Annotated in this window: 52 protein-coding genes and 1 pseudogene (2 of these 53 running past the window's edge); 37 read left to right on the forward strand and 16 right to left on the reverse strand. The window is 48.3% G+C overall.

Annotated elements, in window-relative coordinates:
* Together ACFORK_RS08365 and ACFORK_RS08370 are read right to left on the reverse strand one after the other, a co-directional pair.
* On the reverse strand, window positions 1–846 hold the 5' portion of the coding sequence (locus ACFORK_RS08365; RefSeq protein ID WP_379197606.1) for an ABC transporter ATP-binding protein. 171 nt of this gene lie to the left of the window's left edge; the window shows 846 of its 1,017 coding nt (coding positions 1–846); it begins with the start codon at window positions 844–846; its stop codon lies beyond the left edge, outside the window.
* A 114-nt stretch (window positions 847–960) separates the two neighbouring features.
* A complete protein-coding gene (locus ACFORK_RS08370) occupies window positions 961–2,061 on the reverse strand; it encodes an extracellular solute-binding protein (RefSeq protein WP_379197608.1) in 1,101 nt (366 codons plus the stop codon).
* 655 nt (window positions 2,062–2,716) lie between these two features.
* On the opposite strand from ACFORK_RS08370, the gene ACFORK_RS08375 reads away from it, so the two are divergent.
* The 16 genes from ACFORK_RS08375 (at window position 2,717) to ACFORK_RS08450 (ending at window position 22,505) form a co-directional block, all read left to right on the forward strand.
* A complete protein-coding gene (locus ACFORK_RS08375; protein WP_379197610.1) occupies window positions 2,717–4,183 on the forward strand; it encodes a circularly permuted type 2 ATP-grasp protein in 1,467 nt (488 codons plus the stop codon).
* Between the two features lie 32 nt (window positions 4,184–4,215).
* Window positions 4,216–5,169 carry an alpha-E domain-containing protein gene (locus tag ACFORK_RS08380; protein WP_379197612.1) on the forward strand — a complete coding sequence of 318 codons (954 nt, stop codon included), beginning with the start codon at window positions 4,216–4,218 and terminating at the stop codon, window positions 5,167–5,169.
* Window positions 5,166–6,032, forward strand: coding sequence for a transglutaminase family protein (locus tag ACFORK_RS08385; protein WP_379197614.1), 867 nt, complete (start codon window positions 5,166–5,168; stop codon window positions 6,030–6,032). Before ACFORK_RS08380 ends, ACFORK_RS08385 begins: the two co-directional genes overlap by 4 nt.
* Before the next feature lie 218 nt (window positions 6,033–6,250).
* On the forward strand, window positions 6,251–6,910 hold the full coding sequence (locus tag ACFORK_RS08390; RefSeq protein WP_379197616.1) for a VOC family protein: 660 nt from the start codon (window positions 6,251–6,253) through the stop codon (window positions 6,908–6,910).
* Between the two features lie 218 nt (window positions 6,911–7,128).
* Window positions 7,129–7,527: a DnaJ family domain-containing protein gene (locus tag ACFORK_RS08395; protein ID WP_379197618.1), complete on the forward strand. Its 399-nt coding sequence runs from the start codon at window positions 7,129–7,131 to the stop codon at window positions 7,525–7,527.
* Between the two features lie 32 nt (window positions 7,528–7,559).
* Window positions 7,560–10,055, forward strand: coding sequence for an ATP-dependent helicase HrpB (gene hrpB / locus ACFORK_RS08400; protein ID WP_379198554.1), 2,496 nt, complete (start codon window positions 7,560–7,562; stop codon window positions 10,053–10,055).
* A 297-nt stretch (window positions 10,056–10,352) separates the two neighbouring features.
* Window positions 10,353–10,712 (forward strand): replication termination protein, encoded by a 360-nt coding sequence (locus ACFORK_RS08405; RefSeq protein WP_379197623.1) that lies wholly within the window; start codon window positions 10,353–10,355, stop codon window positions 10,710–10,712.
* A 164-nt stretch (window positions 10,713–10,876) separates the two neighbouring features.
* Complete coding sequence (locus tag ACFORK_RS08410; RefSeq protein ID WP_379197625.1) at window positions 10,877–11,260, forward strand: DivIVA domain-containing protein; 384 nt, start codon at window positions 10,877–10,879, stop codon at window positions 11,258–11,260.
* Between the two features lie 315 nt (window positions 11,261–11,575).
* Complete coding sequence (locus ACFORK_RS08415) at window positions 11,576–14,299, forward strand: CHASE3 domain-containing protein (protein WP_379197627.1); 2,724 nt, start codon at window positions 11,576–11,578, stop codon at window positions 14,297–14,299.
* Window positions 14,300–14,502: 203 nt separating this feature from the next.
* The gene (locus ACFORK_RS08420) at window positions 14,503–15,369 is read left to right on the forward strand and encodes a PRD domain-containing protein (RefSeq protein WP_379197629.1); all 867 of its coding nucleotides are present in this window, start codon (window positions 14,503–14,505) and stop codon (window positions 15,367–15,369) included.
* A gap of 24 nt (window positions 15,370–15,393) precedes the next feature.
* Window positions 15,394–15,903 carry a PTS sugar transporter subunit IIA gene (locus ACFORK_RS08425; RefSeq protein WP_379197631.1) on the forward strand — a complete coding sequence of 170 codons (510 nt, stop codon included), beginning with the start codon at window positions 15,394–15,396 and terminating at the stop codon, window positions 15,901–15,903.
* Between the two features lie 42 nt (window positions 15,904–15,945).
* On the forward strand, window positions 15,946–17,403 hold the full coding sequence (nagE, locus tag ACFORK_RS08430) for an N-acetylglucosamine-specific PTS transporter subunit IIBC (RefSeq protein WP_379197633.1): 1,458 nt from the start codon (window positions 15,946–15,948) through the stop codon (window positions 17,401–17,403).
* A gap of 204 nt (window positions 17,404–17,607) precedes the next feature.
* Window positions 17,608–19,107, forward strand: coding sequence for a methyl-accepting chemotaxis protein (locus ACFORK_RS08435; RefSeq protein ID WP_379197635.1), 1,500 nt, complete (start codon window positions 17,608–17,610; stop codon window positions 19,105–19,107).
* Window positions 19,108–19,735: 628 nt separating this feature from the next.
* The gene (locus ACFORK_RS08440) at window positions 19,736–20,260 is read left to right on the forward strand and encodes a cysteine hydrolase family protein (RefSeq protein WP_379197637.1); all 525 of its coding nucleotides are present in this window, start codon (window positions 19,736–19,738) and stop codon (window positions 20,258–20,260) included.
* A 194-nt stretch (window positions 20,261–20,454) separates the two neighbouring features.
* Window positions 20,455–21,369: a DMT family transporter gene (locus ACFORK_RS08445; protein WP_379197639.1), complete on the forward strand. Its 915-nt coding sequence runs from the start codon at window positions 20,455–20,457 to the stop codon at window positions 21,367–21,369.
* A gap of 293 nt (window positions 21,370–21,662) precedes the next feature.
* Entirely contained in the window at window positions 21,663–22,505 is an 843-nt protein-coding gene (locus ACFORK_RS08450) for a class I SAM-dependent methyltransferase (RefSeq protein ID WP_379197641.1), read from the forward strand.
* A 67-nt stretch (window positions 22,506–22,572) separates the two neighbouring features.
* Here ACFORK_RS08450 and ACFORK_RS08455 read toward each other — a convergent pair whose 3' ends face one another.
* Window positions 22,573–23,466, reverse strand: coding sequence for a LysR family transcriptional regulator (locus ACFORK_RS08455; protein WP_379197643.1), 894 nt, complete (start codon window positions 23,464–23,466; stop codon window positions 22,573–22,575).
* 283 nt (window positions 23,467–23,749) lie between these two features.
* Between ACFORK_RS08455 and ACFORK_RS08460 the strand changes: the two genes are divergently transcribed.
* The 5 genes from ACFORK_RS08460 (at window position 23,750) to ACFORK_RS08480 (ending at window position 28,177) form a co-directional block, all read left to right on the forward strand.
* Window positions 23,750–24,697: a phosphate ABC transporter substrate-binding protein PstS family protein gene (locus ACFORK_RS08460; RefSeq protein WP_379197645.1), complete on the forward strand. Its 948-nt coding sequence runs from the start codon at window positions 23,750–23,752 to the stop codon at window positions 24,695–24,697.
* Window positions 24,698–24,795: 98 nt separating this feature from the next.
* Window positions 24,796–25,692 carry a phosphate ABC transporter permease subunit PstC gene (gene pstC / locus ACFORK_RS08465; RefSeq protein WP_379197647.1) on the forward strand — a complete coding sequence of 299 codons (897 nt, stop codon included), beginning with the start codon at window positions 24,796–24,798 and terminating at the stop codon, window positions 25,690–25,692.
* Window positions 25,689–26,585: a phosphate ABC transporter permease PstA gene (gene pstA, locus ACFORK_RS08470; RefSeq protein WP_379197649.1), complete on the forward strand. Its 897-nt coding sequence runs from the start codon at window positions 25,689–25,691 to the stop codon at window positions 26,583–26,585. The genes pstC and pstA overlap by 4 nt, the downstream gene beginning before the upstream one ends.
* A 43-nt stretch (window positions 26,586–26,628) precedes the next feature.
* Window positions 26,629–27,405 carry a phosphate ABC transporter ATP-binding protein PstB gene (gene pstB, locus ACFORK_RS08475; protein ID WP_379197651.1) on the forward strand — a complete coding sequence of 259 codons (777 nt, stop codon included), beginning with the start codon at window positions 26,629–26,631 and terminating at the stop codon, window positions 27,403–27,405.
* A 169-nt stretch (window positions 27,406–27,574) separates the two neighbouring features.
* Window positions 27,575–28,177 carry a nitroreductase family protein gene (locus ACFORK_RS08480; protein WP_379197653.1) on the forward strand — a complete coding sequence of 201 codons (603 nt, stop codon included), beginning with the start codon at window positions 27,575–27,577 and terminating at the stop codon, window positions 28,175–28,177.
* A gap of 630 nt (window positions 28,178–28,807) precedes the next feature.
* Here the strand turns inward: ACFORK_RS08480 and ACFORK_RS08485 are convergent.
* Both ACFORK_RS08485 and ACFORK_RS08490 read right to left on the reverse strand, forming a co-directional pair.
* Complete coding sequence (locus ACFORK_RS08485; protein WP_379197655.1) at window positions 28,808–29,329, reverse strand: hypothetical protein; 522 nt, start codon at window positions 29,327–29,329, stop codon at window positions 28,808–28,810.
* Window positions 29,330–29,381: 52 nt separating this feature from the next.
* The gene (locus ACFORK_RS08490) at window positions 29,382–30,035 is read right to left on the reverse strand and encodes a TetR/AcrR family transcriptional regulator (RefSeq protein ID WP_379197657.1); all 654 of its coding nucleotides are present in this window, start codon (window positions 30,033–30,035) and stop codon (window positions 29,382–29,384) included.
* Window positions 30,036–30,315: 280 nt separating this feature from the next.
* Here ACFORK_RS08490 and ACFORK_RS08495 point away from each other — a divergent pair, with 280 nt between their 5' ends.
* A complete protein-coding gene (locus tag ACFORK_RS08495) occupies window positions 30,316–31,029 on the forward strand; it encodes an MBL fold metallo-hydrolase (RefSeq protein ID WP_379197659.1) in 714 nt (237 codons plus the stop codon).
* Window positions 31,030–31,033: 4 nt separating this feature from the next.
* Window positions 31,034–31,621 carry a TetR/AcrR family transcriptional regulator gene (locus ACFORK_RS08500; protein WP_379197661.1) on the forward strand — a complete coding sequence of 196 codons (588 nt, stop codon included), beginning with the start codon at window positions 31,034–31,036 and terminating at the stop codon, window positions 31,619–31,621.
* A gap of 40 nt (window positions 31,622–31,661) precedes the next feature.
* Here the strand turns inward: ACFORK_RS08500 and ACFORK_RS08505 are convergent, their stop codons facing one another.
* The 4 genes from ACFORK_RS08505 to ACFORK_RS08520 form a co-directional block, all read right to left on the reverse strand.
* Entirely contained in the window at window positions 31,662–32,189 is a 528-nt protein-coding gene (locus ACFORK_RS08505) for a hypothetical protein (RefSeq protein WP_379197663.1), read from the reverse strand.
* A 266-nt stretch (window positions 32,190–32,455) separates the two neighbouring features.
* On the reverse strand, window positions 32,456–32,632 hold the full coding sequence (locus ACFORK_RS08510; protein ID WP_379197665.1) for a hypothetical protein: 177 nt from the start codon (window positions 32,630–32,632) through the stop codon (window positions 32,456–32,458).
* A gap of 320 nt (window positions 32,633–32,952) precedes the next feature.
* Window positions 32,953–34,182 carry an aminopeptidase gene (locus ACFORK_RS08515; protein WP_379197667.1) on the reverse strand — a complete coding sequence of 410 codons (1,230 nt, stop codon included), beginning with the start codon at window positions 34,180–34,182 and terminating at the stop codon, window positions 32,953–32,955.
* Window positions 34,183–34,213: 31 nt separating this feature from the next.
* On the reverse strand, window positions 34,214–35,446 hold the full coding sequence (locus ACFORK_RS08520) for an aminopeptidase (protein WP_379197669.1): 1,233 nt from the start codon (window positions 35,444–35,446) through the stop codon (window positions 34,214–34,216).
* A 169-nt stretch (window positions 35,447–35,615) separates the two neighbouring features.
* On the opposite strand from ACFORK_RS08520, the gene ACFORK_RS08525 reads away from it, so the two are divergent.
* Window positions 35,616–35,891, forward strand: coding sequence for a hypothetical protein (locus ACFORK_RS08525; RefSeq protein WP_379197671.1), 276 nt, complete (start codon window positions 35,616–35,618; stop codon window positions 35,889–35,891).
* Window positions 35,892–35,963: 72 nt separating this feature from the next.
* On the opposite strand, the gene ACFORK_RS08530 is transcribed toward ACFORK_RS08525, so the two are convergent.
* Window positions 35,964–37,247, reverse strand: a complete 1,284-nt coding sequence (locus ACFORK_RS08530; protein ID WP_379198556.1) for a TrkH family potassium uptake protein — start codon at window positions 37,245–37,247, stop codon at window positions 35,964–35,966.
* On the opposite strand from ACFORK_RS08530, the gene ACFORK_RS08535 reads away from it, so the two are divergent.
* From ACFORK_RS08535 to ACFORK_RS08545, 3 genes are all read left to right on the forward strand, one after another.
* Window positions 37,159–37,359 (forward strand): hypothetical protein, encoded by a 201-nt coding sequence (locus ACFORK_RS08535; RefSeq protein ID WP_379198614.1) that lies wholly within the window; start codon window positions 37,159–37,161, stop codon window positions 37,357–37,359. The genes ACFORK_RS08530 and ACFORK_RS08535 overlap by 89 nt on opposite strands.
* 111 nt (window positions 37,360–37,470) lie before the next feature.
* Complete coding sequence (locus ACFORK_RS08540) at window positions 37,471–37,824, forward strand: VOC family protein (protein WP_379197673.1); 354 nt, start codon at window positions 37,471–37,473, stop codon at window positions 37,822–37,824.
* A 25-nt stretch (window positions 37,825–37,849) separates the two neighbouring features.
* A complete protein-coding gene (locus ACFORK_RS08545) occupies window positions 37,850–38,368 on the forward strand; it encodes a GNAT family N-acetyltransferase (protein WP_379197675.1) in 519 nt (172 codons plus the stop codon).
* Between the two features lie 166 nt (window positions 38,369–38,534).
* Here the strand turns inward: ACFORK_RS08545 and ACFORK_RS08550 are convergent, their stop codons facing one another.
* Entirely contained in the window at window positions 38,535–39,851 is a 1,317-nt protein-coding gene (locus ACFORK_RS08550) for a hemolysin family protein (protein ID WP_379197677.1), read from the reverse strand.
* Window positions 39,852–39,996: 145 nt separating this feature from the next.
* Here ACFORK_RS08550 and ACFORK_RS08555 point away from each other — a divergent pair, with 145 nt between their 5' ends.
* The 5 genes from ACFORK_RS08555 (at window position 39,997) to ACFORK_RS08575 (ending at window position 47,485) form a co-directional block, all read left to right on the forward strand.
* Window positions 39,997–40,758: a DUF1836 domain-containing protein gene (locus ACFORK_RS08555; RefSeq protein WP_379197679.1), complete on the forward strand. Its 762-nt coding sequence runs from the start codon at window positions 39,997–39,999 to the stop codon at window positions 40,756–40,758.
* A 90-nt stretch (window positions 40,759–40,848) separates the two neighbouring features.
* Complete coding sequence (locus ACFORK_RS08560; protein ID WP_379198558.1) at window positions 40,849–42,051, forward strand: MFS transporter; 1,203 nt, start codon at window positions 40,849–40,851, stop codon at window positions 42,049–42,051.
* A 123-nt stretch (window positions 42,052–42,174) separates the two neighbouring features.
* A complete protein-coding gene (locus ACFORK_RS08565) occupies window positions 42,175–43,962 on the forward strand; it encodes a TerB N-terminal domain-containing protein (RefSeq protein ID WP_379197681.1) in 1,788 nt (595 codons plus the stop codon).
* 8 nt (window positions 43,963–43,970) lie between these two features.
* Entirely contained in the window at window positions 43,971–45,290 is a 1,320-nt protein-coding gene (locus ACFORK_RS08570; RefSeq protein ID WP_379197683.1) for an ATP-binding protein, read from the forward strand.
* Complete coding sequence (locus ACFORK_RS08575) at window positions 45,287–47,485, forward strand: DEAD/DEAH box helicase (RefSeq protein ID WP_379197685.1); 2,199 nt, start codon at window positions 45,287–45,289, stop codon at window positions 47,483–47,485. The genes ACFORK_RS08570 and ACFORK_RS08575 overlap by 4 nt, the downstream gene beginning before the upstream one ends.
* A gap of 124 nt (window positions 47,486–47,609) precedes the next feature.
* Here the strand turns inward: ACFORK_RS08575 and ACFORK_RS08580 are convergent, their stop codons facing one another.
* The 3 genes from ACFORK_RS08580 to ACFORK_RS08590 all read right to left on the reverse strand — a co-directional run bounded on the left by ACFORK_RS08580 (window position 47,610) and on the right by ACFORK_RS08590 (window position 49,955).
* Window positions 47,610–48,380 (reverse strand): GNAT family N-acetyltransferase, encoded by a 771-nt coding sequence (locus ACFORK_RS08580; RefSeq protein WP_379197687.1) that lies wholly within the window; start codon window positions 48,378–48,380, stop codon window positions 47,610–47,612.
* Window positions 48,381–48,627: 247 nt separating this feature from the next.
* Window positions 48,628–48,993 carry a hypothetical protein gene (locus ACFORK_RS08585; protein ID WP_379197689.1) on the reverse strand — a complete coding sequence of 122 codons (366 nt, stop codon included), beginning with the start codon at window positions 48,991–48,993 and terminating at the stop codon, window positions 48,628–48,630.
* Between the two features lie 92 nt (window positions 48,994–49,085).
* Window positions 49,086–49,955, reverse strand: a complete 870-nt coding sequence (locus tag ACFORK_RS08590; RefSeq protein WP_379197691.1) for a helix-turn-helix domain-containing protein — start codon at window positions 49,953–49,955, stop codon at window positions 49,086–49,088.
* A gap of 257 nt (window positions 49,956–50,212) precedes the next feature.
* Between ACFORK_RS08590 and melA the strand changes: the two genes are divergently transcribed.
* The 3 genes from melA to ACFORK_RS08605 all read left to right on the forward strand — a co-directional run bounded on the left by melA (window position 50,213) and on the right by ACFORK_RS08605 (window position 53,706).
* On the forward strand, window positions 50,213–51,511 hold the full coding sequence (gene melA, locus ACFORK_RS08595) for an alpha-glucosidase/alpha-galactosidase (RefSeq protein WP_379197692.1): 1,299 nt from the start codon (window positions 50,213–50,215) through the stop codon (window positions 51,509–51,511).
* 105 nt (window positions 51,512–51,616) lie between these two features.
* The gene (locus ACFORK_RS08600) at window positions 51,617–52,315 is read left to right on the forward strand and encodes a response regulator transcription factor (protein WP_379197695.1); all 699 of its coding nucleotides are present in this window, start codon (window positions 51,617–51,619) and stop codon (window positions 52,313–52,315) included.
* The gene (locus ACFORK_RS08605; protein WP_379197696.1) at window positions 52,315–53,706 is read left to right on the forward strand and encodes a sensor histidine kinase; all 1,392 of its coding nucleotides are present in this window, start codon (window positions 52,315–52,317) and stop codon (window positions 53,704–53,706) included. Before ACFORK_RS08600 ends, ACFORK_RS08605 begins: the two co-directional genes overlap by 1 nt.
* Before the next feature lie 323 nt (window positions 53,707–54,029).
* Here the strand turns inward: ACFORK_RS08605 and ACFORK_RS08610 are convergent.
* Window positions 54,030–54,452 (reverse strand): annotated as a pseudogene (locus tag ACFORK_RS08610) (C40 family peptidase); the annotation flags it as partial.
* Between the two features lie 379 nt (window positions 54,453–54,831).
* Here ACFORK_RS08610 and ACFORK_RS08615 point away from each other — a divergent pair.
* Window positions 54,832–55,512, forward strand: a complete 681-nt coding sequence (locus ACFORK_RS08615) for a succinylglutamate desuccinylase/aspartoacylase family protein (protein WP_379197697.1) — start codon at window positions 54,832–54,834, stop codon at window positions 55,510–55,512.
* Between the two features lie 3 nt (window positions 55,513–55,515).
* Here the strand turns inward: ACFORK_RS08615 and ACFORK_RS08620 are convergent, their stop codons facing one another.
* Window positions 55,516–56,904 carry a hypothetical protein gene (locus tag ACFORK_RS08620; RefSeq protein ID WP_379197699.1) on the reverse strand — a complete coding sequence of 463 codons (1,389 nt, stop codon included), beginning with the start codon at window positions 56,902–56,904 and terminating at the stop codon, window positions 55,516–55,518.
* Between the two features lie 211 nt (window positions 56,905–57,115).
* On the opposite strand from ACFORK_RS08620, the gene ACFORK_RS08625 reads away from it, so the two are divergent.
* A protein-coding gene (locus ACFORK_RS08625) for an MGDG synthase family glycosyltransferase (protein ID WP_379197701.1) crosses the window boundary here: on the forward strand, window positions 57,116–57,671 show its start. 584 nt of this gene lie beyond the right edge of the window; 556 of the gene's 1,140 nt are visible here — the first part of the coding sequence; the start codon lies at window positions 57,116–57,118; its stop codon lies off the right edge, out of view.

Genomic DNA, 57,671 nt, shown 5'->3' on the forward strand with positions numbered 1-57,671 from the left:
AGTAGCAAATGTGGCGGCGTTTCCCTCTGGCAGGGAGGTGTAGATTTTCTCAGTTCTTAAATAGGCGGCTTTCGCCGGGTCTAATGACTTGCCTGATGCAGCGTTAACCTTCTCAATGATAGAACGTTCCAATTTGTTAATGTCTCCGATAAAGTTGCATACGAACTCGGTTGCAGACTGACTGTAAATTTCGTACGGCGTGCCGACCTGTTCCACTGCTCCGTGATTGAACACGGCGATGCGGTCCGATAAAGTCAGGGCTTCTTCCTGATCATGGGTTACATAGATCGTGGTAATGCCGAACTTCTTTTGCAGACTTTTCAGCTCATTTCGCAGTTGGACCCGCAAGCTGGCATCGAGATTAGAAAGGGGCTCGTCCAGTACTAGAATGCTGGGCTTCAGCACCAGCGCTCTGGCGATAGCTACACGCTGCTGCTGGCCCCCTGACAGCTCGGATACTTTTTTACGTAATTGCGCTTGGCTCAGGTCCACTTTCTGGGCGATTTCGGCCACTTCGGCTTCAATCTGTTCTTTGGGCATTTTTTTGACCTTCAGGCCGAAGGCGATATTCTCGTATACATTAAGAGTGGGGAACAGAGCATAACTTTGAAAAACCATACTGATATCCCGTTTCTCTACCGATAATTGTGTGATGTCCTTGCCATTCACATGAATGGAGCCGTGTGTCGGACTGACAAAGCCAACGAGGCTTCGCAGCGTAGTTGTTTTGCCACAGCCGGAAGGGCCTAGCATGGTGAAGAATTCGCCTTCAGCGATCTTCAAATTCAAGTTCTTGACTGCGACAAAATCGTTGTATTTAATTTCTACCTCTCGAAATTCGATCATGATTCCCCGGCTCCTCACTACTTGTTGTATAAAAATAAAGCCACCCGACAGAGGGGACTGGCGCCGTGATGAGGCACACTGTACTCCTGCTGCCGGGATGGTCATGATTCTGAATTAAGGCAAAAGCTCAAGCTGGATTTTCTCAACCCAGTTGTTGATGTTCTTGTTCACAAACTCCCAATCAATAGGCTGTTGTTTGAGGGAGGCATCCAGATCTTTAAGATTCTGTGCGGCGTTCTCGAGCGCTTTGCTATTAGCTGGCATGGTGGAGAACTGCTTAGACCATTCTGTTTGCACCTCGGCACTACCGAACCAGTCGACAAAGGCTTTGGCGGTATCCAGGTTCTTCGTACCTTTAGCGATCGCCACTTGCTCGACGATATAAGGGACGCCGATTGCTGGTTTTACAATACCGGCTTTGACGTCGTACTGTTTCTCTCTCGAAGCGATCCCGCTAGAGAACATCGGGCCAAAAGGTGACTTTCCACTAGCCAGGTTGGCGTAGAAATCCTCGCCTTCGGCTTTGTAGAAACCGTACTTCAGGAAGTTCTTCATAGCATCCCAACCCTGCTGGGAGATTCCGTACTCGCCATTCGGGTCCTGATAGCGAACGAGAATACCGGCCAGAACCGCACGAATGGTAGCGCCGCCGAGATCGTTCGTTCCCGGTGCGTCGTATTTATTATGGAACTGCGGGTCGTTCCACAGATCCGACCAGTCTTTAGGAGCGGTGCTTTCGTTGTAAAGCTTAGAGTTATAAATCAGCAGGATTGCTTGTTTGACAATGCCATGGAAATAATTGTCTTTATCACTTAAGCCCTCAGGAACTTCGCTTGCCCATGCGGGCTTGTACTGCTCCAGCATGTCCTGCGACTTGAATTCCACATAGTTCATCGTACTTAAACCATAAATAATGTCGGCTACTGGCTTATTCTTTTCGGCAATCAGACGGTTGGCAATATCGCCGCCGCCACCCTCCACGATCTGCAGATCAAAGCCTTTTTCTTTAGCTTTTTCTTTCAGCCAATCACCTCTGCCGTCAGAAGCGGAGTTAGTGTAGACAACGAGTGGAGCCTTGGTAGAACTAGCGGCCTCAGTTGGGCTTACGGCATTGGTTGCATTTGTGGTGGAAGATTGGTTTCCACATGCAGCGAGCGTGCTGGTGAGTACGAGACCGAGTAGAGGCAGGACCATCCGTTTGAATTTGCTGTTCATAAAAATCTCCCTTGTTCATTAATTTTGGAACGTGTCAATTTCAAATTGATTATAGCAACATCCCAAAATGACCGTCAATCGAATTGATGTTATTTAACATAGTCTTAATAAAGTTAACAAAACTCTGATTTCAAAGCTTATATAGGATGAGGTATCCATATTGTTATCTTTATGATTGATGTGAAACCGAGGGATTACATGCGAAAAGTATAAAAAGAGCCATGATTGAAAGGAGTACTAGCACAATAATTGGTTATGTATGCCCATTCACACCGCTATTATGCCTTGATCCCCTGGTTATATCCGGAGAACATGCCCTGGATGATGAAGAGACTAAAGATATAGGCTAAAAGCTCAATAAGTAAAAAATACAACATATGAAAAATTCACAATAATAATTGGATTCATAAGCATCGAGCCTACACTTGCGGCAGAAGTTGCATCGACGCTCTTACTATACACATAAAGGTTTAAGGAAACGGTTACACGGTACCTGTCAGGGTGAAAAGAACATTTTGTTGTCATATATATTGACATGAAAGTAGGCCTTTGCGTAAAATGAAAATATTAACAGATTAAAATCACAATATTTTCAAAAATATTACTCATTATTTGTTAGAAAACATTACATTATTCCGAAAGGAGAGTCAGGCTCATGTCCAAACTCGATCCAATGCCCGGCCTGTCCCCGTATCCGTTATTTCATTATTATGATGAGATGTATGCTGATGCGCAGAGTGTCAGGCCTCACTATCAACATGTGAGCCGCATGTTTGCCGGAATGAGTCCTGATGAGTTGCGGGGGAAGCAGAACCTTATGCAGCGACGGATGATGGAAGAAGGTATTACATTCACACTATACAATCCGGCTCAGGATCATCCGATGGAACGGACTATCCCCTTTGATATGGTGCCGCGGATTATCCCCAAGGAGGAATGGGAGCGGCTGGAGGCCGGGATCGTACAGCGCATTACAGCGCTCAATTTGTTCATTCATGATATTTATCATGAGCAGAACATTGTGAAGGATGGAATCGTGCCGCGGCGAATGATTCTGGCCAATTGTTATTTCCGACCAGAGATGGCGGGACTGCGTGTTCCAGGGAATTCCTATATCACAACCTCCGGTATTGATCTCATCCGCCATCATGATGGAGAATATTACGTCCTGGAAGATAACCTGCGTACACCATCAGGCTTCTCCTATTTGTTCAAAGGGAGATCACTGATGAATCAGCTGTTCCCTGAACTATCCTTAGCCAGCTCCATTCGGGATGTGGATCAGAGCCTTAACTGCTTTTTATCCGTGTTGCGTAGTTTGTCTCCTTCACGGACTCAGGACCCAGTCATCGCGCTGCTGACGCCCGGTGAATATAACTCAGCGTATTATGAGCATGCTTTTCTCGCGCAACAGATGGGGATTCATCTGGTTGAGGGTCGTGATCTGGTGGCCCGTGATCATAAAATCTATTTGAAATCCTTGAATGGTCTGCTTCGTGTGGATGTGCTGTACCGAAGATTGGATGATGATTATATTGATCCACTAGCCTTTCAGCCCGATTCGCTACTCGGTGTAGCCGGGCTCATGAATGCCTACAGGGCAGGTAATATCGCCATTGCCAATGCTCCTGGCACCGGGGTGGCTGATGACAAGGCTATATACGTGTATGTTCCTGAGATGATTCGATATTACCTCAAGGAAGAACCGATTCTGGGCAACGTACCGACCTATTTGTTATCCAAAGCAGAGGAGCGTCAGTACGTTCTGAATCATCTGGAGGAAATGGTTGTCAAAGAAACCTCGCTATCTGGCGGATATGGCATGCTGATTGGCAGCGAGGCGACACGGGACGAACAGAACGAGTTCCGCCTGAAGATTCTGGCTGAGCCGGAACGTTATATCGCCCAGCCGATCATGTCCTTGTCAAGAGCGCCGGTACTGTCGGAGGCCGGGGGTATGACGCCACGGCACATCGATCTTAGAGCATTTGTCCTGATGGGGGCCGACCGCAAGCCGCATGTGATCCCGGGCGGGTTAACCCGTGTGGCTATGAAGGAAGGTTCGCTGGTTGTCAACTCCTCGCAGGGTGGAGGGGTCAAGGATACCTGGGTGATGGCCTGATGACTTTATATAAGATAAAGGGGTGGCTGACGATGCTGAATCGCAATGCAGAGGCGTTATTTTGGATAGGCCGATATATTGAACGGGCAGAGAACCACGCGCGGCTGATCGATGTTCATTATCATATTCAGCAAGAGGAGGATTTTCAGGAGGAAGGCCATAAATGGTCACGACTGATCGATGCACTCGGGGTGCGGAGTGAATACCTTCAACAGTTCGAAACCTTTTCCGAGCAGGATGTGTTGTCCTTCATTACGCTGGATCTCGGCAACCCTAATTCCCTCTTCTCCTGTGTCCATCATGCAAGAACTAATCTGCGTACCTTGCGGCAGCATTTGCCCAGCGAACTCTGGGATATCGTGAATGGCTTTAATCTCTGGCTGGGAGAACGGTCAGTGGCAGATATCATGCGCGGACCGCATCAGTTCTATCGTCACATTAAGGAGCGGGCGGCCATGTTCCTCGGTGCAGAGCAATCGGTGATGGTGCGGGGCAATGAGTGGCATTTTATTGAGAGTGGGCGTTTCCTTGAGCGTGCGGAGAATACGACACGGATTCTTCAGTCTGTCACGGCATCATGCAAGGAAAAGGACATTAATGCGGTGTACACTCAGCTTCAGGCGGTGCTCAAATCCGTGAGCGGATACCAGGCCTTCCGGCGGTATTATGCCGATGCTGTCTCGCCGGAGAGAATTCTGGAGTTTCTGATTGCCAGTGCGCAATTTCCGAGGTCGATCTGTTTTTCCTTTCATAAGCTGGGTGAACATCTGACAGCACTGGAGCTTGATGCATCTGACAAAGGGTCAGGGTATGAGCGAGTGATCCGGCAAGCGGGAAGAATTCGGGCCGAGCTGGATTATATGGAGAAGGAGGAAATGTCCGGCGACATGGTGGAACATGTGCTGCAAGCGCTGGTACAATCCTGCGAGCGGTTGGGTCAAACGATGGAAGGCGCCTTTTTTCGGCGGGAAGGCATCTCGGCATGAAAATTCAAATCCACCATACAACGACATATACCTACCCCGAGCCGGTTACAGACAGTGTCAATGAAATTCGCCTCACGCCGCGTACCAACTATCGTCAGTCCTGCTATCATCATGAGGTGGAGGTGCATCCGCCGGCGAATCTGCTGACGTACGAGGATTTTTTCGGGAACCGTGTTCACGCCTACTCGGTCAATAAACCGCATACAGAGATGGTTATCCATACCAAAGCCACGGTAGTGACGCTCGATAAAGCACAGGGTTCTGGTCTACCGTCCATCCCGCTGGCGGAGCAGGTGAAACTGCTGGAGGACTCAGGGTTCCAGAACCGGTACATCGAATTTATTTTGCCAACTAGCTATACGGAAGTGACGCCTGAACTGGTTGAGTTTGCTTCACAGCATCCTTTTGATGCCGCTGAAGGAATGTATGAGTGGGCCAAACAGCTATCTTCGACGATCTACGAGCAGTTCACGTATGATCCGGAGGCGACGAGTGTGAATACAACGGTAAAAAAAGCATTGAAGCTCAAACGCGGTGTCTGCCAGGATTATGCCCATTTGATGATCGCGGTCTGCCGCAGCGTCGGGTTACCATCCAGGTATGTGAGCGGATATCATTTTGTCGGGGATTTACAGGGAGGAAATGCGGATTTTGAACAGGCTTCACATGCGTGGGTAGAGACCCACATTCCGGGCACAGGCTGGCTGGGCTTTGATCCCACTAACAATGCTGAAGTGAACTGGCGATACATTAAGCTGGGGCACGGAAGAGACTACAAGGATATTGTACCTGTCAAAGGGGTATACCGAGGCAACGCGGGATCGCTAACGGTTAAGGTGGATGTAACCTGCCTGAATAAATAAAGCAAAAGGGGCTGGCTGATTGCTTAATCAGATCAGTCCTTTTTTTATTTGGAACAAAATTGCAGATAGTGATTAACAATAAGGTGCACTTGGGTAATTTTGAAACAGAGAGACATTGGTGTATATAAAAGCCCTGAGCGAAACATCCTTGAGGATGTAGATATTGCAGCCTTTGCCGTAAAGAGATAAGTTAATATAACAAGCCTTGGAGGTGCAGTATGATTATTAAAGAATTAACCCTGTGGTCTGGGAATCTAGAAGAGACCCGGAACTACTATAGAGACAAACTGGAACTTGAGGTCTCCGCTGAAGCTCCGGGGCAGTTTACCGTATTGATCGGCACTACCAAAGTAACCTTTCATGCAGTAGACACACCAGAGAAACCTTACTACCATCTAGCGTTTAATATACCCGCACAGCAATTTACCGAAGCTAAAGCATGGGCAAAGTCAAGGCTTGTACTGAACAAGGTGGAGGGCGAGGATGAAGTGTTCTTCGAAAACTGGAACGCGCATGCCTTTTATTTTGAAGACCCTTCAGGAAACTTGCTGGAATTCATCGCTCGTCATAATCTGAAACACTCTGCGGAGGTTCCTTTCTCATCCAGTGCGTTGCTCGGTGTCAGCGAAGTTGGATTGGTCACCGATGAAGTGCTGCCACTTGTGAGACAGTTGAATGATTGGGGAATTCCAAGCTGGGGAGAGGTTGGCGAGGGCTTCACCCCGGTTGGGGATGAAACGGGATTGGGCATCGTAGTGAAAAGAGGCCGTCAGTGGTTCTTCTCCAATCTGATTGCCGAATTTTTCCCTCTGGAGATACAGGTAGAAGGGATCGGAAGACTTTCGTTTCCGGAATTGAATAAAGTAAACATAACTTAAGCAATGATCCGCGATTCTTGCCTTCAGGGGTATAGAATAGCGGATTTTTATATTTAAAGAGGAAATTCACTTCCAAGGGCGATGGCGCAACTGCTGACAGATTGCTTGCACCAGTAAATTCATGTCTCAATAAAGGCTTTTCCTATATAATGATGTAGAGCAGTGTTTGAGGTTAGATCCTAGAATGATTCGCTTTTACATAAAAGGAGGTTATGGAAATGGAGATCTTCTCTTGGCTGGCGGAGCAGCGCATTCAGGAGGCCATGACCCGGGGTGAATTTCAGAATTTGCCGGGACATGGCAAACCGCTGGAGATCGAGGATTTGTCTGGTGTACCGGAAGACCTGAGAATGTCATATAAGCTGATGAAGAATGCCGGCGTGCTGCCGGAAGAACTTACGCTTCGTGCTGAATGTGTAACCCTTGAGGAATTACTGGCAGCCTGCCGCCGAAGCGGCAACGACGATTCGGAGGAGGGCAAGGCTCTTGAGCGCAGATTATCCCTCAAAAGAATACGTCTGCAAGAGCTTCTACGGCAGCGTGGAATGGACAATAGCGCAGCGTTTCAGCAATATGGTAACCAGATCCAGGAACAGATGCTCCGAGAAGAAGAGTAATAACGATATTATATAGATAACGGAGAGATATGATGGATCAACTTCCAATACAACAGGTGCTTCCTGACCTGAAAAATATAATGGCTACTCGTACGACCGCTATTCTCGTCGCAGAGCCGGGAGCGGGTAAGACTACCGGAACGCCCCCGGCTTTTCTGGAGGAGCCATGGATGGAGGGCAAGACTATTCTGATGCTGGAGCCCCGCAGACTGGCGGCTCGTGCAGCAGCGACCTACATTGCTTCCCAGTTGGGTGAAAGTGTGGGGCAGACAGTAGGTTACCGGATGCGAATGGATACCAAGGTTGGGCCACAGACGCGGATCATTGTCGTTACTGAAGGTGTATTAACCCGGATGCTACAAAGTGATCCTACGCTCGGAGATGTGGGTCTTGTCATCTTCGATGAGTTCCACGAACGCAGCCTGCATGCTGATCTGGGGCTGGCTCTAACGCTGGAAGCCCAGTCGGTGCTTCGGGAGGATCTTCGCATCCTGATCATGTCGGCGACACTGGAGACGGAACGGGTATCAGCCCTGCTGGGGGATGCCCCAGTAGTGGATTGTCCCGGGCGGACTTATCCGGTAGAAACAGTCTATTCACCTGTTCCCACGGCTTCGCACATCGAGAAATCCGCTGCCGCGGCTGTGCGACGGGCTTTGGCTGAACAGCCGGGCGATGTCCTCGTGTTCTTGCCGGGGGAGCGGGAAATCCGCCGGACCCAGCGGGAGCTAGAAGCTGCTATTCTGCCGCAAGGAACGATTGTGCGACCGCTTTACGGACAGCTGCCGCAGGCTGCACAAGATGCAGCGGTCGCTCCAGCGGTGCCGGGGCAACGTAAAGTCGTGCTGGCGACCTCAATCGCAGAGACTAGCTTGACGATCCAAGGCGTGCGCACGGTCATTGATACCGGACTGCGGCGTACACAGGTGTTCTCGCCGCGTTCGGGAATGCCGCGCCTGGAGACCGTGCCGGTGTCGAAGGCTTCAGCCGACCAGCGGCGAGGTCGGGCGGGCCGTACAGCACCCGGCGTTTGCTACAGGCTGTGGAGCCAGGAGGAGCATTACCGACTCCCGGACGAGAACGTGCCGGAGATCATGGAAGCCGATCTGACGCAGCTCGCCCTTGAACTGGCCATGTGGGGCGTGCCGGACCCGGCAGCCCTGCCGTGGCTGGACACGCCGCCCGCCGCGCCTTACGCGCAGGGCGCTGCGCTGCTGCGCCAGCTTGGCGCGCTGGACGCCAGCGGCGCCATCACCCCGCACGGCCGCAGCATGGCCGCGCTGGGTGCGCACCCGCGCATCGCGCACATGCTGCTGCGCGCGCAAGGGATTGGCGCTGCCCCGCTGGCCTGCCGGCTGGCAGCGCTACTGCAGGAGCGGGACCTGCTGCGCGGTCCCGCCGGGGGAGATTGCGACCTCACGCTGCGCGTAGAGGCGCTGCTCCGGTTCGAGCGCTCCGCCGGTGCTGACGGCGGCGGAGCTGATCTTGCAGCTCTGCGCACGGTGCAGCGCGAGAGCCGGAACTACCTGGCGCAGCTGAAGGCCTCGCCAGGGGAAGAGCCGGACAGCAGCCTATGTGGGCTGCTGCTGTCGTTCGCCTACCCCGACCGGATTGGGCAGAGACGCGGCGAAGGCGCGTTTCTGCTGTCGGGAGGTCGGGGAGCGGCGATGAGAGAAGGGCAGCCGCTGGAACGCTCTGCGTATATTGTGGCTGCCTCTGTGGATGATCAGGGCCCGCAAAGCCGGATTTTGCTGGCCGCGGAGCTGAGTGAAGCGCAGCTGCTGTCCCACCATGGGGACAGCATTACGGAAGAAGCCGAAGTCTATTGGGACAAGGATAGCGGGAGCGTGAAGGCACGGCGTCGCACGCGGCTAGGTGCGCTCATTCTTAAGGAAACAACCCATGAACGGCCTTCGGCAGAAGAGGCAGCAGAGGGACTGCTGGCGGCCATCGCCTCTGAAGGGCTGGAGGTGTTACCTTGGGAGAAGGGACCGCAGCAGCTTCGCTTGCGGATGATGTTTATGCATGGCTTGCGCGAGGATTGGCCGGATGTATCTGATGACGCACTTATAGAGTCACTCGCTGACTGGCTAGGTCCTTATCTGCATGGAATGCGGAGTCTGCGCGATCTTCAGCGGCTGCCGCTGGCCCGTGCGCTGGAGGATCTGCTCGACTGGAAGCAGCGTCAGACGCTGGATCAGGAAGCACCCACTCATATTACGGTGCCAAGCGGCTCACGGGTACCTGTAGATTACGGGAATCCGGCAGCCCCGGTGCTAGCGGTACGACTACAGGAAATGTTCGGACAGCAGGATACGCCGAGACTTGGCGGGGGGCGGGTGCCGGTTTTACTGCACCTCTTGTCGCCGGCAAGAAGACCGATGCAGGTCACATCCGATCTTTCGAGCTTTTGGCGCAATACATATTTCGAGGTTAAGAAAGACTTGAAAGGCCGATATCCGAAGCATTATTGGCCGGATGATCCGCTGCAGGCGGTGCCAACCAGTCGCACACGACCAGTAAAATAGCTCCGCAAAGACTGCATTTTCTACGAACAAGCGTAGGCATGCAGTCTTTTTTTACAACTACCGACCACATTTCAACATATGAAAAATTCACAATAGAAAAGACTTAAAACCTATAGTACTCCTCCTATCTATCCTGCAAAATCAAACGCCACCTCTCCTTAAATACAACTAACAAGGAAAAAGTAGACCCCTTGCCTTTATTTCAGGTTGTGAAAGTTGGAAAATAGTGCTTATACTAGATTCATAGCAAGAACAAATAGGAATAGGTAATTTACACATCAGGAGGTGTATCTTGGCATGGCTTTTATGATTGCCCAACGGGCTTTTATTAAGGTGTATCTGATAACAATGGTGGAGCAGCATCGCGGGTACGGTTATCAGATGCTGGAGGATATGCGGCGGGAATTCAAATCGCATGGGTACTCTCCTCCGCAGAGTGAGATTTACCGTGCGCTGCACGAGCTGGTGCAGCAGGGCATTTTATACCGTACCAAGCAGTTGAAGGGGAATGATCCCAAGGTTGATTTTCAGGAAATTGTGCTCTATCATTTCACTGCAGATGGTGAGGAGAAGGCCAAGCTTTATAAAAAGCAAGTAAAGACCGACCTGGACCGTTGTCTCGGAATTCTGAACAAAGCGGTTAACGATAATTTTTAATATACGGGCCTCGTATCTGAGTTATTCGCCTGCCTTATTCCTGGATTTGGAAAAGCTTCGACTGCGGGGGATATTAGCAACTCTAGTGATATTTTCAGAGGGCCCGCGCCCTGTTATAATGAGTACTGCCGGAAGATTGCAGTATATACTTGGAGGTATTACAGATGGACGAACATATGAAACGTCGATTGGACAAACAAAGAAAACTATTCAGCCAATTAGGAATAACGCTGGATGCCCTTACGATACATGAGAAGGAATTCGGCATGAAGCTTCGTGGATATGATGCGGAGGAAGTAGATACATTTTTGGACAGTGTGATTAAGGATTATGAACGATTCTATGCGACCATCGCCGATCTGATGGACAAATGGCAGGAACAGCAGCTGGAGCTGCGCGAGCTCAAGGCTGAGGCCAAAGCCGCTGTTGCTCCGCCAACCATTATCCGGGGAATCGATCCGATGGATCTGGAGGATGTCATTCTGAAATTGGAGGCCAACATCCGTCAGCTCAAAGACAGAATCCCACGTACCGAGAGCTACCTGTAATCTAGATACATTGAACTTAAGTTACTAGCCTAAGGATCGGCGTCACTCTGGTGAAGCTTGGACTTTCGGGCGCTTTTGTCTCCAGATTTCTTCTATTTAACTGCTTGTAGTAGTAGTTGAAATCCGGAGACAGCCTATACTTTCGATGCTATTTTTTTCTATAGAAGACTTTCAGGAGATCGCTTTCGCTCCTACAGTTCCAATCTTCGCTTTTACTTATTCTCTCCTTTTCGTTTCTTTCCTTTGTTCAACTTATATAGTTCTGTATGGCTCACTAGAAATCAACAATGTCAGACGCTGATGGGGGTTAAGCCTTTGGTCGATAAGCGGGGATGGAAGCTGAAGATTCGCAGCAAGATCGCGCTGGGGTATTTCATGATCCTGTTAATGCTTGGACTGTTTCTGCTCGTTGTATCTGCAAGGATCAGCAAGCTGGAAGCCGAGACGGTTTATCTTAGCGAACACGATATGAAGGTTCACGAGCTAATATATCAAATTGAGAAAAATGTGCTGGATATGGAGACAGGTCAGAGAGGCTATGCGCTCACCGGCAAGATGGAATATTTGCCCCCGTATACTAACGGACTTGCGGAATGGCGCATTAATTACGCCAAGCTGAATGGCCTGATTGCCGACAATCCTGCACAAGTCAAGAATCTGCAGACGATCATGGTCAATATTGAAAAATGGATTGAGGATGCCGGGCAGTATATCATTGATCTCAAGCGGAGTGGCCAGAATGAAGCCGTGAATCGTTTTTTTCAAGACGATACCGGCAAATCCATCATTGATTCCATCCGTTCCCAATCACAGTATTTTCTCGACAACGAAGTAGCCCTCACCAATAAGCGTATCATCACTTTGAAAGAAGGCAACCACAGATTACTGCAGACGATGTACATATTATGGGGCCTGGTGGCTGTTTTGGCTGCGTTTATTACCGTGCTGATTGCCAGAAGTATCGTGAGCCCTCTGCGCCGTGTTATTCTTGCCATTAACAACATTGCCAGCGGGGGGAATTTGTCTGAACGGGTCAGGGTTAGGACACATGACGAGCTGTATGATCTGGGAGATGCTACTAACCGTCTGCTGGAGACTGTTGAACGAGACCAATGGGGCAGTGAGCAGTTAAACGTGATGTCTATGATGCTTCAGGAAACTACAGATTTATCGGTTTTGAGCAAAACCTTTTTGAACAAGCTTGCCTCTATCCTGGAACTACAATACGGTGCTCTGTATGTGCTAAATGCAGAAGACAGCTTTGAGCGGATCTATTCCTACGCGGGTAGCGAAGACAACGAGAATTCTGTTGGTGTGAAGAAGATTAAGCCCGGGGAAGGTCTGGTCGGACAATGTGCACAGGATATGAAGCTTAGGGTTCTGGAGGATCTTCCTGTGAATTACATCAGCATTAACTCCGGCCTAGGCAGAACCGCCCCGCGTTATCTCACCTTGGCCCCGGTCATTTTTGAAAATAAAACGCTAGCCGTACTTGAGATTGCCTCGTTAACCAAGTGGGCTCCTTTCCATTTTGAACTTCTGTCCAAGCTGGTGAATATGCTGGGTGTCACGTTGAATTCGGTCATGACGCGGATGGAGATCCAGAAGCTGTACAGGGAATCACAGGTTATGAATGAAGAACTGCAGGTGCAGTCCGAGGAGCTTCAGGTACAAGCGGAAGAACTGCAGAGTTACACCAACGAACTACTGACATTAAATGGCGAGCTGGAGCTGCAAAAATCGATGGCGGAGCGCTCCGCGATAGAACTGGAGAAGTATAACGAACAGTTGGAACAGAGCTCAAGATATAAGTCGGAATTTCTCGCTAATATGTCACATGAGTTGCGTACACCGCTTAATAGTATGCTTATTCTTTCCCAACTGCTGGCGGAGAATCGCAACGAATTACTGAATGAGGAAGAACAGAATTATGCAGCGGTGATCCATGCCTCCGGAAGTGAATTGCTTAGCATGATCAATGATATCCTGGACTTATCCAAGGTGGAAGCGGGCAAAATGCTGGTTGAGGTTGATGCTGTCAATCTAACGGAGTTGCCTACCCTCATGCTATCCTATTTTGGAAAAATCGCTGAGCAGCAGAAGCTGGAGTTCACAGTAGTTTTGGATGAAAATGTGCCGAATTTATTCTACACGGATGAATTACGACTTCATCAGATTCTGCGCAATCTCCTGTCCAATGCCTTTAAGTTCACCGAACAAGGCAGTGTCAAAGTAGAGGTGTCCAGGCTGGAATCTTTCCAATCCCTGAGCTATGCATCAGAGGAGCCGGTACTTGCTTTTGCAGTAACCGACAGCGGTATCGGCATTTCGGAGAAGAACAGTCAGTTGATCTTCGAAGCCTTCCGACAAGCCGACGGTTCAACAGCCCGCAAATTTGGCGGCACGGGACTTGGGCTGTCAATTTCCCTTCAGCTGGCCAGGCTGCTGGGCGGTCATATTGCGCTGAGCAGTACACCTGGGCAGGGCAGCACTTTTACGCTCTATTTGCCTAGCCGGGAAGAGGAGACCGAAGAGGTTCTGATTTCGCGAGCTGGATGCTCCGAAGCGGCAGCATCAAGGGCAGATGACCTCGTTTCAACAGAGAACCCTACATACGGACAGAACTCAGATCAGTTCGACAAGCATTATGAATACCTGCATGGCCGGACCGTACTTATCGTCGATGATGATGTTCGCAATATCTTTGCCCTGGAAAAGGGACTGGAACCATATGACATGCAGATCTTGACCGCTCAAACCGGCTTTGAATGCCTGCAAATGGTGAGAGAGCATGAGGACATTGATATAGTTCTACTGGATATCATGATGCCGAATCTGGATGGTTATGATACGTTAAGCATTATCCGGGAAGAGCTACTGCTGACGAAGCTGCCCATCCTAGCGATCTCGGCCAAGACGATGAAGGAGGACCGGGAGAAGTGTCTCGCAGCAGGGGCTTCCGGCTTTATGAGTAAGCCAGTAGTGCTGCAGGAGGTAGTCTCTCAGATGTGTAAATTGCTCGCGGAGCGTGAAAGCTGAGACTTCCGCCCGACTTGACAATTTGAAAATTACCATTGACGCATGCCCAGGTATGATTTATTATGAACCTATAAATGATCATTTATAGTTTAGTGGCGTGTTACCGTAAAGGGCATGAGCCAAGGATTGTCTTATTTAATTGAGACTATTCTTGGCTCTTTTTTATACCTTTCACCTGACAATCACTGGAAAGAGGGGAGAACTTGATACGGGAGCACGAGCAATTTCAAGTACAACGCGTTATCGGCAATAACGTGGTTATGGTGCAGGGGAGCAAGAACGGCAAAGAATATGTCATCATCGGCAAAGGGATTGGCTTTGCGGTGAAGGGCACGGGGGTCATTGAAGGGAATGATCACCGAATTGAGAAGCTTTTTCGCCTGGAGGACCGGGACGAATGGAGCCAATATCAAATTTTGCTGGAAGATATCGACCCTAAGGTTATGAAGATCACAGATGAGATCATCAGCGATATCGGGGAGCAGTTTGCCGGAAAGCTGAATGACAAAATCTACTTGGCGCTCCCAAGCCATATCCAGTTCACCATCTACCGTCTGCGCAACGGGATGGATATTGTCAACCCATTTTTACAAGAAACGAAAATGACCTTCCCGAAAGAATATGAGATCGCTTACAAAGCGGCAGAGAAGATCAATGCCGAATTTCAGGTGCAGATTCCCGAAGACGAGATCGGATTTTTAACCTACCATGTCTACTCTGCTGTTAGCAACGTACCAGTAGGGCAGCTGGTGAAAGCCTCCAACATCGTGAGCGAGTTAATGGATCTGATTCGGGAAGAACGACAGATTATCTTCGAGTACGGAAGTATGAATCATGTCCGGCTGATGATTCATCTGCGCTTTTCGATTGAACGCATTTTACAAGGGTCATTAGTCGACAATCCTTTTGTGAAGCATATCAAAAAAGAGTATAAGCGGGAGTATATGCTTGCAAAGAAGCTCGGAAAAGCAATGCAGAACTCACTGAATGTAGAAGTCCCGGAGGAAGAGTTGTGTTTCTTGGCCATGCATTTGTATCGTCTGTTTCAAACGCTTGATAAAAACAAATAGCAGCATAAGAGGGAGTGGCAACATATGTTTTCCAAATGGAAATCAAAGAAAGAAGAGAAACGTACTGGACATACCGTTACAATTAAGGCTCCTATGAGCGGGCAAGCGGTTCCATTGGAACAAGTTCCGGATGAGACTTTTGCTGGTGGTCATATGGGAGGCGGAATCGCCATACAACCTATAGAGGGGAAATTGATAGCCCCTTTCGATGGGAAAGTCGCTCACATTGTGAAGTCGAACCACGCCATCATTCTGGAACATTCCTCCGGCATGCAGCTGCTGCTACATATTGGAATAGAGACCGTCAGCCTGAAAGGGAATGGGTTCACCAGTTATGTCACTACCGGAGATACTGTGAAGGCTGGACAGACGCTGATTGAATTTGATTTAGAGGCCATTCGGGCCGCTGGCTGTGAGACCATTTCCCCGGTCATTGTTACGAATAATGGTGAGACCGTACCACAGGTAGAAGGTCACTTTGGTCCTGTTACCGCAGGTGAAGACAGTATCCTTACCGTGGTTTCAACGCAATAAGCAAATAGCTTCACTATTTTGCCATTGAGAGGATGAGAGAAGATGTTGGCTTTTCTTCAGAAATTGGGCAAGTCACTGATGCTGCCAGTAGCAACGATGCCGGCGGCGGCAATACTTCAAGGGTTTGGATTGATTGATTATGAGAAAGATTTGCATTTGGGCAGCGCAGTAGGGGGCTTCCTGAACCAGTATGTCGCCCCATTCTTGAATGCAGGAGCAGGTGCCATTTTTGGTAACCTGGCTTTGATCTTCGCCATCGGTGTAGCTATCGGATTCGCAGGTGATGCTGTAGCAGCATTGTCGGCGTTGATTGCTTACATGGTGCTTACCAAGGTGCTTGCCGTTGTTCCAACGCAATTTTCATTCATTAATGATGATGTAGTTCTGAATATGGGCGTTCTTGGTGGTATTTTCGCTGGTGCGTGGGCTGCATTCCTATACAAAAAATATCATAATGTCAAAATGCCGGATTGGCTCGGCTTCTTCGCCGGCAAACGTTTCGTACCGATTATCACTGCTGTCAGCACCATGGTGCTTGCCGTTTTGATAGGTATGATTTGGAGTCCAATCCAAGATGTAATCAGCGACTTTGGTAACTGGGTGGTAGGACTCGGAGCCTTCGGAGCCTTCTTGTTCGGTACTGCGAACCGTCTCCTGATTCCGATCGGTCTTCACCACGTAATCAACACCATTGCCTGGTTCCAAATCGGTGACTTCACCAACGCTGCTGGCGAACTGGTGCACGGTGACTTGACTCGCTTCTTCGCCGGAGACAAAACTGCAGGGATGTTCATGACTGGCTTCTTCCCAATCATGATGTTCGCACTGCCGGGTGCAGCGCTGGCCTTTATTCATACGGCTAAGCCGGAAAAACGTAAACTAGTAGCTTCCATCTTTATCGGTTCTGCTATCGCTTCGTTCCTTACGGGGATTACCGAACCGCTGGAGTTCTCCTTCATGTTCGTTGCTCCGCTGCTGTATCTGGTTCACGCTTTGCTCACAGGTCTGTCTTTGGCTGTAATGTATATCCTCAACGTCAAGCTTGGATTTGGTTTCTCGGCGGGGCTTATCGACTATCTAGTAAATATGAAGCTATCCACCAATCCATGGATACTGATTCCGGTTGGTCTGGCATTCTTCGTACTCTATTATGTGTTGTTCCGCGCCATCATTACCATCTTCAAGCTCAAAACACCTGGACGTGAAGATGATATTGAGGATGAGGTTCAGGAAATCTCAGTTGGTAGCGGTAATAGCATCTCCGCTTCCTCCAGAGCAACCAAAATTCTGGAGAATATCGGAGGTCCGTCCAACATTAAGAACATTGATGCGTGTATCACGCGATTGCGTCTCGTAGTGAATGACGAGAAGGCAGTGAAAGATGCGGCACTCAAACAGCTTGGTGCTTCCGGTGTGATGAGACTCGGTCAAGGAACGGTGCAAATTGTATTCGGTCCACAATCGGAGCAAATCAAGGATGAGATACAGAAGTTGCTGTAAAATGAAAGATTGATTCACTAGAAAATCACATTTAATTTAGTTCAAGGACGAAATTTATAAATTTCGTCCTTGTTTAATGGCTATTTTTAGGATAGTTCTCTAAAATGTTAGGCCCTTTCGTCCGATATAATAATGCAGATATTATGCGCTAACATGAAAGGGCGAGTGAGAATGTCGATTTGGACGAAGGCAAGAAGTCGAATTATGAATGAATCAAGAACAAATAATTCCCAAAGTTATAAGGATTATGAGCAAGAGTTGACGCATCAGCGCAACAAGATTATGAGATTTATTTTATTGTTTATTACAGTAGCGGTCGTTCCGTTGATTGCATTCAATCAGGAAATGGCAGAAGGTATAAAAACGCTCATTGTAGCGATTATCGCGAACTCAGTCTTTTTTGTGCTGGTACGTAAAAAAGTCGCCGTGCAATTGCTGTCTTACATAGTTGTTTTAATAATAAGCGCGTTTATGTTCTTTATTAATTATTTGCAACCCAACCTATTTTCGTATTTGAGTCTCGGGATTCTTCTTGTGTTTTATCCTACTTACAAACCTGTTTTAACCTATGCTTTCATTAGCTTTATTCAGGTTAATTATTTTATTCTTTACCCAGCTACTACAGAGTTTGCAAACTATGAATGGGCAGATAACATTAAGCTATTCATCGCGTTTGCACTGCTAATTATCTTGTCGATCCTTTCACGGCAAATGATGATGAATGCCTATGAAGGTAGACTTAACTCCGAGTTGGCCAAGAAAAATGTAGAAGAGCTATTGGATCAAATGAAATCATCGATCACCGAAATGGCAACATTCAACCGTCAACTGCAGAAGAATGTTATGGTTACCGGCGATATTACGAGTGAATTGACCATTGGGTTTACGGAAATGACCAAAGGTATTGAGAGTCAAACGGTCAGTGTCAGTGATATTTCTATGGCGCTCGGCGATGCCAATACTGCGATTCAACTGGTTGCCGATAATTCGGTAGTCATGCGGGAGTTGTCCAATACTACTGCTGAGTCAGCGGAACGCGGAAATGAGCAAATCGGAGAATTGTCACGCAGTATCACGGATATCAGCTCTGTAATGGATGATATTACAGCAGCGATGCATGAACTGAACGAACAGAATCATAGTATCGGTACGATTGTAACAACGATTCAGTCTATTGCGTCGGAGACCAACCTACTTGCTTTGAATGCGGCGATCGAAGCTGCACGGGCTGGCGAGCAAGGACGTGGCTTCGCAGTTGTCTCTACTCAGGTCAGAAAGCTTGCCGAGAATTCCCATCAGTCTGCTGAAGAGATTTCTGGTCGCTTGGATGGACTTAGAGTTAAGGTGGAGCAGTTGTCCTCCCAATTGGAACGAGGCAAATCGATGATCGAAACCAGCGAATCAACGGTCAAGCATTCTGAGCGCGTATTCCGCGAATTGTCTGAAATTGCCACTCAGGTCATGAAGCAAGCCGAAGAAGTGGAAGAGAAGTCGATTGAGGTTCGCAATTCATCCGAGGTTATTGTGGCCGAGGTGGATTCCATTTCTGCAATAACCGAGGAATCCAGTGCGGCATCTGAAGAGATCCTTGCCAGCGTTGAAGAGCAGAAGATGATGGTTGATGATGTTGTATCCGGCTTCGAGCGCTTGGATCAACTGATCGGTGAGCTGGAGAAGCTGTCGGAGAATAAAGCATCGGAATAATTAGTTAGGCATAAGCGTTCGTGCCATACACTCGGTGAGTGAGAGGTACGGACGCTTTTTTTATTATATAAGCCGAATAAAAGAATTTAATTAAAAGCGAAGATGAGCGAACGGGGAAGTTTGAAACTGTAGGTGCAGAGCGCTCGTCTGAAAACTTTCCATAGGAAAGCTAACAACAGAACATAGAGTGCCGACAACAAGACATATAATCCGTGGCTGCTCAACTCTAGTGATGTCACTAGAAGCGGTATATTCGCCCTCCTTCACCGGTCGTCTTAACAATGAAAAAGAGGGGCACCTCCCCAACTAACGGCATTTTTGTATCTTATTTCTCTTTAATATGGTCAAATGAGGGAAATAGGTGCATTATTGTATCTTATTTTTCGAAAAAGTACGCTGGAGGGGGTATTCTGGAAGATTTAAGGTACAATTTTGCACTTAATCTCCACTTACCCTTGCTTGCAGAGGATTTAAGGTACAAAAATGCCGTTAATTACACTTCGAGACTTCTTACAGAAGCGCTCTTTTTCTTGGTTATGTTTGTTATTATAAATGCATTCTATATAGACACTGTATCTTTTTGGTATAATCAGAACACTATCTTTTCATTTAATGGAGGGTTAGACCTATGAGCAGGAATACGGCATTGTTAATTATTGATGTGCAGGAAGCGATGTTTTGGTATCCGGGACAGGAGCTGTATGATGGACAGGGCGTCATGGACCGGATCATCTCCTTGCTCGGTAAAGCGCGACAATCAGGCACACCGGTAGTTTATATCCAGCATACAGAAGATGAAGAGTTCACAAGGAATTCTCCGACCTGGCAAATTAGTGCTCGTATTAAGCCACAAGAGGGAGAACGGATTATAGAAAAGCCGACCCCGGATTCTTTTCACCACACGATCTTGCATGAAACACTGCAGCAGATGGGGATTACACGGCTAGTTATTGTCGGTATGCAAACCCAGTTTTGTGTAAATGCCACAACTAGGCGCGCTTATAGCTTGGGCTATGAGAGTATGCTGGTTCAAGATGCCCACAGTACCTTTGATACAGAACTATTGAGTGGGAAAGACATCGTCAGTCAACATAATGACATTCTGGGAGGAAAATTTGCAGAATTGAAGCTGGAAAGTGAGGTAGAGTTCTAACAAGAGTAGTATGCCGGCTTGCTGTACAACGTTCCGGTTACCGGCTGCCTTACGGCATCGTCATAGTTATGATGTCTTTCCTGATGAACAATGGATACATCATGAAAATTTTATGTAAAAGGGCTGTATTTTTTCGTATTTTGCGATACATTAACATATGTAACTTTACAGAAACGAAAGGATACCCTCACACTATGACTATCAAGAGGCCACCGATTCCTATTCCGATATTAATGGTAATTGGAATTCTGGCCATTTCTTTTTCATCCATCTTCATTAAATGGTCTGCTGCTCCGGCTTCGGTGCAGGGGATGTATCGATTGCTGTTCACCTCGCTGATGATGTTGCCTTTTGCTCGCCCGCATAGCGGCGCTGTACGTAAGCTGCGTACAACTGACTGGGTGCTCCTTATTTTCTCAGGAGTAATGCTGGCACTGCATTTTTTGCTCTGGATGGGTTCATTGTCGTATACTTCTGTAGCAAGCTCAACTATGATTATGGCATTAGAGCCGGTATTTATCATGCTGGGAGCGTATGTATTATATAAGGAAAAGACAGCAGCTTCCGCTATAATGGGTGTAGCTATTGCCATCGGTGGAGTGTGCTTCATCGGCTGGGGTGACATCGGAGTTTCTGCTGATAATCTGAAGGGAGATTTACTCTCGCTCGGAGGGACTGCTGCAGTCGCTGTACATATGTTGATCAGTCAGAAGCTTGTAGCCCAGATGCCCTCCTATTTATACAGCCTGATTGTTTTCAGTGTAGCGGCGGTTGTATTTGGTATCTATAATCTGGTGATGGGTATTCCTTTCTTCGACTATCACCTTAGCGAGTGGGGAATCTTCTTGCTGTTAGCCATCGTTCCCACAGTGTTCGGACATCTCCTCTTTAACTGGATGATGCAATACCTTTCGGCAACCACGGTATCGATGACCATTTTGGCTGAACCAGTTGTGGCCAGCATTCTGGCCTATCTGTTGTTGAGCGAAAATTTGGGGCATTTGCAGTGGACGGGAGGACTGCTCGTGATGATCGGCATGGCGGTTTATTTATGGGCTGAACGCAAGAAAGCAGACCCGGTGCCACCTGCACTGGAGAATGCGTCTTAATATATAAGACGAACAAAAGAAAGAAACAAAAAGCGAGAAGGAGCGAAGGGGGAAGTTTGGAACTGTAGGAGCGAAGCGATCGCCTGAAAGCTTTCCGCAGGAAAGCTCACACCGGAAGCATAAGCTCGCCAGATTTCAACCGCTAGAAGCGGTTATAAAGAAGAAATCTGGGGACAACAGCGACCGGAAGTCCAAACATTCCACCGTAGTAACGACCGAGCCTTAGGTTGGGATCTTTAGTCCGTCTTATTATAGAAGCTTTTTTAACATTAGACAAAAGGAGTCACAATTTAATGAATAATCAGCATCATGAATCAGAACCGGCTGCAGGCGTGCAGGCTGGATCGGTCAGCGAAGAATCCTGGAATGAGGATACCTACGCCGCCTGGACAAGTCGGTTTGGAACCCCGGCGGAAGCGGCAGCCAGACTGGCGAAAGATCCATTAGCCAAGCTGCACCCGATCGCATCCTATTTTGGTGAGATCAGCGGGAAGAAAATAATGAATCTTATGGGTTCCAACGGGATGAAGGCAGTGGCGCTCGCTTTGCTTGGTGCAGAGGTGACGGTAGCGGATTTCTCTGAAGCTAATGCCCGTTATGCCCAAGATCTCGCTTCGGCGGCCGAAGTACAGTTAACCTATCACGTATCGGATGTGCTGAAGCTTCCGGCGGAAGTCGCAGAGGGTTCTTATGATATTGTGTTTGCTGAACAGGGAATCGTCCATTACTTCACAGATCTTGCGCCTTTTATGGACACAGCCTATCGTCTGCTCTCACCGGGTGGGCGGTTCGTACTGCGCGATTTTCATCCGATCACTACGAAGCTGATTTCATCCAAAGGGTCTACGGCGAAGGTCCGCAAGCATAAGGTGAGCGGTGATTACTTTGACACAGGGCTAGAGGAGAAAATCGTATCGTACTCCAAGTATCTGCCTGCTTCAGCGGGCGCAGTGGGCGAGAAGAAGAGTATTGTGCACTGGCGTCGCTGGACACTTGGTGAAATCGTCACGGCGGCAGCAGCCAGCGGACTTGTCATCACCATGCTGGTCGAGGAGCCTAATCTTTCTTCGGATGTGTATGATAAGGGCATTCCCAAGACCTTTACACTGGTTGCGGAAAAAGCAGGGCAAGCATAATCCTGCTACTTATAAATGAAAAAGGGTCTGGTACATGGCTTCCCATGTGCCGGACCCTTTTTTTGTATTATTGTCCCGACCTCTGCGCAAAATAGTCCAGAACTGCTTGTTCCAGCGGAGTCAGCAAATGATCCTTGCGCCAGGCGACAAAAAAACCGCCGCTTTCCGGTTGAATGCCCGGCAGGGGAGCGTAGCGCAAGCGGTTCTGTGCGACATCGGCTTCAATTCCTTTTTTGGAATAGATTGCGACGCCACCTGCTTCGCTGACCAGGTCTTTAATAAGCTCTGGTGAATCCAGTACGGTACGGTTCCACAGACGCACGCTATTGAGCTGTGCCCATTTGTCAGCGATCCCGCGCAAAGCGGAACCGGCTGCATGCTGTACCCAAGGTTCGCGTACGGCTAGCTCTGCAGTCAGCTCCGGATTTTCTTCGAAAGGATGTCCCGGTGCAAAAATCAACACAGGCTCGTCTTGTTCGATTCGCTGAAAATGAAAGGTATCATCATTCCATTCACTGGTGTGCAGCAGCGCCAATGGTGTTTCGCGGACCCGTAGCCGTTCTCGCAGTTCCCGGTCTGCATGTACAGACATGGATAACTCTATACCAGGAAAGTCCACCATGAGCTGTGACATAGCTTTTGGAAGAACATAGCTGCCAGGAATATAGCTGGACTCCAGTTTTAACTGTCCTTGCGAGGGTGAGGAGAACTGTTTGACACTGCGCTCGGCATCAGCAGCAAGGGCTACGATTTTCACCGCGTATTGGTACAAGGTACGGCCTGCTTCTGTCAGCAGCACGCGACCACTGCGATATTGAAACAATGGAGTACCAAGTTCAGTTTCGAGATTCTTCATATGAAAGGAAACGGTGGGCTGTTTGACCCCAAGCTCGGCGGCAACCTCTGTAACCTTTTTGTATTTTTCAATTAACACTACGATGTGGAGTTTCATAATATTCATGATGTTCCCCCGAGAAAATGTTGTTAAAAACGGTGAATATTAAGCTGTTGTTTCTTCATTATAGAATAATTCTATACAGGTATACAAATTATATTGTTATTTTTATCTTTGATTTTACACAACGAGGACCTTTCTCTAACGAACGAGCCCTAGAATAGGAAGAGTCAAAGCGACACAATGTTGCCAAGGCAATACAACAAGAGTCAGCTTTCACTGCATTTTGTGGTGGTCAAGCGTGTGGGAGCAACTGCTCCACAACAACTTTAGGGGGAGACAAACAACAATGCAATTTAGAAAATCTTGGATCATGACACTGGCTTTAACTAGCGTACTGGCACTTTCGGCTTGCGGAGCAAATAATGCAACAACCAATAATGGTGGAGGCAACACTTCAGCAACAAACGCACCAACTGAAACTAGCGGCGCCGAATTAAAAGGTTCTGTACTGGCATCCGGCTCCACAGCATTGCAGCCGCTCGTTGAGCAAGTTGCAGAGAAGTTCATGGAGAGCAACAAAGGCGTAGACATTCAAGTACAAGGCGGCGGTAGCGGTACAGGCTTGACTCAAGTTGCTGAGAAGCAAGTTGATATCGGTAACTCCGACGTATTCGCTGAAGAGAAGCTGAAAGACGCTGACGCTGATAAAGCAGCAGCTCTCGTTGACCATCAAGTAGCTGTAGTTGCGATTGCTGCTGTTACGAACAAAGATGTTGGTGTTAAAGATTTGACCAAGCAACAATTGGTTGACATCTTCACTGGCAAAGTAACGAACTGGAAAGATCTTGGCGGTAAAGACGAGAAGATCCAAATTATCAACCGTCCAGGCAGCTCCGGAACACGTGCGACTTTCGAGAACTTCGCACTGGGCACGAAGACTGAAGACCTGCAAGGTTCTATTCAAGAAGATTCCTCCGGTACAGTTAAGAAGCTTGTTAGCGAAACACCAGGAGCGATCGGATACCTTGCACTTTCCTACCTTGATGATTCTTTGACAACTCTTAGCTATGACGGTGTAGAACCATCTGTAGACAACGTTATTGCTGGTAAATACCCAGTATGGGCTTACGAGCACATGTACACTAATGGTGAGCCGAACGAAACTGTTAAAGCTTTCCTTGATTACTTCTTGACTGACGACGTGCAAAACGGCGATGTGGTAGAGCTTGGATATATCCCAGCTTCCAAAATGCAAGTTGTACGTGATGTCAAAGGTAACGTAACGACTAAATAAACATCACGATCAAGCATTCTTCAGTAGAAATTCAATGTGATTAGAGGCGGAAATCCTTCTGCCTCTCTTTTCACTTTAGAAAGAGGGAGCATTTCAAGGTGAAAGCAAACAAATCTCGTATTGAAAAACATCATATAGAGGATTTCATTGGGCGCACTTATATGTCCTTTTGCGTAACGCTATTAATTGTCATCATTGTATCAATGGTGTATTTTGTAGCGTCAAAAGGCCTGTCCACCTTTATTAGTGGGACTACAAGCGTATCCGAGTTCTTCTTTGGTACCAAATGGTCGCCGGACGGGGATTCACCATCCTTTGGTGCACTTCCGTTTATTTCCGGGTCCTTCCTAGTTACTCTACTCGCAGCACTGATTGCTAGCCCGCTTAGCATTTGTGCGGCATTGTTTATGACTGAAATCGTTCCAGGGTGGGGGAAAAAGCTGCTTCAACCAGTTATTGAGCTGTTGTCTGGTATTCCTTCCGTTGTATACGGCTTTGTGGGCTTAAGCGTGATTGTGCCACTGCTTCGCAATATCTTTCCGGGTCAGGGCATCGGGGTGGCTGCAGGCGCACTTGTCTTATCGGTTATGATTCTACCGACGATTACGAGCGTGGCTGCAGATGCATTGTCTTCTTTGCCGCAAAATTTGAAGGAATCTTCGTTTGCGCTTGGAGCTACCCGGTGGCAGACGATTTCTCGCGTCATCATTCCTACAACCCTGCCCGCGATTATGACAGGTGTAGTACTCGGGATGGCCCGCGCCTTTGGTGAGGCCCTTGCTGTACAAATGGTTATTGGTAACGCACCATTCGTTCCGCGCTCGCTATTCGAATCGGCTTCTACCCTGACGAGTGTCATTACACTGGGAATGGGCAATACCACTATGGGCTCGCCGCACAATAATGCGTTGTGGAGTATGGCGCTGGTTCTTATGCTGATGACATTTGTATTCGTCTTCCTCGTAAGACTGCTTGAAAGGAGAAATAAAATTTGAAGCCGAGAACCGCTGACAAAATCGCTACCACGCTTATTGTGTTTTTCGCTCTACTTATTGTAGGCATCTTGGTTGGACTGTTAGGTTACATTCTGATGCGCGGAATCAGTCATATCAGTTGGGACTTCCTGACCTCCGCACCTCAGAAGATCCGAGCAGGCGGAGGAGTCGGGCCACAGCTGTTCAACTCCATATTCTTGCTGTTCCTGACCCTTCTGATTACAGTACCGCTAGGTCTGGGTGCCGGAATTTTTATGGCCGAGTATGCACGTCCCGGCAAGCTTACCGCATTCATCCGCTTGATCGTAGAGGTTCTGTCCTCATTCCCGTCGATCGTAGTCGGTTTGTTCGGACTCTTGTTGATCGTGAACTATTTCAATCTCGGATTCTCTCTAATATCTGGTGCACTGGCATTGACGGTATTCAATCTGCCGCTGATGGTGCGGATAACGGAGCAGGCCTTCCGAACAGTTCCGAAGCAGCAGAAAGAAGCTGGGTTTGCTCTTGGATTGTCCAAGTGGAAAATCGTAACCTCAGTCCTGTTCCCTGTAGCTTTGCCAACAATCATTACAGGAACGATCCTATCGGCAGGCCGGGTGTTCGGGGAAGCAGCAGCACTGATGTTTACCGCAGGGATGAGCAGTCCACGTCTTGATTTCGGGAACTGGAACCCACTCAGCACGTCTTCACCGCTAAATCCGTTCCGGCCCGCTGAGACACTTGCGGTACACATCTGGAAAATAAATAGTGAAGGCTTGGCTCCAGATGCGGTACAAATCGCTGCCGGAGCTTCGGCTGTGCTGGTCATTACTGTATTAATCTTTAACCTGGCCGCGCGTTACTTCGGCCGCTTTATTTACCGTAAACTCACAGCTTCTAAGCGTATGAACTAGCAGGTACACCAATTAGATCAGAGAATAGTAGGAGGAGTAAGCGATGGGAGCAACAGCAACCGCAACTAAAAATTCTTTTCAGACCGAAAATTTGAGTATTTTCTATGGGTCTTATGAAGCTGTTAAAGGAATCAGCCTACCTTTCCCGGAAAACACAGTAACTGCACTCATCGGTCCTTCGGGCTGCGGTAAATCCACCTTTCTTCGTTCGCTCAACCGGATGAATGACGAGATTTCGGGTTCCACATCCAAAGGCAGCATTTGGATTGACGGCGTAGATATCAACGCCCCAGGTACAGATGTAATCAAGCTGCGTCAAAAAATTGGGATGGTATGGCAGAAGCCTAATCCATTCTACAAATCCATCTATGACAATATTGCCTTCGGACCAAAGTATCATGGAATCAAAGGTAAACAGGCATTGGATGAGATTGTAGAGAGCAGTTTGCGTCGTGCCGCACTGTGGGACGAAGTAAAAGATCGTCTGAAGGATTCGGCCCTGGCATTGTCGGGTGGACAACAGCAGCGTTTGTGTATCGCACGTGCGTTGTCTGTTAATCCGCAAATTTTGCTGCTGGATGAGCCGGCTTCTGCATTGGACCCGGTATCCACAGGTAAGGTTGAGGAATTGATCAAAGAGTTAAGAGAGGACCTGCGAATTGTTATCGTTACCCACAACATGCAGCAAGCCGCTCGTATTTCCGACTTTACCGCTTACTTCTACCTCGGTTCTTTGGTGGAGCATGACAAGACGGAGAAGGTCTTCTCCAACCCTGAGAATCAAATGACACAGGAATACATAATGGGCCGTTTCGGCTGATTATGATCAAAATGATCAAGCGGAAAACACTGCTCTGTCTGAGCGGTGTTTTTTGTTATACCGTTAAGAGAGATGGCATCAGGCGAGGTTATTTGCAAAGCAAGTAAAGATCATGTATGATTGTTGATAATGATTCTCAATGATAATTTTATACTGGGAGGAACTATTCATGACAAATTCACAATCTTCATCTGCAAATAGCATTGCTGACACAATCAAGGAACGTCGTTCTATCAAACAATTTAAGCCTGACCCGCTGCCGGAGGGGCTGCTCGAAGAACTGCTGAATGTTGCGGTTTGGGCTCCAAACCACGGACTGCGTGAGCCATGGCGCTTCATCGCTTTTAAGGGAGAAGGGGCGAAATTTCTCGGCGATGCAGCTTTTTCTTTGATCAAGCGTGGTGCGGCCGATCCTGACTTTGCGGCTAGACGTAAAGAATACCTCTCAAATATCCCACTTACCTTAATTGTGGTGATGCCCGAGGACCCGCGCCAGCGGGAATGGGATGAGGATTATGCCGCAGTCTCTGCCTTAGTACAGAACTTCCAGCTGGCGGCGTGGGAGAAAGGCGTCGGCACGATCTGGAAGACCGATCCTTACATCTACGCACCTGAGTTTCGGAGTAAGCTTGGCGTGAAGCCGGGGGAGAAGATCGTAGCAATGGTTCACGCCGGTTATCCGGAAGTCGTGCCAGCCAGCCGCCCACGGACCGAGGCAGTAGAGCTGCTGCAGGTGGTTGACAGCTATCCAGAGAGTGGAAGCCTGGAGTAGAAGAAGTCTGGAGTAGAAAATTGTGTTAAGAGAAGTGAATTAATCATCCGAGTTCACGCTGTATAACCCGAACAAAAGAAATTAATAAGAGCGAAGATAAGCGAACGGGGGAGTTTGAAGCTATAGGCGCAGAGTGCTCGTCCGAAAGCTTTCCATAGGAAAGCTGGCATCGGAACATAGACTGTCGACAGACTGCAACCAATAGCGGTATATTCCCCTTCACCAGTTGTTTTAATAGTAGAAAAGAGGGGTCACATCCCCAACTAACGGCATTTTTGTACCTTATTTTTCTTTGATATAGGCAAATGAGGGAAATAAGGGCATTATTGTATCTTAATTTTCGAAAAAGCATGCCGAATGGGCTATTCTGGAAGATTTAAGGTACAAAATTGCACTTAATCTTCAATAACCCTTAGCTGCAGAGGATTTAAGGTACGAAAATGCCGTTAATTTTAGTTCGATCCTTTTTAAACAAGCACTCTCTTTTCTTGGGTATGTTTGATTTGTATTGCGTTCTGTATTGCGTTCTATATTCATTGTATTGATTGATCAGTTCAACGTTAACCCCCTGAAAACAGACAGGGGGTTCTTTATTTTCTATTTTGCCTAGGCCATATGAATGTGGGAGTTCTAGTTTTCTATTATTACAAATTCCTGCGGGTTGAAGCGAATATATGCGCTAATTTGTTGTAGACTACCTTGGGACAACTCTAGGAAGCGCTCAAACAGAAGAGTAACAGTGGCTAACAACTCATGATCTTGATCCAAGTCTTTAAAAGTAGCATCACTCCATTGGACACCTAGCGTGGTATTTCTTGCTTCGAGAACCGCTTTAGTTTCCTCAAGCAGAGTGATCATGGAAGTATCGCTGAAGAAACGCAAGCCGCCTGTCACACCAGACCAATAACCCGGTGTATCCAGCAAATAAGAGATCCAAGCATAATACTCCCTCACCGAGTTTTTAGCGTGATCGTACAATACTCTAAACATGCACAAAGCCCGTTGTCCCTCCGTGAGCTGAGATATCACTTGTGTTTTCACGGACATGTTTTTTCCACGAATTTGCATGAGGGTTGGCTCCATACATACCCACCCGAGTCTTTCATCATCCAATGAATCGAAATCCTGTCGTTTCACTGTTACTAATGACATTTGATTCCTCCTTTTTTGACTATCACGAATGTCAATCATAAAGACAAAAAAATTACTGAGGTCTCACTACCGCTACAGCCGACTCAATCACTTGCTCCAATAGCATCTCCAGCTGTTCTTTCATCGTAAGCTCCAAAGACCCTTGTGCCAAAAGATCTTGCTGTAGCTTGTCTAAATAATTCATCCCTTGTGAAATAGCGCCCCAGAATTGCATAGCCATAAGGCTGGCATTACCCTGACGAATCGTCTTTTGGATGATACCCTTCTCAACGGCTTGGGTCATCGGTTGTAGGAAGCTTTTCATCCATTCGAAAGGAGAGAAGGGTTCATCCGTATAAAAGTAATGCACATCCATGCTGACTCGCATGTAAAAGCGAGAGACCGCAGGATCATCCAGGACTTGCGTGCAGACTATCCGTGCATACTGACTGAACAGTTCAAGGGATGAGCCTTCTTGTTCGAAATGAGACTGTGTAAATCGTTGAGTCCTATCCATCATGTATTCGTATAGTTCACGAAACAAGATTTGCTTGTTTTTGAAATAGTGGTACACAAGTCCGCGCGCCAGACCCGCCTGTTCCGCTACTTCACCAATCTCAGCTGCCACGTAACCTTTTTCTGCATAAACGTGTATGGCTGCCTGCAAAATCTCTTGTGTCCGCTGTTTACGAATTTCTTCGTTTTGTGCTTTGGTGCGTGGTGACATGTTGTGCATCCCTCTTTTTCATTGACATTCATGACAATCAAAAATATAAAGGATATTCAAAATATTGTCAATATAATTCATCTAATAATGCTCGGTTAGCTTGCTAGGGGAGCGAAAACTGGCTAACTTGTCCTTCTCCATAATCATCAAAGCCTCATTCGCGGAAGCCGCTTCACACAGGTTATGCTCTAACCATAGGGAATTTTTACTTGCTCCTTGAAAAACTAATCATATTAGTTTATATTATAACTAATGATATTAGTTTTGAGGAGGAATACACATGAGAGTACTTCAAGAAGGACATTTACTTCAGCTGACTTGGATGCCATCCTTTTTCCCGGTAAACTGCTATTTGGTCGAAGAAGAAGACGGGTTGACACTTATTGATGCAGCAATGCCATTTAGCGCCAAAGGGATTATTGGCACAGCAGAGAAACTGGGGAAGAAGATCAACCGCATTATATTGACCCATGCCCATGACGACCATGTCGGGGCGCTGGATGAGGTAGCGAAGCATTATGCAGATGCAAAGGTATATATCTCCGAGCGGGATGCAGACTTGCTTCGAGGGGACAGCTCACTTCGGCCTGATGAGCCACAGACTCCGATCAAGGGAAGTGTACCTAAGAAGATCACCACCAAACCGGATGTACTGCTTCGGGAGGGGGATACCATTGGCTCACTAAAAGCAATCAGCACACCTGGTCATACTCCTGGTTCAATGTCTTTCATCGATCAGCGCAGCGGTGCGGTTATCGTCGGCGATGCGGTCCAGATGTTCAGGGGATTTGTGGTAGCAGGAACAGTAGTACCACTGTTTCCGTTCCCGGCGCTGGCAACCTGGCACAAGGAGATCGCACTCTCGAGTGCCCGCAAGCTGTTACAGTTCAAGCCTACTCTCATTGCTGCAGGGCATGGTAACTGGTTAAAGGAACCGGCTAGTGGGCTTCAGCGGGCAATTCTTCGGGCAGAAAAGTCATTACGAAAGGGGTAAGCGAATGTCTCCAAGAGCAGGATTGGATGTCGATATACTTGTACGAGCGGCAGCAGAGATTGCCGATGAGGAAGGGATTGAAGAGGTAACACTGGCACGGCTGGCAGCCAAACTGGGTGTGCGGTCGCCTTCACTTTATAATCATATCAATGGTTTACAGGGTTTACGCACCCAGTTGGCTATCTATGGACTGGGAGAGCTGAATACGGCGATAGCCTCTGCAGCGGAGGGGCTGAGCGGTGACGATGCGGTCCAGGCGATGGGCCGCGCCTATGTTGAGTTTGCAAGAAGCCGCCCGGGGTTGTACAAAACGACGCTGTCCTCCCCGGATCCAAACAACGCCGAACTTGTGGCGGCCAGTGAGCGTATTTTGTCCCAGATTATTAATCTGTTACAGGTTTATAATCTGGGTAAGGAAGGCGAGTTGCATGCCGTACGTGGCCTTCGCAGCATCCTGCATGGCTTTGCCTCTATCGTGCAGGAGGGCGGCTTCGGGATGCCGCTAGATACCAACATTAGTCTATCCCGCCTAATCGCTGCATTCCTCACCGGGATCGGGCAAATGAACATTCCAGGAAAGCATGAATCTTGATCTGGGGGATTGAACTAACGTTCTCCGTTAGTTCAATCCCTTATTCAATCATTGATTTCGCTAAAACAATCATTTGCTTCTTAGACAATCGAAAACTATCCATCTCTATGTAAGTACCATCTTGTACCCATCGCAAACATCTTCCTTGTGTTCCATAATTAAACCTCGCTTCAACTCCATTCAATTTAATAATCTCACCATTTGTATTAAATCTAAAGTTTTCTTCTATATCTCTGGTCGTACTTGTTTTACTATGAACATCAATTGTAGTTTCAGATCGCTTACTTTTGTATCCTATCGCTTTATGTTGTTCAATTCCAAACATATACGTGCTTCCGGATTTATCGAAGTAATGGAGTCTTACCTTCGTAATTAGTCGGTCGGTAACGAGAGGATAAGGTTCCTTGATTTCAAGGTTCCAATTTGCAAAGGAGTTACGTGGGATGAATAGCTTAAAATCCGCTGCACTTTTTATTTGATCTAATCCAATATTCGCAAAAGTTATTGCAGGATTTAACAATGGAATTGTTGTTAAGAACAAAATTACTACCAGCTTTTTTAGAACCACCAAGAGCACCCCGCGTGTGTTTTCTTTTAGAGTTTCCTAAGAAGGGCGTTCTTATTGTGGGACGGGTCGGATTAGTAATACTGCTCGTTAGTTAAATGTGTTCCGGTCTAAAGTTATATTTGCTCAGTCTACTGAGCTTAGTTTCTTTAAACAAGTATAAGACGCAAAGAGTACATCATATGCGTAAAAAACGGCTAGTAACGCTCCATTTCGGAAGCATTATTAGCCGTAAGCGCTTTCTATAGAAAAACGTAAAGGCGAGTTCATTACAGCATAGGGCCCAAATAGGCTGCAAGGAAATACAGTAACCCAAACAACAGCATAACATAAGCCGTATACTTAATGGCATTGGAGGCAGTGATACGTGGATCGACAGATTCTTGAACCAGGACCTGTTCTTGTTCCTTCGCTTCGAAGTCTTCAGACAGCGGGTCTCTCATCATGATAATCTCCTCCTTGGATGTTGAAGCCTTAACTGTATTGTGACATATTTGTGAACTAATTTCAACAAATATGTGGCTATAATTTGAACAAATATTTAAATTTGAGTTATTTATGGACATTTAAGCGAAAAAAGAGCTTGACACCGGGCGGTTTCTGCGAATAAATGGGGTCTCCGGCACACGTAAGGCAAGCTTTTGAACTTAAGATTGAGCCTATTGATATTCCTAATTCACAGTTTAAGGATGAAAAAGCACAATAAAAAAGCCAGCCGGACACAAATTTGTGTCTGACTGGCTTTTGTTATCCTGTGCAAAAGCGATTATGCCCAGTTGCCATTGCGGAAAATTGGCTCGGTCTTGCCGTCATCCGTAATTCCGTCAATATTCATTTCCGGTGAACCCATCATGAAATCGACGTGGGTTAGACTTTGGTTCATGCCTTTAGCAGCCAGCTCTTCCTTCGTCATCTTGATTCCATCTTGTAACGTAAATGCATAAGCTGCGCCCAAAGCTAGGTGGCAGGAAGCATTCTCGTCATAGAGAGTCGTGTAATACAGAATGCCGCTCTCCGAGATCGGAGAATGGAAAGGCACAAGCGCAACTTCACCAAGGTAGGAGGCACCTTCATCCATTGCCAGTAGTGCAGCTAGCGTTTCTTGACCTTTTTCGGCCTTGAAATCAGTTACCTTGCCATTCTCGAGCGTCAGTGTGAAATTGTCAATAATATTGCCGCCGTAGCTGAGTGGCTTCGTGCTGCTGACAGTACCATTGACGCCATTCTTCGAAGGTGCAGTGAACACCTCTTCTGTAGGGATATTAGCCAGGAACGGAACTCCACGTCCATTTACTGCGCCAGCCTGACACCAGATATGGCCTTCCGGCAGCTCGATGGTTAGATCTGTTCCGTGTGCAGTGTAGTGCAGCTTGCGGAACTTGCGATCATTGAGGAATGTACAACGCTCCTTCAAGCCGTCCAGATGCAGGCGCCATGCTTCAACCGGATTCTCCTGATCGGCACGCACCGCTTTGAAGAAGGCTTCCCATAATAAGTCGACTTGCTGATCCGCAGGGGCATCAGGGAAGACTTTCGCCGCCCAAGAAGGGGATGGGAAGGCCACAATACTCCAGCTTGCAAAATTGTTCATCAGCATCTCACGATACGCTGCCATCGCCTGTCCAGCCGTCCGCTGGTTGTTGGCAATACGCTCAGAGTCTACGCCAGCCAGTAGATCTGGGTCTACAGAGACGATATTCAGGAACGCTGCACCGTTCTTGGCGAGATCCTCCAGCTCATCAGCTTGCCATTTCGGCGGCAATAGGAAAGATTCCGCTGGAGCCAGATCATAACGGGTACGAGTAACGACCTCGTCACTGTAATTGACTTTGACCAACTGGGCTCCAGCTTCATAAGCGTTGCGTACGACGAGGCGCACTAATTCTGCCGAGGTGATGTCGGCATTGACGACCAGTGTCTGTCCCGGCTGAATATTCACCCCAATTTTTACAGCTAGCAGCGCGTAGTTCTCCAGCTTTTGTTTGAAACTCAACATGACATCCTATCCCCTTATCCTTTAATTTCTCTTAAAAAGCCCAGTTACCTTTGAGGAATACAGGTTCCCGAGTGCCATCTTCAGATATTCCATAAATGTCCATCTCACCAGAGCCGATCATGAAATCGACATGCGTAACACTGGAGTTCAGTCCATGGGCAATTTGCTGCTCTTCGTCCATCTCTTTGCCGCCCTCGAGACAGAAGGCATAGGCCATACCGATAGCCAAGTGGTTGGAGGCATTCTCGTCAAATAATGTATTGTAGTAAAGAATGTTGGATTCCGAAATAGGGGAGTGATGTGGAACCAATGCCACTTCTCCAAGATATTTGGCGCCTTCATCCATGCTGATTAGATGCTCCAGGGAATCTTGGCCCTTTTCCGCGCTTACGCTAACAATCTTGCCGTTCTCAAAGGTTAGGGAGAAGTTGTCAATAATATTGCCGCCGTGGCTGAGCGGTTTGGTGCTGCTAACGACCCCGTTCACACCGGTCTTAAGCGGAGCTGTGAAGACCTCTTCGGTAGGTAGGTTGGCAACGAAGCTGTGACCCTTCGCGTTAATGCTGTCACCCTGTGCCCAAAGATGACCTTTTGGAAGTTCGATAGTCAGATCGGTACCAGGTGCTATGTAATGCAGTTTCTTATATTTTTTGGCGTTTAGCACATTTGCTTTGCTCTCCAGATTGTCCAGATGCTCATGCCAAGCGGCAATCGGATCTTCCTGGTCAATACGTACTGTATGGAAAATAGCTTCCCATAGCTGTGCTACGCGTTCTTCCGCAGGTAGTTCAGGAAACACTTTGTCTGCCCATGGCTGGGAAGGAACAGCAATGACATTCCAGCTAATCTTATCCGACATCTGGTAAGCACGGTATTTGGCCAGTGCCGCGCCGCGTGTTTTTTGGAAATTAGCAATACGTTCCGGGTCAATGCCCTTCAGCGCGTCTGGGTTCTCGGAGATGACTGCCATCACGGCTGCGCCGTTCTCGGCGAACTCGGTCATTTCACCGGCATACCAGGTTGGAGCCTTGGTGAAGGTCTCCGGTGCAGCATGTTCAAAAGTCTGACGGGTAATGCTCTCATCGCTCCAGTTGACCTTAACCAGACTAGCACCTACTCCATAGGCTTTCTCAGCCACGAGACGGGCGAATTCTGCTGCGCTGATGGGAGCGTTAATGACCAAGGCTTGCCCTGGTTGAATGTTGACGCCAATCTTAACTGCAAGCTCGGCATATTTGTTAAGCTTTGTTTGAAAATCGCTCATGTAGATTTCCTCCATTTACCTTTAATCTAATGCTTTACAAGGGTTGTCTTAAATTATTAACCGCCGGATGAAAAAAGTCAATTATGCTAAGGGAAGGCGGGATTTGCTTTCATTTCAATGATATACTGGTGTAGTGAAGCAAGAATTATTCGAAAGGGTGTTTATTAGGATGGCAGCTGAGATTGTAAGCGCGGAAATGCGCCGCAACGAGGATGGAAGTTTTGTAGGGAGAACGGTGTTTACATTAGAGAATCATACTTCTCCGTATGAAATTACGTTTTATAGTAAGAAGGGGAGCGAGTGGGATTACAGCCTCAGCTTTGCCGGAGAGCCAGGAAGCGAGGAGCAGTTCCTTCAGACGGACACCTTGCTGGAAGAGGATGATGAAATCTTCAACCAGCTGCTGGATGCTGCTATCGATGCTCAGGAAGTACAGGAAGGGTAAGACAATAAATTGGATGCAGGCGCAGTTATTTATACTTATTGCGCCGCATCCGCAAGTTAGCACTTCTATTTTCTAACCAATCGTAATATTGCCTTCAGGGTAACGGTACAGCTCTTTACTCTTCTTCGGCTTCAAGGCGTAAGCGAGCGTGAGTGGCCCAATCCGCCCAACGAACATCAGGATGATGACGAGCACTTTGCCGATCGTGGTGAGCTCAGGAGTAAGGCCCATTGTAATGCCGGAAGTACCAAACGCCGATACTGCCTCAAAGAGCACTGTCAGAAAGCTCGCTCGCTCTGTCACGGATAGCAGCATCGTCGCCATCACCACCAGCATCAGAGATAACAGCGTCATGGTAATCGCACGGTAAACGTTATCTTTGGAGATACGGTGACGGAACATAATGATATCTTCTTTTCCCCGCAAACGAGCATATACGGCACTGACAAGAATCGCAAATGTCGTAATCTTGATCCCTCCCCCCGTTGATCCCGGAGCCGCGCCTATAAACATGAGGAGAATCAGCAGAAAATGTGTGGATTCCCGTATCAGCGGAATCTCGATGGTCGTTACTCCGCCCGAACGTGGTGTTACAGCCTGAAGAAATGAGGCCATCACTTTCCCGCCTGCATGAAGTGGTTTCAGGGTATGGTTCAGTTCCAGCGCAAAAAAGATAATTGCCCCGAGTCCGATTAACACAGCAGAGGTAGACAGTACAACCTTGGAGTGCAGCGTGAGTCGTCTGCGCTTGCGGAAGTCTATTACGTCAGCCATGACGATAAATCCAATCCCACCCAGGAAAATAAGCAGCATCGAAATAATGTTGACTATAGGATCTTCTACGTACCTGGTCAGTCCGCTGAACGGACCGTGGATATCCCCGAAGAGATCAAAGCCTGCATTGTTAAAGATCGAAATGCTATGGAAGATCCCGTAATACACTGCTTTTCCTATCGGCATATCCAGCATAAACCGAGCAGCCAGCAGAATAGCACCGGACAGCTGGATCACGAGCGAATAGAGCAGGACTCGGCGAATGAGCAGGACAATACCCTGCATGGAGTTTTGGTTCATGGATTCCTGCAGCAGTAGCCGTTCTTTCAGGGATATGCGTTTATTCAGTGCCAGCGTAATGAGGGTTGCCATCGTAACGAATCCCAATCCACCGAATTGAAACAGAACCAGCAGAACAATCTGCCCGAACGAGGTCAGCTGGGTTCCTGTATCGATCACGGCTAGTCCTGTTACACAGGTAGCAGAAGTAGCCATGAACAGGGCATCAATGAAGTGGATTCTTCCTGTGGTCGATGAAGCTGGCAAGCATAGCAGTGTGGTGCCTATTGCGATCAGCAGCAGAAACCCGAGTGATAATATTTTGGGTGGTGTAAGTTTAGGATTGCCTAAGTTTAAATTGGCCAATGTGATTCTCCTGACGATTAATGATGGAAAGTTGTTGACCAGATTATAACACAACTCCACAGAGCTTCACTAAGCACAGGAGGAAAAAGGTGTGTTTTAACGAATTGTAATATATAGGCAATATACATTCCGTCATTTACAAGGAGGAGGCTTACTTCCTATGACAAGTCCGATTCTCAATCAGATTGGCGCGGTTTTCATCCCGGTAAGCGATATTGAAGGAGCCAAAACATGGTATTGCACGCTGCTGGGTCTGCCGCTTGATGGTGAAGTATTGTTCGGCCATTTATATGTCATTCCGATGCAGGGGCCGGGAATTGTACTGGACAGTAAGATTTACACAGCTGAATCTGTATTTAAGGTGCCCGCTTTTCATTTCAATACGGAAGATATCGATGCAGCGTATGATTTTGTGAAATCCAGCGGAGCGGAAATATTGACGGACATTGAGCATGATCACTGGTTTAACTTTAAAGATCCTGACGGGAATGTCTTGATGATCTGTCGATGTTGATTATTCAATTAAGAGGTGAGTAAAAATGGTGGTTACACTCAGAGTATTACAACCTGACGATGCCGAAGAGCTGCTGAATCTGCAACACCGTCTGGATCAGGAATCTTCATTTATGCTGCTTGAGCCGGATGAACGGAAGACCACGGTAGATCAGCTGACGGATATGCTGAGGGATGTCGCAGCTTCAGGTACCTCAGTACTCATTGGAGCCGAGGCAGAGGGGAGTCTGGTTGGCTATCTGTCTGTTCGAGGGGGAAATGTCAGGCGGAACAGACATAGTGCTTATATTGTCATCGGTATACTCCAGCAATATCAGGGTCTCGGCATTGGGAGCGGTTTATTCCGGGAAGTGGATACTTGGGCTGCGAAGAGCGGGATTGTCCGACTGGAACTGACCGTAATGGCTCATAATGACAAAGCGGTGGCGTTGTATCAAAAGAGTGGATTTTCCATTGAGGGAACCAAGCTTAAATCGCTTAAAGTGGACGGGCAATGGGTGGATGAATATTATATGAGTAAGCTTTTAATTAATGATGTAAATTAACGGTTATACATACATAGGATCAGGCAGCTCAAGAGCTCATAGGTAGATACGAAGAGGCGTACCTGAATGAGAGCATAGTAGCGCTGTAACGGTAATTGGAAAAGGGTTGAGCAGAAGAATGATCTGCCCAACCCTTTTTTATATCATTAATAGTTAATCACATAAATTATAAGGACTCTTGTCCCTCAGTCGATGTTGTCTCAATGAGGATCTCCACCTTGCGAATCCGGTGACGGTTCATTTCCCGTACAATCAGGGTCGCATGTTCTAAGGTCACACTTTTGCCAACAGCGGGATCGTTCAAGTGACTGTACAGCCAGCCTCCGATGGTAGTTACTTCTTCATCCTCGAAGTCGAGACCCGTAATCTGTTGTACTTCCAGGAGAGAGACCTTACCGTCGAACAGGTAGTCATTGTCAGCGAGCTTCTCCACATTCTTACGCTCGTCACCGTCGAATTCATCGCGGATCTCCCCGACAATTTCCTCAAGAATATCTTCGATCGTGATCAGTCCGGATGTGCCGCCGTATTCATCAAGCAGAAGGGCAATATGCACACGCTCGACCTGCATACGGGTCAGAAGCGTCTTGACCGGGGTGACCTCGGATACAGTCAGCACTGGCAGAATGAGGCTCTTAAAGTCAAAGTCAGGATTATTATCATACTGCAAGAAAAGCTGCTTCGTATTGATCATACCGATAATATTGTCTTTATTGCCTTCCGCTACAGGAAAACGGGTATACTGTTCCTTACGGATAACATCCAAATTCTCCAGCAGGGAGTGATTGGTGTACAAGCACACCATATCTGTCCGGGGAACCATAATCTCACGGGCTAACATTTCGTCAAAAGCAAAGATTCGGTTAACATACCCGTATTCCGCTTTGTTGATCTTGCCACTCTCGTAGCTCTCGGACAGAATTAGACGAATCTCTTCCTCCGAATGGGCGTCTCCATGCTCGCTGGCCGGCTTCATACCGAACAGACGGACCAGAAGATTGGCGGAACCGTTCATGAGCCAAATCAACGGGTACAAAATTCTGTAGAACCAAATAATCAGTGGGGCTGTAATTTGAGCGATTTTCTCCGGAACATTAATAGCAGCAGTCTTTGGCGCAAGTTCGCCGACAACGACGTGCAGGAATGTCGCCACCAGGAAGGCGAGTGCAAAGGCAAGCGGTTTACTCACACTCTCACTAAGACCGATCCAGTGGAATATCGGAAACAGCAGATGCTCGAAAGCAGGTTCTGCCAGTGCCCCGATGCCGAGTGCAGTGATTGTAATCCCGAGCTGACAGGCGGACAAATATCCGTCAAGATTGGCAGCGACCTTTTGTACGGCGAGAGCGTTCTTGCGTCCCTCAATCACCATCTGGCTGATCTGGCTGCCTCTCAGTCTTACCATTGCAAATTCCGTTGCTACAAAAAAAGCGGTGAAAATAATCAAAATAGCCACCAACGTCAAACTAAGTCCTATACCCATATAATCTTTACCATCCCTTTCGCACCTTAAATAGGTTATACTCATATTATGAGTTCTTATGAACCAATTTTACGAACTTTTCGCTGAAATATCAAATGTAAGTGATTTACATTATTTTTGAAGGGAAACAAGGAGGGATACTGACATGGAGTCATTCACATTGACCCGTATCGAAATGTCCGGTCTTTTGCTCTCGCTCACAGGTGTTTCGCCGCAGAAACCGCTGAGTATCCTGCAGGAAGCCTGGACTAAATTTCATCATGATGAGGTCCGGAGTGGCACGACGCTACCGGCCTTTTTGTCTACCGACATCCCGCCTATACTGCACAAGATCATCAAAGGAGGGACTGTTAAAGGCTTATCCCTTGGAGAGATCGCAGCACTGGGTCATCTGATTGAGTATTCCAATCTTACGGTTACAGCGATGCAGAACTGGGTGAAGCGTGACTTCAAGGAATATTTGGGATCTCCAAAAGCGGGGAAGAAGTATTCATTTAACCAGGCAGCGCTGTTGTTTATGATAGATGATTTGAAGTCGGCACTTGATTTTGAGAGTATCCGTCAGCTCTTTCAGCTGCTTTTTCTGATGCCGGAGCGTGATGATGATGATCTCATTGAACCTGCTCAGATGTACTCTTCCTACGCTGGCCTTTTTGAGGAAATCAAGAGCAACCCTGTGCTGCATACCCAAAGAATCGGGGGACGGGATCTGCACAACAATACTTGGAAGGACAGCTCGCTCGCCAGAGCAACGGAAGGCATCCTGACAAGGTTGAATCATTTAAGTAGAAACCAGCGGGAAATGGTGCAGCATGCGTTATTGGTCGCCGCCATTTCTGTACAGACCTGTTACTTCCAATCGCTGGCCAAACAGTATTTTAATGCGGTGTTATTCCTTGATTTTTGAACACTTCGATTCTAAAATGTGTATGAGCAATAATCAGGGTAAGATTTAACAGTCGAGAGATTGGAAAGTGGGGGCTTAAGCGTGAATCAAATGACGCTGCTGCGGAATCCGAAGCAACGCAAACTGCTGTTCAGCGCGGGACTAAGCTGGATGTTCGACGCGATGGACGTCGGTATGATTTCTTTTGTCGTTGCAGCATTGGCCAAGGAATGGAAGCTCGGGCCGGAGCAGATTGGACTATTAACTAGCATTAACTCTATTGGAATGGCTGTCGGTGCAGCGGCAGCGGGAATCCTGGCGGACCGCTTTGGACGTAAATCGGTGTTGCTATGGACATTGGTTATCTTCTCTGCGGCGAGCGGCTTGTCCGCCTTTGCCTCAGGATTTGCCATCCTGTGTATTCTCCGGTTCGTAGCCGGATTTGGGCTTGGTGGGGAGCTGCCAGTAGCTTCTACACTGGTATCAGAGAGCATGCCCGCCAAGGAGAGAGGCCGTGCCGTAGTGCTGCTGGAGAGCTTCTGGGCACTAGGCTGGATTCTTTCTGCACTGATTGCCTTCTTCGTAATTCCTGATCACGGTTGGCGTGTAGCCTTTGCAATTGGGGCCGTTCCAGCCCTATATGCTCTTTATCTTCGCCGGGCGATTGACGACTCTCCGCGGTTTGCAGAAATCCGGAAAGCGCCGGTCTCTCTAAAGAGCCGTATAGCTACAGTCTGGTCATCGGAATATCGTCGTTCGACGATCATGCTCTGGATTTTGTGGTTCACGGTGGTCTTTTCTTATTACGGTATGTTCTTGTGGCTACCTACAGTTATGGTGCTCAAGGGCTTCAGTCTGGTTAAAAGCTTCGAATATGTGTTGATCATGACACTAGCCCAATTGCCAGGCTATTTCACTGCCGCTTACTTTATTGAGAAATTTGGCCGTAAATTTGTACTGGTGATTTATCTGCTGCTCACGGCAGTCAGCGCTGCCTGGTTCGGTAACGCTACGACAGAAGGAATGTTGATGGCTGCAGGTATTTGCCTGTCGTTCTTTAACCTTGGTGCTTGGGGCGGCATGTATGCTTACACGCCGGAGTTGTATCCAACGTCTGTTCGTTCGACAGGGGCTGGCTTAGCTACTTCCTTTGGACGGATCGGGGGGATTATTGCCCCGTTGCTAGTCGGAATGCTGGTAGCACGATCCGTAGAGATCAGCTCTATCTTTATGCTGTTCTTCGCAACCATCATCGTAGGTGCTGTTGCGGTGTTGTTGCTAGGTAAAGAAACCAAAGGGATCGAGCTGGAATAAAGCAGACTGCGCTTAGCGCATTTCAAGAAGACCTTGAGTAAGCATGGAGACGGTTCTTTCACGATAGTGAACAGGGCCGTTTTTTCTAATATTAGTCCGGGACAAGAGAAAGGAGGAGAACAGATGAGCAACGGAAAGAAGCCGCACTTTTCGGAATGGGTATGGGAAAGCACGGAGCAAAACATAGCCATACCGCCACGGGAGCCAGCTGTACCGGAACGACCTGCCTTGAAGAAGCCGCAGCGCCCTGCCTCGGAGGAGAAGCAGCAGAAATTGCCGGAGGCTGCGGAACAACTGCAGCTTTGGGATGCGGAGTCACAGGAGCCTGTGACCACGACAGAGAGCGAGTTCGTGCAGCGGGCGCGGGAGCTTGTAGCGGTCAAGGGCGAGGCGACACTCTACGTGCCGTTCAAGAGCTACTGGCCGAACTACGGTCATATGACGGGGGCACAGAGCAAATGGTATTTCTTCTGGCGTGGAGAGGTCCGTGAGGGGCGGTATCCGGCTACGGATTTGTCTTATATTTTTCTGCATGTGTATGAATTGATTAATGGTGTAGGCTGGGATGATCCGCTGGATGGCTATACACAGTTATGCCGGATATGGGAAGCCTATCGGGATAAGTTCAAGCGGCTGGATCAGTATATGGGCGGCTGGATTGCCGATTTTTCCTTCGTACATAAACTGGAGGTTCCTTTGTCGCTGATAGTTGCCCGTTCCCGGGGACTCGCGGGCGACCTTGCCGAACTGGAATTAATGCGCTGTCTCTCTTCGGCCAGGGAACAGCTGAGCTTTGCCGTGTTAACCTTCATGTCGGACTATGACATCAGCAAGTCCAAGTTCTACACCGGTGAAGGCCAGGAAGCTGCTGAGTTATATATTCCCAAGGTTGTAGCTTTGATCGATGCCTACGTGATGCGTAAGCATGGACAATCGCTGATGGAGATGTTCCCACCTGGGGCGCCAGTGCTGAGAGAACGCTATCTGTTCCGCAGTGCGGTATACGATATTTCGCTGTACGGTTATTCTGTGCTTGTTCCGGTTGTTCGGATCAGTAAGTCCATTCCACTGCGTAGCCTCGTAACACGCCTGTTCCGGTTGACAGAGAACAAACTGCGTGATTTGATGGGCTTTCGCGGTAGGCTGAAGGGTGTCAAGCTGGATGCCGATATGGAAGAACTGGTTACTCAGTACCTGCAGCGGGAGTTCCATAAAGCGAAGCAAGAGGAAAAAGGACCTGCAGTTGTCATTGACACGGAGAAGCTGGAACGGTTACAAGCAGACTCTGACGTTGTTCGTACCCTGCTCACCGTACAGGATTTGGGGTATACTGAAGAGGTAGATGCTACTGTCTGGCCTGAAGCGGAGGCGGTGGATGACCATGACGCAGTCCTGGAAGGTAGCGAGGGGAATAATGACGGGTCGAAGATCGCTAAGGCTAAGGGATATGTGGACGAGGGGTATGGCGAGAGCGTTAAGATGTACGAGGCAGAGAGCTACGATAGTGATAAGTTATATGAAAATGAGAGCAACGATAAGAGCAATATAACGGGGAACGAGCATAAAGCATCTGTCACTGCTGATTTTACTGCTCTGGAGCGTGAAGTAAACCCTGTAAGTAAGGTCGCATCAAAAGACGAAGCCTCTCGCACTGAAGAGACAGCCGAAGATTCGGAGTGGGTGTCTTTTGCTGCGGCATTGACTCCACTTCAGCGGGATGCAGTGCTGGCCCTAACTGGTGACGAAGGTTGGCATGAGGTGCAAAAGCTGGCCGCGGCGAACGGTACTATGGCCGAGCTGCTGATGGACGAAATTAACGATATCGCGATGGACATGCTTGGCGATCTATTGATCGATGGAGAAGAGATTATAGCCGAGTATGTGCCTATGCTTTCATATTTGAAGAGGTGAATCACAGGATGAACGAGTTGAAAATACCGAAACGGATGACGACAGCGCTCGTCAACTCTCTGACCGCAGGTGTTGTGCCACGGATCGGGCTCGAGCATATTGCTGTTGGCCGCAGGCCGGAGATCGAAGCGATCTTACGTGATATGGACAACATTGCCGAGGGCGGAGCGGCCTTCAAGCTGATCACAGGCAAGTTTGGTAGCGGCAAAAGCTTTTTATTACAAATGATCCGCAATTATGCCATGGATCGGGATTTTGTCGTAGCAGATGCCGACCTCTCTCCAGAGCGGCGGCTGGTCGGTACGAAAGGACAGGGTCTGGCTACCTATCGTGAGCTGATGAGCCATCTGTCGACCCGTACCCGACCGGATGGTGGCGCGCTGGAGATTGTGCTGCAGAAATGGATTCTGTCGCTTCAGCAGACTGTGATGCGGGAACAGGGCTACGGCCCAGACCATGAAGGTCTTGGCGAAGCTGTGGAGAAACAGATCTATGCTGTGGCTTCCGAGATGAGGGGACTGGTACACGGCTTTGACTTTGCCAAAATTCTGGCCTCCTATTGGAACGGTCATAAGCTGGCCGATGATGATCTCAAGCAGGACGCACTCCGTTGGCTGCGCGGTGAATTCGCGACAAGAACCGAAGCCCGAAAAGCGCTCGGTGTTGGCGTCATCATTGATGATGACAACTGGTACGATTACATGAAGCTGTGGGCGGAATTCACCGCGGCTATCGGGTACAAGGGACTACTGCTGTTTATTGACGAAGGTGTTAACTTGTACAAGATTACGAATAGTATTTCACGGCAGAGCAATTATGAAAAGCTGCTGACGATGTTCAATGACACGATGCAGGGGAAGGCGGAGCATCTTGGGATCTTCCTTGGCGGGACTCCACAATTCGTCGAGGACGGACGGCGTGGCTTGTTCAGCTATGAGGCCCTTCGTTCCCGGCTCGTGGCAGGCCGGTATGCAGCAACCGGGCTGAATACCTTTACAGGACCAATCATCGGTCTGGAGATGCTTTCACCGGAAGAAATTCTTGTTCTGCTGGAGCGACTGCGCGATATTCATGCCCTGCACTATGGATATGATTCGGCGCTGAGCCGGGAGCAGCTAGTGCATTTCATGGAGGAAGCCGTCGGCAGATTAGGTGCGGACGAGCTGCTGACCCCACGGGAGATCGTACGTGATTTCATGGATCTGCTGCATTCGCTGCACCAGCATCCGGAGCTGTCCTTTGAGAAGCTGGTGGGTGAAACACAGGCCAAGGCTGACGAGACAGAACAAAGCGAGATGGACTCATTATTGGCGGAGTTTGAGCTATGAGCGAGAATCCCTTTTATCGTCTAGCCCCTTTTATTAAGGAATTTATTTATAAAAATCGTTGGGAGACCCTGCGCGAGGCCCAGGTTGACGCTTGTCGGGTATTGTTCGAAACGCCGAATCATCTGCTGATTGCGTCGGGTACGGCTTCGGGCAAAACAGAGGCGGCTTTCTTCCCGGCACTGACCGAGTTATACGAGCGTCCCTCTGATTCTGTAGGGATCTTATATATCGCGCCGCTCAAAGCGCTCATCAACGATCAGTTCACACGGCTGAACGATCTGCTGCGTGAGGGCGGAATCCCGGTGTGGCATTGGCATGGAGATGTTCCCCAGGCTGAGAAAACGAAGCTGATGCAGAAGCCCTCGGGTGTGCTCCAGATTACTCCCGAATCGCTGGAAGGGCTGTTGATGAACCGGCCGAATGCCATTCCGGCCCTCTTCCATGATCTGCGCTTCATCATTATTGATGAAGTGCATGCGTTTATGGGCGGTGATCGCGGCATCCAGGTCCTTAGCCAGCTGGCGCGAATCTCGCGCATGGCCGGCTGTTCGCCGCGGAGAATCGGACTGTCGGCGACGCTCAGCGACTACGAGTCCGTGACGAAGTGGCTGGCGGCGGGAACCCGCCAGCCCGTTGAAGTCTCGACGCCGCAGGGCGGGCGGAAGCTCCGCCTAAGCGTCGAGCATTTCTCGTTCCCGGACGCCAGGGACGAGAAGGGGGCCGAGCAGCTTGAGCTGGCGCGGCAGTCGTATTTTGATTACATCTACGACTACACCCACTTAAAGAAAGCGCTGATCTTCACGAACAGCCGCACCGATGCCGAGACAGCGATCCTGGAGATGCGGCGGATCGCTGCGAAGCGCGGGGAACGGGATGTCTTTCACGTTCACCATGGCAGTATTTCGGCGCTGCTCAGGGAGGAAACCGAAGCAGCACTTAGGCAGGGTCCGGGCCCGGCGGTGGCCGCCGCAACCTTGACCCTGGAGCTTGGGATTGACCTGGGCGAGCTGGAGCGGGTAATCCAGCTCGGCGCGCCATACAGCTGCGCGAGCTTCGTGCAGCGGCTGGGGCGTTCCGGTCGGCGGGGCGACGCCGCCTCCGAGATGATCTTCGTCACACCGGAGGAAGAGGACGAAGAGGCGCAGCTACCCGCCCGGATGCCTTGGAGTTTGCTGCGCGCGATCGCTGTCATCGAGCTATATGTGCGCGAGAAATGGGTAGAGCCGCTGGCTGTGCGGAAGCTGCCGGTAGGGCTGTTATACCATCAGACGATGAGTATTCTGAAGAGTATGGGTGAAGCTGAACCGGAAGATCTGAAAGAAGCAGTGCTGAGCCTGCCGTCCTTTAGGGAGATTGCACCTGAGGATTACGATGCTTTTATGGAATATATGCTTGGTATGGGCCAGATTGAGAAGATGGATGAGGGCAGTCTCTTGATCGGGCTGGCGGGTGAGAAGATCGTCAATAATTTCCGCTTCTACGCGGTGTTCAAGGATGATGAAGAGCATGTCGTTTATAACGGAACGGAAGAGATCGGCTCCATTACGACGATACCGCCACCGGGCTACTGCTTCACACTCGCTGGTAAGCTGTGGAAGGTAGAGGAGGTAGATAACCGTCACAAGGCGGTGTACGTCAAAACCTCACGCGGCAAGGTAGACACGCTCTGGCTGGGCGCTGGTGGCGATGTGCATACCCGGATCATGACCAAGATCCGGGAGGTACTGGCAGATACGGCGCTGTACCCGTATTTGGCGCCTAGCGCGGCAGCCAGACTAGAACGAGCTCGCCGACTGGCCAAAGAAAGCGGCCTGCTGGAGCGCTCGGTGCTTCCGGCTGGCGGGGATTCGATGTTCATCCTGCCATGGGCGGGCAGCCGTCAGTTTCGCACCCTTGAACGACTGCTGAAGAATAATCTTAAAGGCCCGCTTAACCTTCGTTCCATAGTGCCGATGGAGCCTTACTACATGGTAGTTGCCGGAAAGACGGATGCCGAGACCCTGGAGGCAGAAATCCTCGCTGAAAGCGCGGCTACGGAAGACCCGCTCGGGCTGCTAGCCCCGGATGAGGCCCCGTATCTGGGTAAATACGACGAGTTCATCCCGCATGATCTGCTGCGCAAAGCATTTTCGCTGGATGGTCTGGATCTCTCAGGTTTGCTTGAGGTCCTAAAGCAGTGGCGGCGGCCGCGATAAGTGTACTGGTGAGATTTTGACCGAGATAAATGCAAAGAAAACAGGAGCAATCCAAGTAACGGGACTGCTCCTGTTTATGTATGGCTTAGATTTGTAAAAGCGGCCGTAAGGAGTAATACGGAGATTAGTTCGTCCAGTGTACCAAGGTAACGCAGGGCACTAGTCCGAGCGACTCGGCAAGCTGGATGGAGGGATGGTTGGTTTCAAGCACATGATATCGCGGGATTCGTTCGTCCCGGTGAAGATAGAAGAGGGCTGTTTGTACGACCTTCTGCGCTAATCCCTTACCTCTCGCGGATTCCACTGTATAGACCGCACCGATCTCCCACACCTGGTCTTCATTATGGAAGGCTAGACAAGTGCTTAGCGGCGTCTCTCCCTCATAAATAGATACAGAGAACGCTCCACTTCGGAAATACTCTTGTATTTCCTCCAGACTGTAGTGATTTCCCTCCCATAACGGCAAGAGGCGATTATCCAGTAGTTCTATCCGCACGGCCTCCTGTGCGGGAACCATAGGCAGATTGGCAGGAGTAGTGTACGTGATATATCCCCGGGCTTTAGTCAATGAAAAATGCTTGGACAATATCGCATGGTAAGCCTCGTCCTGAAGCTTGAACACAAGCTTGGCGTCTTTTGGCACCAAGGCAAGAAGATGGGGGAACACTGCGGGGCTGCTGTATTCCATAAACACAATAAGCTCAGCTTCCGGGTAAGTACGATGATCGTAAGCATAGGCTTCGGCTGGCAACAACAGCAGGACTCCCCGTCCCTCCGGACCCTCCACGTAGTGGCAGTTCATTACATGGCTGAAATACGTCACCATTTTGAGCAGGGTGATATTCCTGAGCGGTTGCTCACGCAAATAGTTTAGAATAGTATCACTCTGATCCATTGTGGTCAGGCTCCCCTCTTCATATATGGCTATATAGATTGAATTTGTAATTTTCCTATTTTGGGATGTGCCGTGACTCCAGAGAATGTTTGGACTTCCGGCCGCTGTTGTCTGCAGATTTCTTGATTTTAACCGCTAATAGCGGTAGAAATCTGCAGACAAAGGCGGTCGCTCTCGCTCCTACAGTTCCAAAATTCCCCTACGCCACTTTCCCCTTCATATATATTTTCAAGTTCAATCTATATAGTTACTTTTTAACATAGTCTCCGGCATATTTCCCTTCATAGAAAAAGCCATCCAATTCCGCAGCAATGGCATCATCGGTCTCCACATTTCTGACTTTGTACACCTTCGTGCCTACTTCAAAGTGATTGGAAAAGGTCTCCGAGGTAAACGTGTGAGATTTTTCATTAGATAATTCCTCCACTTTTCCGACTTCTTTTTCAATCTCAGCAGTTGTCTTGAGATCAAAGGAATACAGCTTGCCGTCCCATACGATAAATCTGGAAGTCCAGTCGGGGCTGCCGACGAATTGTTTTTTTGTCCCGGAGGAACAGCCAACCGCTGTAATTACAAGCAGTGCTGTTACAAGTACCAAAAATATTTTTTTCATGTCAATCTCTCCTAAGCAGTATTTTAAAAATTATCTTTAATTTTATTCTTCTTTTTTTCAGAAAGCTACTGAAAATTTTCTTTCTGTTCTTCTTAGCCTCCCTCATTGCGTTTTTCCGCCCGGTATTCACTTGGCGACATCCCGCTCCATTTGCGAAACTGCTTGGAGAAGTACAGTGCATCGTTAAAACCAACAGAAGAGGCTACTTGATCGATTGCCAGATGACCGCGAAGCAGTTCTTCGGCTTTGTTCATACGTACCTTCATCAAATATTGCTTAGGCGACATCCCGGTTCTGATTTTGAAGGCTTTGGACAAGTGAGCCCGGTGATAGCCAAGGGAGAAGGCCATATGATCAATGTTGACCTGCTGATGGTACTCAAAGGTAATCCAGCGGATGGCCTGATCGATCTGGCGGTCGATCGTGCTGGGCATCGCTTGAGACGGAACAGACAGTGTACTGCGGTTATCATAGCCAAACTGATGAAGGAGGAGACGCAGCCAGCCGGAAGCCTCCAGACTTTCCAACTGCGGATATGGTGATTGTGAAAAGGAAAGCCGGGTCTTCTCGTACAAATAATTTAGTTCCGACAAATGTTCGGAGTGAATGACCGGCTGCTCTTTCGTAATCCCGACTCTGCTGAGCAGTGCCGGGACAGCATCGCCCCTAAGGCCGACCCATGCGTAAGACCATGGATTGAGCGTGTCGGCCTGATAGCAGAACAAAGTGCCTGGAAAGATAATAAAAGTATCTCCTGAACTGCAGGGATGGATTTTCCCGCTTCCGCTTTGAAAGGTGCCTTCTCCATCAAAGACTGTATGAATCAAATAATAATCGTGGATAGACGGACCGACCTTATGCCCGGGAACCGGTGATGCTTCACCACTGAACAGTACGGTCAAATCTGGTTCGTCCGGGATCAGGTTAAAGCCGGATGTATAATATGAATGTTCTGGATTCATAACGTAAAGCCGCCTCCTGGAGAATTAAAAATAGAACCAGAGACCATTATAACAAATCTAATTTCATGCAACAAAAATCCATATGTCTCTTGTATTTCTCCATACTCAATTGAACCGTGCTAATTTATAGTAAATATTGAAAAGAGCAACGCTGGATGCCTGCTATTACTGCATTTTAAGGCGGATTACTTCTTATAATGCAACATAATAAATAATTAATGCAGTCTTCAGTGTAAACATTCGAAGGAGGATTTCATATGTCCAAAATTACATTTATCGGTGCTGGTAGCACCGTGTTTGCCAAGAACGTACTGGGTGACTGCATGAGAACACCTGCCCTGCAAGGCTTTGAGTTGGCCTTGTTTGATATTGATCCGGTTCGTCTTGCCGACTCGGAGAACATGCTGAACAATATTAAATCTTCCCATGGATCGACTTGCGTAGTCAAAGCCTACAGCGACCGCAAAGAAGCACTACGCGGTGCCAAATATGTAATCAATGCGATTCAGGTAGGCGGTTACGATCCGTGTACAATTACTGATTTCGAAATTCCGAAGAAGTACGGTCTTCGTCAGACCATTGCAGATACAGTTGGCATCGGTGGGATTTTCCGTAACCTCCGTACGATTCCAGTCATGCTGGATTTCGCCGCAGATATCCGCGAAGTCTGCCCGGATGCGCTGTTCATGAACTACACGAACCCGATGGCGGTGCTGACCAATGTCATGAGTACGTACGGAGGCGTAAAGACCGTTGGTCTGTGTCACAGTGTGCAGCACTGTATTCAGGATTTGTTCAGGGATCTTGGCATGGATCATAAGGGTGTTCAGGGCAAGATTGCCGGTATCAACCATATGGCTTGGTTACTGGAAGTGACCAAGGACGGTGAGGACTTGTACCCGGAAATTAAACGCCGGGCGGCAGAGAAGCAGAAAGAGCACCACCATGACATGGTACGTTATGAGATGATGCTGAAATTCGGTTATTATATCACCGAATCATCCGAGCACAACGCAGAGTACCACCCGTATTTTATCAAGCGCAACTATCCTGAGCTGATCGAGCGCTTCCAAATTCCGCTGGATGAATATCCACGCCGGTGTGTGGAGCAGATTGGAAACTGGAAGAGTATGCGGGAAGATCTGGTCAATAACCCGGGCCTTCAGCATGAACGCTCCGCAGAGTATGCTTCCTACATCATGGAGGCAATCGAGACGAATGTGCCGTTCAAGATCGGCGGCAACGTTATGAATACCGGCCTGATTACCAACCTTCCGCGCGAAGCTTGTGTTGAAGTTCCGTGTCTGGTTGATGCCAGCGGCATTACGCCAACGTTTGTAGGTGATCTTCCGCCTCAATGCGCAGCACTGAACCGTACTAATATCAATACCCAATTGCTGACGATTGAAGCAGCCATCACACGCAAGAAGGAACATATCTATCATGCAGCCATGCTGGACCCGCATACCTCAGCTGAGCTGTCGATGGATGATATCATTGCGATGTGTGATGATCTGATTGAAGCACATGGAGATTGGCTGCCGGAGTACAAATAATCTTTTTAAGAATAAGAATGCCACATGGACAGGATACTATTCCCATTCGGGAATAATCCTGTCCATTTTTTTGCTGGCAATGTTATTTAAGTAGGAGGTGCAGGTATGGGGAAATCAGTGCTGGTCATTGACGATGAAGAACGGATCTCTCGGCTGCTTCAGCTCGAGCTTTCCCATGAGGGATACGAGGTTGAGGTTGCTCATGATGGTAGAGACGGGCTAGAACTGGCGCTTGGGCAGTCTTGGGATATTATTATTCTGGACATCATGATGCCGGGGCTGAACGGAGTTGAAGTTCTGCGAAGATTGCGCAAGGCGGATGAGATTACACCGGTTATTCTCGTGACCGCTCGCAATACAACACCTGATATTGTATCGGGACTGGACCAAGGGGCCAATGACTACATTACGAAGCCTTTCGAGATTGAGGAACTGCTGGCAAGAATTCGGGCACACATTCGCACGCCGGCTGGGAATCCTCAGCTCCAGGCAGAAGAGAGTCCTGTTATCGAAGCGGATAATTTGACGATCAATAAGCAGACCAGGGATGTATTTAGAGGAGAGCAGCGGATCGAACTGACACCCAAGGAGTTTGATCTGCTGGTGTATATGATACAGCATAAGAATCACGTCTTGAGCAGGGAGCAGATCATCAAGGATGTCTGGGATTTTGAGTTTGTGGGGGATACGAATGTAGTGGATGTGTACATCCGTTATTTGCGGCAGAAGATCGACAAGGGTCACAAGAAGAAACTGATCAAGACCAGCCGCGGTATAGGATACAGCATTCGGGAGGAAGAGTAGTGAAGCTCGGCACGAGGATTAACCTTCTTACTTCCCTGGTCCTCATTGGTATTCTCCTGTTTGTCGATATCACCGTTTACTGTCTATACATCACGAATGCTACTCGCAACGCCAGTGAACTGATCCTGAGCAAATGGGAGCCGATTGTGAACAAGGCGGCCGGCCTCCCGGAGGCCGAACAGGAGCTCCTGCTCCGAAGCTCCCTGACGCAGAGTACCTATATCCGTGTATCCGATTTTCGTAACAATAAAGTCTATGAAATTACACATGGCAGAGATATGAATCTAAGCGGCATTTCCTTCAATTATGCCAGGCACCGGAAGTGGCTGCTTCTGGAACGGGAAGCTGAGCTAGTGATGGTCGTACACATTCCGGTCGTGGTAGAGAATAAAGTCATTTGCGGGTATGAAATTGCTGCGAAGCTGGATGGCCTGAAAGCCAGCATTCAAAATCTTCTAACCATCCTTAGCATTTCGTCACTGATCGCTGTTCTGCTATGTCTGGTAGCAGGTAAGCTGGTATCCCGGACTATTCTGAAGCCCATCACCAAAAGCATCCAGACGATGCGAGAGAATGAAGAGAGCCTGACCTTTAACACGATTCCTCTGCAGGGCTCTGCCCGTGATGAGTTGTATGATCTGACAGAGACCTTTAACCGTATGATTGGACGATTGGAAGAAAGCTTCTGGAAGCAGCAGCAATTTGTGTCCGATGCCTCCCATGAACTGAATACGATGTTGACGATTATTGAAGGCTATGCCAATATGCTGAAGCGATGGGGGACTGAAGATCAGGCGGTACAAGAAGAGGCGATTCAGTCGATCTATGAGGAAACTAAGCGAATGCGCAAGATGACCCAGCAATTACTTATGCTAGCCTCCTCACAGCAAAGCACGATGTTGAATCTGGAGCGGGTGAATATGGTGGAGGTCTGTGAGCTAGTGATTGCCCGCTTCCATTTGATTAACGAGCGTATTATTCGGCTTCATGCGCATTCTGAAATGGAGTATATAGAGGCGGACCGCAATAAAATCGAACAGCTGCTGATTATTTTGGTGGACAATGCACAGAAATACAGTTCTCAAGTGGTGGATATTGTTATCTCTCAAGAAGATGGGGAAGTTACGGTTGCTGTAAAGGATCGAGGAATCGGAATTCCGCAGGATGAGATCAAGCATGTCTTCGAGCGGTTCTATCGCGTGGACAATTCACGTCACCGCAAGACAGGAGGGACCGGACTCGGTCTGCCGATTGCCAAATCTATTGTGCAGGAGCATGACGGCTTAATCTGGATTGAAAGTGTGGAAGGCGAGGGAACAACCGTAAGTGTCAGGCTGCCTGTAAGATCAACTCGGTGTTCGGCAAAAGATTCGGGAGAGATCAGATGTTAAGCTTCTATAAACGAGCCGCGGCAAAGCCACATCCGGATACAAGGATGTGGCTTTAGAATTATAGTGGTCTATTTTAAGTTAGTGAAGTAATCCAAAAGACCTTGTACTGTGTTATCACTGTTATTAATGCTACTGCCGCTATTACGGACTTTACTGCTGTTGCCTCCATTACCACTATTACTGCTACTACTGCTATTGCTATTACTGCTATTACTGCTATTGCTACTACTGCTATTGCTACTACTGCTATTACCCCCATCACTGCTATCACTACTATTACTACTATTCATAACTGAATGGGACGTAGATTGTCCGCTTGATGGCAGCACACGACGAGCTGTTGTGTAATGTGAATCCCACCAGCCGGAATTCAGATTGGTGACGGTGACACCACCTTTTCCATAAGTATGCAGCAGCTTACCATCACCCATATAAATTGCTACATGGTGAATTGGGGAGTAGAAGAAGACGAGATCACCCGGTTGTAGCTGACTTCTTGGTACATAAGTACCTACGGTAGATTGCTGTGAAGATGAACGCGGAAGAGTGATGCCGTTCTGTTTGAATACGTATTGTGTGAAAGACGAGCAGTCGAAGGAACTTGTATTTCCTGCCTTGGCTCCAAATTTATAAGGAGTCCCTTGGAATTTCAAGCCGGTTGCAATGATATTATCTGCTACAGAAGTCTGACTCGATGCGGCATAGACTGTTCTGGACCCGTCCAAGACGGCAACGCCTGAAGTCATTAGGGCAATCCCTAAGCTGACACCGACACAAAGCTTGCGGATACGTTGGTTGTTATGGTTACTCATACATTACCTCCTATGGTTTTGTGTGGGCTGTTTCGCCTGACAACACCATAGCATAGTTAAAATGACCATAACTTACCATGTAACCTTGGATCTCGCGTGTCCCAACCAGTGCAGAGCGATTATTAGAGTACGCTGAGAAATTTCACATCCTGTTCTTATTGACAGACTTATAGCAAGAAGACTTGCGCACTCCACAGCTGCGGTGGCGGGGTCTTTTTGCTGTTTCGTCCATCCCCCTGCAAGGAAACAAGCATAGAAATATAGTGTTATTCCTGTATCTGAACAGGGCGAATTCATCAGGAGGTGGGAAACGGTGATTGTGGAAAAACATAGCTTAGCGCCGAGTTCAGCCTATAGCACGCCTTATTATATTATCAAGGGAAGTCAGCGGGGACCTGTCTTTATGATTGTCGCAGGGATACATGGAAATGAAACAGCCAGTATGAAAGCGGCACAGCGGATAGTCGATCAACTCCGCCAGGGGAGTAGAAGTATCCAGCGGGGGACCCTGATTATTGTGCCGATTCTGAATAAACAAGCACACCGCAAACGAATCCGCGGAATACCTGATCTGAACCGCAGATTCCCCAGGTCCAACAATGGAGCTGCGAGCCATCCACTGGCCTCATCTCTGTGTCGATTAATGCGCAGCCATCATCCATCCTGGTACCTTGATCTCCATGAAGCCAACGGGTTGTCCCAGCGGAGTAAGGGTGTGTTGGGTCAAAGTTTGGTCGTCAGCCCGGGGAATCCGGCAGTGCCTGCTGTCCGCCATGTTCTTAAAGGCATCAACCGGACTATAGGGGTAGACTCCTTGCGTTTCAATATTCGTCTGCGGTCCCGGTCTGGCACTTCAAGGATGGCGGCCTCCCGATTGCTTGGGGCGAAGGCAGTGACTGTAGAGACCTGCTGGAGTCTAAAGCATGCTGACCGGGTACATTATCAGATGAGCATCATCAATCGATTTCTGCGCTATGCGGGGTTAACGACTTGATTATTACTCTAAAAAAGAAAATACACTCCCGTAGCTTCCCTTATACACGGGCTGTCCGAAATCTTTAACCCATTCGCTGTAAAGTTTGCGGGAGACGCCGTTATGGACAATGACATAATCGGGATGATCGGCTTTGACAATCTCCGGCAAGTATTCTGAGAACCCGTGCATCGAGCGTTCAAAGGCCGTCCAGCCCAAGGCGCCTATCGATTCTTTGGTGATAAAAGGGTCCTGTCTCCCGTCACAGAGTATATCCCCGCCGCGGAACATCACGTATCCAGATGAGCCGTAGCGGGAGAGTACCCGTGGGCGCACACCATCTGGTGTTTTATCAAGAATATAGGTCATTTCGTCGACCGGATAGCTTTTAGCATCTACCACGGGTGGAACCAGAAAAATATAGGCGGTATTGATGACTAGTCCCAGCGTCAAGTAGAGCAGGAGCGTCTTTCGTGCCGGCATATATGTGAACTTGCGTAACCTGGACATCTTCGGAAGTGCCTCGAAGAACACTGCGGCAAAATAAGGGATGAACAGCCACATGAATAAATTTTGCTTGAAATTGGACACACCCAGATACAGAATTCCGAGCATCAGGAAGAACCGGAACGGCTTGCGCTGCAAGGCAAAGGGCAATGTAGCTGCAAAGAACAACAAGAGCAGCAGAATCGGAAGATTCAATAGCTTGTTGAATTGAATTGGCTGCCATTCATTGATGAGCAGATTGAAGTTCTTCTGGGTGACGGCCAGGATGAACAGCAGACTTTTTAGCCCGCCGGGGTTGGCTAGACCCGCAAGCCAGGTAAGTACATAGACGACGATATGGCGTCTGTCCAGTCTTTTGGCAATCAGCGCTTCCAGGAGCGTCATTCCCGTGAACACAGCGATGACGAGCCATACGCCCGCGTGAAAATTGGCAATAGCACAGGACAGAAGGATCATAGCGGCTGCGTATCTCTTTTTGGCAACCATCTGAAATTCACGCATGTAAATAAAAAACCACACAATCATAAACGCAGAGATCATTTGTGGCCTGCCCTTGAAATAATTATAATAAATCCAGCAACTGATCAGCAGCACAAATGGTAACAGTAGTGGATGGTCCTCCGCTAGGCCCAGTTCCTTGCGCGATACTCGTCCCAGTCGGAGTAGCCCCAGAATTAGCAGCAGCAAACACACAGCAGTCAGTATGTATATCCCCGGCCAACCGAACGCTTGATACAGCGGTGCAACGATTAGTTGGAATCCGAATTCATGCGGTACATAAGGCAGTTTATCCCCGTAAAACGTATGTATAGCGTGATGCAGCACCTGACCGTGCTCAATCATATAACGCCCCACTTCAATATGCCAAAAAGTATCCGGATCATTATACGAATATTTGGGCATCATTACCAAGATGAATCCTATAATTAGAACACAATATAAGATATGGGTAGCTTTTGGCTTCATCAGATCAGTTCCTTCTCCACTTTTTCTCTTACTATACAGTGACTTCCCTAAGGAATGGTTAATATTCTGACATTTTACATACGGTATTTATTGTCCGTTTATGATTAAGGTTTACAGTGGAGAGGAGCCTATACCAAAAAGGAGACTTCTTATGAAAATAAATCCGGTTGTGCTTATCGTATCCTCCGCTTTTGGAGATGGTCATGCCAAGACAGCGCAGGCGCTGCAGCAGTCTTTTATAGCGCGCGGGGTAGAGCAGGTGTATATTGTTGATTTGTTTGCGGAAGTCCATCCTTTTCTGAATGCAGTTTCTCGAACCTTTTATTTGAAAAGCACGGCTTATGCTCCCGGTCTTTACGGCATGCTGTACGATATGACAAGTCGGATGAAGCCGGGCCAGCCGCTTAGCCGTTTTTTGCATTCCATGGGCAAACGCAAGGTTGAAGAGGTTCTGAAGCGTCTGAAGCCGGATGTTATTATTCATACGTTTCCTTATTTGGCCGCTTCCGAGCTTAGTGAAAAAGCCGGGATGCAAGTTCCGATATTTACCGTGCTGACGGATTATGTCCTGCATGGGCGGTGGATTCATCCCTCGACTTGGAAGTACTTTGCACCTTCAGATAGTGTAAAAGAAGCACTTTTGGCATCAGGCGTACCTGCACAAGCGATCACAGTCAGCGGCATCCCGATTCGGGAGGCATTCCAGA

Source organism: Paenibacillus sp. GCM10012306 (genome assembly GCF_042649265.1).
GTDB lineage: Bacteria > Bacillota > Bacilli > Paenibacillales > Paenibacillaceae > Paenibacillus_AQ.

What these genes read in the sequence shown, in the direction of transcription:
- ACFORK_RS08515 (WP_379197667.1), bottom strand. Translation starts at nt 34,182, where the DNA reads ATGTTGAGTTTCAAACAAAAGCTGGAGAACTACGCGCTGCTAGCTGTA.
- ACFORK_RS08410 (WP_379197625.1), top strand. Translation starts at nt 10,877, where the DNA reads ATGGACGAACATATGAAACGTCGATTGGACAAACAAAGAAAACTATTC.
- ACFORK_RS08440 (WP_379197637.1), top strand. Translation starts at nt 19,736, where the DNA reads ATGAGCAGGAATACGGCATTGTTAATTATTGATGTGCAGGAAGCGATG.
- ACFORK_RS08455 (WP_379197643.1), bottom strand. Translation starts at nt 23,466, where the DNA reads ATGAATATTATGAAACTCCACATCGTAGTGTTAATTGAAAAATACAAA.
- ACFORK_RS08485 (WP_379197655.1), bottom strand. Translation starts at nt 29,329, where the DNA reads ATGTCATTAGTAACAGTGAAACGACAGGATTTCGATTCATTGGATGAT.
- ACFORK_RS08585 (WP_379197689.1), bottom strand. Translation starts at nt 48,993, where the DNA reads ATGAAAAAAATATTTTTGGTACTTGTAACAGCACTGCTTGTAATTACA.
- ACFORK_RS08535 (WP_379198614.1), top strand. Translation starts at nt 37,159, where the DNA reads ATGAACAGGGCATCAATGAAGTGGATTCTTCCTGTGGTCGATGAAGCT.
- ACFORK_RS08520 (WP_379197669.1), bottom strand. Translation starts at nt 35,446, where the DNA reads ATGAGCGATTTTCAAACAAAGCTTAACAAATATGCCGAGCTTGCAGTT.
- ACFORK_RS08390 (WP_379197616.1), top strand. Translation starts at nt 6,251, where the DNA reads ATGATTATTAAAGAATTAACCCTGTGGTCTGGGAATCTAGAAGAGACC.
- ACFORK_RS08525 (WP_379197671.1), top strand. Translation starts at nt 35,616, where the DNA reads ATGGCAGCTGAGATTGTAAGCGCGGAAATGCGCCGCAACGAGGATGGA.
- ACFORK_RS08385 (WP_379197614.1), top strand. Translation starts at nt 5,166, where the DNA reads ATGAAAATTCAAATCCACCATACAACGACATATACCTACCCCGAGCCG.
- ACFORK_RS08560 (WP_379198558.1), top strand. Translation starts at nt 40,849, where the DNA reads ATGACGCTGCTGCGGAATCCGAAGCAACGCAAACTGCTGTTCAGCGCG.
- ACFORK_RS08445 (WP_379197639.1), top strand. Translation starts at nt 20,455, where the DNA reads ATGACTATCAAGAGGCCACCGATTCCTATTCCGATATTAATGGTAATT.
- ACFORK_RS08545 (WP_379197675.1), top strand. Translation starts at nt 37,850, where the DNA reads ATGGTGGTTACACTCAGAGTATTACAACCTGACGATGCCGAAGAGCTG.
- ACFORK_RS08395 (WP_379197618.1), top strand. Translation starts at nt 7,129, where the DNA reads ATGGAGATCTTCTCTTGGCTGGCGGAGCAGCGCATTCAGGAGGCCATG.
- ACFORK_RS08570 (WP_379197683.1), top strand. Translation starts at nt 43,971, where the DNA reads ATGAACGAGTTGAAAATACCGAAACGGATGACGACAGCGCTCGTCAAC.
- ACFORK_RS08450 (WP_379197641.1), top strand. Translation starts at nt 21,663, where the DNA reads ATGAATAATCAGCATCATGAATCAGAACCGGCTGCAGGCGTGCAGGCT.
- nagE (WP_379197633.1), top strand. Translation starts at nt 15,946, where the DNA reads ATGTTGGCTTTTCTTCAGAAATTGGGCAAGTCACTGATGCTGCCAGTA.
- ACFORK_RS08480 (WP_379197653.1), top strand. Translation starts at nt 27,575, where the DNA reads ATGACAAATTCACAATCTTCATCTGCAAATAGCATTGCTGACACAATC.
- ACFORK_RS08380 (WP_379197612.1), top strand. Translation starts at nt 4,216, where the DNA reads ATGCTGAATCGCAATGCAGAGGCGTTATTTTGGATAGGCCGATATATT.
- ACFORK_RS08620 (WP_379197699.1), bottom strand. Translation starts at nt 56,904, where the DNA reads ATGATGCCCAAATATTCGTATAATGATCCGGATACTTTTTGGCATATT.
- ACFORK_RS08555 (WP_379197679.1), top strand. Translation starts at nt 39,997, where the DNA reads ATGGAGTCATTCACATTGACCCGTATCGAAATGTCCGGTCTTTTGCTC.
- ACFORK_RS08565 (WP_379197681.1), top strand. Translation starts at nt 42,175, where the DNA reads ATGAGCAACGGAAAGAAGCCGCACTTTTCGGAATGGGTATGGGAAAGC.
- ACFORK_RS08540 (WP_379197673.1), top strand. Translation starts at nt 37,471, where the DNA reads ATGACAAGTCCGATTCTCAATCAGATTGGCGCGGTTTTCATCCCGGTA.
- ACFORK_RS08490 (WP_379197657.1), bottom strand. Translation starts at nt 30,035, where the DNA reads ATGTCACCACGCACCAAAGCACAAAACGAAGAAATTCGTAAACAGCGG.
- hrpB (WP_379198554.1), top strand. Translation starts at nt 7,560, where the DNA reads ATGGATCAACTTCCAATACAACAGGTGCTTCCTGACCTGAAAAATATA.
- ACFORK_RS08375 (WP_379197610.1), top strand. Translation starts at nt 2,717, where the DNA reads ATGTCCAAACTCGATCCAATGCCCGGCCTGTCCCCGTATCCGTTATTT.
- ACFORK_RS08575 (WP_379197685.1), top strand. Translation starts at nt 45,287, where the DNA reads ATGAGCGAGAATCCCTTTTATCGTCTAGCCCCTTTTATTAAGGAATTT.
- ACFORK_RS08600 (WP_379197695.1), top strand. Translation starts at nt 51,617, where the DNA reads ATGGGGAAATCAGTGCTGGTCATTGACGATGAAGAACGGATCTCTCGG.
- ACFORK_RS08370 (WP_379197608.1), bottom strand. Translation starts at nt 2,061, where the DNA reads ATGAACAGCAAATTCAAACGGATGGTCCTGCCTCTACTCGGTCTCGTA.
- melA (WP_379197692.1), top strand. Translation starts at nt 50,213, where the DNA reads ATGTCCAAAATTACATTTATCGGTGCTGGTAGCACCGTGTTTGCCAAG.
- ACFORK_RS08460 (WP_379197645.1), top strand. Translation starts at nt 23,750, where the DNA reads ATGCAATTTAGAAAATCTTGGATCATGACACTGGCTTTAACTAGCGTA.
- ACFORK_RS08495 (WP_379197659.1), top strand. Translation starts at nt 30,316, where the DNA reads ATGAGAGTACTTCAAGAAGGACATTTACTTCAGCTGACTTGGATGCCA.
- ACFORK_RS08405 (WP_379197623.1), top strand. Translation starts at nt 10,353, where the DNA reads ATGGCTTTTATGATTGCCCAACGGGCTTTTATTAAGGTGTATCTGATA.
- pstB (WP_379197651.1), top strand. Translation starts at nt 26,629, where the DNA reads ATGGGAGCAACAGCAACCGCAACTAAAAATTCTTTTCAGACCGAAAAT.
- ACFORK_RS08590 (WP_379197691.1), bottom strand. Translation starts at nt 49,955, where the DNA reads ATGAATCCAGAACATTCATATTATACATCCGGCTTTAACCTGATCCCG.
- ACFORK_RS08425 (WP_379197631.1), top strand. Translation starts at nt 15,394, where the DNA reads ATGTTTTCCAAATGGAAATCAAAGAAAGAAGAGAAACGTACTGGACAT.
- ACFORK_RS08550 (WP_379197677.1), bottom strand. Translation starts at nt 39,851, where the DNA reads ATGGGTATAGGACTTAGTTTGACGTTGGTGGCTATTTTGATTATTTTC.
- ACFORK_RS08580 (WP_379197687.1), bottom strand. Translation starts at nt 48,380, where the DNA reads ATGGATCAGAGTGATACTATTCTAAACTATTTGCGTGAGCAACCGCTC.
- ACFORK_RS08510 (WP_379197665.1), bottom strand. Translation starts at nt 32,632, where the DNA reads ATGATGAGAGACCCGCTGTCTGAAGACTTCGAAGCGAAGGAACAAGAA.
- ACFORK_RS08500 (WP_379197661.1), top strand. Translation starts at nt 31,034, where the DNA reads ATGTCTCCAAGAGCAGGATTGGATGTCGATATACTTGTACGAGCGGCA.
- ACFORK_RS08435 (WP_379197635.1), top strand. Translation starts at nt 17,608, where the DNA reads ATGAATGAATCAAGAACAAATAATTCCCAAAGTTATAAGGATTATGAG.